At 66.9% G+C, this 54,243-nt stretch carries 56 protein-coding genes, 1 tRNA gene, 1 pseudogene and 1 riboswitch (1 of these 59 only partly in view); of the genes and pseudogenes, 32 read left to right on the forward strand and 26 right to left on the reverse strand.

The annotated features are described in order from the left end of the window. Window positions 1–269 precede the first annotated feature (269 nt). The 5 genes and pseudogenes from CTA01S_RS16400 to CTA01S_RS16885 form a co-directional block, all read left to right on the forward strand. Window positions 270–467 (forward strand): annotated as a pseudogene (locus CTA01S_RS16400) (helix-turn-helix domain-containing protein); the annotation flags it as partial. A 37-nt stretch (window positions 468–504) separates the two neighbouring features. Next, window positions 505–879 (forward strand): hypothetical protein, encoded by a 375-nt coding sequence (locus CTA01S_RS06745; RefSeq protein WP_062193618.1) that lies wholly within the window; start codon window positions 505–507, stop codon window positions 877–879. Between the two features lie 15 nt (window positions 880–894). Beyond that, window positions 895–1,170, forward strand: a complete 276-nt coding sequence (locus CTA01S_RS06750; protein WP_062193622.1) for a type II toxin-antitoxin system Phd/YefM family antitoxin — start codon at window positions 895–897, stop codon at window positions 1,168–1,170. Continuing rightward, window positions 1,170–1,511, forward strand: a complete 342-nt coding sequence (locus CTA01S_RS06755) for a type II toxin-antitoxin system RelE/ParE family toxin (protein WP_062193625.1) — start codon at window positions 1,170–1,172, stop codon at window positions 1,509–1,511. The genes CTA01S_RS06750 and CTA01S_RS06755 overlap by 1 nt, the downstream gene beginning before the upstream one ends. Window positions 1,512–1,894: 383 nt before the next feature. Beyond that, window positions 1,895–2,125 (forward strand): GDCCVxC domain-containing (seleno)protein, encoded by a 231-nt coding sequence (locus tag CTA01S_RS16885; protein WP_084362351.1) that lies wholly within the window; start codon window positions 1,895–1,897, stop codon window positions 2,123–2,125. A 135-nt stretch (window positions 2,126–2,260) separates the two neighbouring features. Here CTA01S_RS16885 and CTA01S_RS06765 read toward each other — a convergent pair whose 3' ends face one another. From CTA01S_RS06765 to CTA01S_RS06780, 4 genes are all read right to left on the reverse strand, one after another. Further along, on the reverse strand, window positions 2,261–2,746 hold the full coding sequence (locus CTA01S_RS06765; protein ID WP_019559878.1) for a universal stress protein: 486 nt from the start codon (window positions 2,744–2,746) through the stop codon (window positions 2,261–2,263). A gap of 83 nt (window positions 2,747–2,829) precedes the next feature. Next, entirely contained in the window at window positions 2,830–3,198 is a 369-nt protein-coding gene (locus tag CTA01S_RS06770) for a YbaN family protein (RefSeq protein ID WP_062193632.1), read from the reverse strand. A gap of 119 nt (window positions 3,199–3,317) precedes the next feature. Beyond that, on the reverse strand, window positions 3,318–3,782 hold the full coding sequence (locus tag CTA01S_RS06775) for a cyanophycin metabolism-associated DUF1854 family protein (RefSeq protein ID WP_019559880.1): 465 nt from the start codon (window positions 3,780–3,782) through the stop codon (window positions 3,318–3,320). A 14-nt stretch (window positions 3,783–3,796) separates the two neighbouring features. Then, window positions 3,797–6,064, reverse strand: a complete 2,268-nt coding sequence (locus tag CTA01S_RS06780; RefSeq protein WP_232301010.1) for a cyanophycin metabolism-associated ABC transporter — start codon at window positions 6,062–6,064, stop codon at window positions 3,797–3,799. 159 nt (window positions 6,065–6,223) lie between these two features. On the opposite strand from CTA01S_RS06780, the gene CTA01S_RS06785 reads away from it, so the two are divergent. From CTA01S_RS06785 to CTA01S_RS06795, 3 genes are all read left to right on the forward strand, one after another. Beyond that, the gene (locus CTA01S_RS06785; RefSeq protein ID WP_198150805.1) at window positions 6,224–8,467 is read left to right on the forward strand and encodes a cyanophycin synthetase; all 2,244 of its coding nucleotides are present in this window, start codon (window positions 6,224–6,226) and stop codon (window positions 8,465–8,467) included. A 21-nt stretch (window positions 8,468–8,488) separates the two neighbouring features. Then, window positions 8,489–11,059: a cyanophycin synthetase gene (cphA, locus tag CTA01S_RS06790; RefSeq protein ID WP_019559883.1), complete on the forward strand. Its 2,571-nt coding sequence runs from the start codon at window positions 8,489–8,491 to the stop codon at window positions 11,057–11,059. A 323-nt stretch (window positions 11,060–11,382) separates the two neighbouring features. Beyond that, window positions 11,383–13,527 (forward strand): TonB-dependent siderophore receptor, encoded by a 2,145-nt coding sequence (locus CTA01S_RS06795; protein WP_232301011.1) that lies wholly within the window; start codon window positions 11,383–11,385, stop codon window positions 13,525–13,527. A 60-nt stretch (window positions 13,528–13,587) separates the two neighbouring features. On the opposite strand, the gene CTA01S_RS06800 is transcribed toward CTA01S_RS06795, so the two are convergent. Further along, entirely contained in the window at window positions 13,588–14,157 is a 570-nt protein-coding gene (locus CTA01S_RS06800; protein WP_062193640.1) for a TMEM165/GDT1 family protein, read from the reverse strand. A 5-nt stretch (window positions 14,158–14,162) separates the two neighbouring features. Further along, window positions 14,163–14,354, reverse strand: a riboswitch (yybP-ykoY riboswitch). Between the two features lie 53 nt (window positions 14,355–14,407). Between CTA01S_RS06800 and CTA01S_RS16410 the strand changes: the two genes are divergently transcribed. Next, on the forward strand, window positions 14,408–15,358 hold the full coding sequence (locus CTA01S_RS16410; protein ID WP_084362335.1) for a GNAT family N-acetyltransferase: 951 nt from the start codon (window positions 14,408–14,410) through the stop codon (window positions 15,356–15,358). Between the two features lie 3 nt (window positions 15,359–15,361). On the opposite strand, the gene CTA01S_RS06810 is transcribed toward CTA01S_RS16410, so the two are convergent. Genes CTA01S_RS06810 through CTA01S_RS06820 form a run of 3 tightly spaced genes read right to left on the reverse strand, consistent with a single transcriptional unit; the run spans window position 15,362 to window position 16,883 of the window. Further along, complete coding sequence (locus tag CTA01S_RS06810; protein ID WP_062193645.1) at window positions 15,362–16,297, reverse strand: Na/Pi cotransporter family protein; 936 nt, start codon at window positions 16,295–16,297, stop codon at window positions 15,362–15,364. 15 nt (window positions 16,298–16,312) lie between these two features. Continuing rightward, on the reverse strand, window positions 16,313–16,534 hold the full coding sequence (locus tag CTA01S_RS06815; RefSeq protein WP_062193650.1) for an RNA-binding S4 domain-containing protein: 222 nt from the start codon (window positions 16,532–16,534) through the stop codon (window positions 16,313–16,315). 1 nt (window position 16,535) lies between these two features. After that, complete coding sequence (locus tag CTA01S_RS06820; RefSeq protein WP_062193653.1) at window positions 16,536–16,883, reverse strand: FKBP-type peptidyl-prolyl cis-trans isomerase; 348 nt, start codon at window positions 16,881–16,883, stop codon at window positions 16,536–16,538. Between the two features lie 214 nt (window positions 16,884–17,097). Between CTA01S_RS06820 and CTA01S_RS06825 the strand changes: the two genes are divergently transcribed. Together CTA01S_RS06825 and CTA01S_RS06830 are read left to right on the forward strand one after the other, a co-directional pair. Next, window positions 17,098–18,357 (forward strand): sensor domain-containing phosphodiesterase, encoded by a 1,260-nt coding sequence (locus tag CTA01S_RS06825; RefSeq protein ID WP_062193658.1) that lies wholly within the window; start codon window positions 17,098–17,100, stop codon window positions 18,355–18,357. Window positions 18,358–18,362: 5 nt separating this feature from the next. Further along, window positions 18,363–20,660: a response regulator gene (locus CTA01S_RS06830; protein WP_062193662.1), complete on the forward strand. Its 2,298-nt coding sequence runs from the start codon at window positions 18,363–18,365 to the stop codon at window positions 20,658–20,660. 132 nt (window positions 20,661–20,792) lie between these two features. On the opposite strand, the gene CTA01S_RS06835 is transcribed toward CTA01S_RS06830, so the two are convergent. Next, window positions 20,793–21,071 (reverse strand): GNAT family N-acetyltransferase, encoded by a 279-nt coding sequence (locus tag CTA01S_RS06835; RefSeq protein ID WP_019559891.1) that lies wholly within the window; start codon window positions 21,069–21,071, stop codon window positions 20,793–20,795. Window positions 21,072–21,305: 234 nt separating this feature from the next. On the opposite strand from CTA01S_RS06835, the gene CTA01S_RS06840 reads away from it, so the two are divergent. From CTA01S_RS06840 to CTA01S_RS06865, 6 genes are all read left to right on the forward strand, one after another. Next, window positions 21,306–21,656, forward strand: coding sequence for a hypothetical protein (locus CTA01S_RS06840; protein WP_062193667.1), 351 nt, complete (start codon window positions 21,306–21,308; stop codon window positions 21,654–21,656). A gap of 67 nt (window positions 21,657–21,723) precedes the next feature. Further along, the gene (locus CTA01S_RS06845; protein ID WP_062193671.1) at window positions 21,724–22,791 is read left to right on the forward strand and encodes an aldo/keto reductase; all 1,068 of its coding nucleotides are present in this window, start codon (window positions 21,724–21,726) and stop codon (window positions 22,789–22,791) included. Between the two features lie 12 nt (window positions 22,792–22,803). After that, window positions 22,804–23,295, forward strand: coding sequence for a Cys-tRNA(Pro) deacylase (gene ybaK / locus CTA01S_RS06850; protein ID WP_062193675.1), 492 nt, complete (start codon window positions 22,804–22,806; stop codon window positions 23,293–23,295). Between the two features lie 31 nt (window positions 23,296–23,326). Beyond that, window positions 23,327–23,980 carry a glycerol-3-phosphate 1-O-acyltransferase PlsY gene (plsY, locus tag CTA01S_RS06855; RefSeq protein ID WP_062193678.1) on the forward strand — a complete coding sequence of 218 codons (654 nt, stop codon included), beginning with the start codon at window positions 23,327–23,329 and terminating at the stop codon, window positions 23,978–23,980. Between the two features lie 10 nt (window positions 23,981–23,990). Further along, window positions 23,991–24,341 carry a RidA family protein gene (locus CTA01S_RS06860; RefSeq protein WP_019559896.1) on the forward strand — a complete coding sequence of 117 codons (351 nt, stop codon included), beginning with the start codon at window positions 23,991–23,993 and terminating at the stop codon, window positions 24,339–24,341. Window positions 24,342–24,367: 26 nt separating this feature from the next. Continuing rightward, window positions 24,368–26,338, forward strand: a complete 1,971-nt coding sequence (locus tag CTA01S_RS06865) for an ATP-binding protein (RefSeq protein WP_062193682.1) — start codon at window positions 24,368–24,370, stop codon at window positions 26,336–26,338. Between the two features lie 3 nt (window positions 26,339–26,341). On the opposite strand, the gene CTA01S_RS06870 is transcribed toward CTA01S_RS06865, so the two are convergent. The 7 genes from CTA01S_RS06870 to CTA01S_RS06900 all read right to left on the reverse strand — a co-directional run bounded on the left by CTA01S_RS06870 (window position 26,342) and on the right by CTA01S_RS06900 (window position 33,281). Then, the gene (locus tag CTA01S_RS06870; RefSeq protein ID WP_019559899.1) at window positions 26,342–26,974 is read right to left on the reverse strand and encodes an L-threonylcarbamoyladenylate synthase; all 633 of its coding nucleotides are present in this window, start codon (window positions 26,972–26,974) and stop codon (window positions 26,342–26,344) included. Between the two features lie 45 nt (window positions 26,975–27,019). Next, on the reverse strand, window positions 27,020–27,982 hold the full coding sequence (locus CTA01S_RS06875; RefSeq protein ID WP_232301012.1) for a patatin-like phospholipase family protein: 963 nt from the start codon (window positions 27,980–27,982) through the stop codon (window positions 27,020–27,022). Window positions 27,983–28,086: 104 nt separating this feature from the next. Beyond that, window positions 28,087–28,599 (reverse strand): copper chaperone PCu(A)C, encoded by a 513-nt coding sequence (locus tag CTA01S_RS06880; RefSeq protein ID WP_019559901.1) that lies wholly within the window; start codon window positions 28,597–28,599, stop codon window positions 28,087–28,089. Window positions 28,600–28,635: 36 nt separating this feature from the next. Continuing rightward, on the reverse strand, window positions 28,636–29,967 hold the full coding sequence (locus CTA01S_RS06885; protein ID WP_062193688.1) for a PepSY-associated TM helix domain-containing protein: 1,332 nt from the start codon (window positions 29,965–29,967) through the stop codon (window positions 28,636–28,638). Between the two features lie 12 nt (window positions 29,968–29,979). Next, complete coding sequence (locus tag CTA01S_RS06890; protein WP_062193691.1) at window positions 29,980–32,256, reverse strand: TonB-dependent receptor; 2,277 nt, start codon at window positions 32,254–32,256, stop codon at window positions 29,980–29,982. A gap of 74 nt (window positions 32,257–32,330) precedes the next feature. Then, on the reverse strand, window positions 32,331–32,738 hold the full coding sequence (locus CTA01S_RS06895; RefSeq protein WP_062193695.1) for a DUF2946 family protein: 408 nt from the start codon (window positions 32,736–32,738) through the stop codon (window positions 32,331–32,333). 63 nt (window positions 32,739–32,801) lie between these two features. Further along, window positions 32,802–33,281, reverse strand: coding sequence for an aminoacyl-tRNA deacylase (locus tag CTA01S_RS06900; RefSeq protein WP_062193699.1), 480 nt, complete (start codon window positions 33,279–33,281; stop codon window positions 32,802–32,804). 254 nt (window positions 33,282–33,535) lie between these two features. Here CTA01S_RS06900 and CTA01S_RS06905 point away from each other — a divergent pair, with 254 nt between their 5' ends. After that, complete coding sequence (locus CTA01S_RS06905) at window positions 33,536–33,814, forward strand: HU family DNA-binding protein (protein ID WP_019559906.1); 279 nt, start codon at window positions 33,536–33,538, stop codon at window positions 33,812–33,814. A 74-nt stretch (window positions 33,815–33,888) separates the two neighbouring features. Here the strand turns inward: CTA01S_RS06905 and CTA01S_RS06910 are convergent, their stop codons facing one another. Further along, on the reverse strand, window positions 33,889–34,809 hold the full coding sequence (locus CTA01S_RS06910) for a 5'-nucleotidase (RefSeq protein WP_062193704.1): 921 nt from the start codon (window positions 34,807–34,809) through the stop codon (window positions 33,889–33,891). A gap of 26 nt (window positions 34,810–34,835) precedes the next feature. After that, complete coding sequence (locus tag CTA01S_RS06915) at window positions 34,836–35,351, reverse strand: LapA family protein (protein WP_062193708.1); 516 nt, start codon at window positions 35,349–35,351, stop codon at window positions 34,836–34,838. A gap of 128 nt (window positions 35,352–35,479) precedes the next feature. Here CTA01S_RS06915 and CTA01S_RS06920 point away from each other — a divergent pair, with 128 nt between their 5' ends. From CTA01S_RS06920 to CTA01S_RS16415, 4 genes are all read left to right on the forward strand, one after another. Further along, on the forward strand, window positions 35,480–35,797 hold the full coding sequence (locus tag CTA01S_RS06920) for a hypothetical protein (protein ID WP_062193711.1): 318 nt from the start codon (window positions 35,480–35,482) through the stop codon (window positions 35,795–35,797). A gap of 9 nt (window positions 35,798–35,806) precedes the next feature. Further along, the gene (locus tag CTA01S_RS06925) at window positions 35,807–37,375 is read left to right on the forward strand and encodes an SLC13 family permease (protein ID WP_062193716.1); all 1,569 of its coding nucleotides are present in this window, start codon (window positions 35,807–35,809) and stop codon (window positions 37,373–37,375) included. A 146-nt stretch (window positions 37,376–37,521) separates the two neighbouring features. Beyond that, window positions 37,522–37,854: a BON domain-containing protein gene (locus tag CTA01S_RS06930; protein ID WP_232301013.1), complete on the forward strand. Its 333-nt coding sequence runs from the start codon at window positions 37,522–37,524 to the stop codon at window positions 37,852–37,854. 22 nt (window positions 37,855–37,876) lie between these two features. Further along, window positions 37,877–38,038 carry a DUF1328 domain-containing protein gene (locus tag CTA01S_RS16415; protein WP_019559911.1) on the forward strand — a complete coding sequence of 54 codons (162 nt, stop codon included), beginning with the start codon at window positions 37,877–37,879 and terminating at the stop codon, window positions 38,036–38,038. Window positions 38,039–38,107: 69 nt separating this feature from the next. On the opposite strand, the gene CTA01S_RS06935 is transcribed toward CTA01S_RS16415, so the two are convergent. Beyond that, a complete protein-coding gene (locus tag CTA01S_RS06935) occupies window positions 38,108–39,904 on the reverse strand; it encodes a SulP family inorganic anion transporter (RefSeq protein WP_062194052.1) in 1,797 nt (598 codons plus the stop codon). A 128-nt stretch (window positions 39,905–40,032) separates the two neighbouring features. On the opposite strand from CTA01S_RS06935, the gene CTA01S_RS06940 reads away from it, so the two are divergent. Then, complete coding sequence (locus CTA01S_RS06940; RefSeq protein WP_156824536.1) at window positions 40,033–40,242, forward strand: hypothetical protein; 210 nt, start codon at window positions 40,033–40,035, stop codon at window positions 40,240–40,242. A gap of 4 nt (window positions 40,243–40,246) precedes the next feature. Here CTA01S_RS06940 and prmC read toward each other — a convergent pair whose 3' ends face one another. Genes prmC through hemA form a run of 3 tightly spaced genes read right to left on the reverse strand, consistent with a single transcriptional unit; the run spans window position 40,247 to window position 43,513 of the window. Next, window positions 40,247–41,080 (reverse strand): peptide chain release factor N(5)-glutamine methyltransferase, encoded by an 834-nt coding sequence (prmC, locus tag CTA01S_RS06945; protein ID WP_062193719.1) that lies wholly within the window; start codon window positions 41,078–41,080, stop codon window positions 40,247–40,249. Further along, a complete protein-coding gene (gene prfA, locus CTA01S_RS06950) occupies window positions 41,077–42,168 on the reverse strand; it encodes a peptide chain release factor 1 (protein WP_062193722.1) in 1,092 nt (363 codons plus the stop codon). The genes prmC and prfA overlap by 4 nt, the downstream gene beginning before the upstream one ends. 58 nt (window positions 42,169–42,226) lie before the next feature. Beyond that, entirely contained in the window at window positions 42,227–43,513 is a 1,287-nt protein-coding gene (gene hemA, locus CTA01S_RS06955; RefSeq protein WP_062193725.1) for a glutamyl-tRNA reductase, read from the reverse strand. 80 nt (window positions 43,514–43,593) lie between these two features. On the opposite strand from hemA, the gene CTA01S_RS06960 reads away from it, so the two are divergent. After that, window positions 43,594–43,878: a hypothetical protein gene (locus tag CTA01S_RS06960; RefSeq protein ID WP_019559920.1), complete on the forward strand. Its 285-nt coding sequence runs from the start codon at window positions 43,594–43,596 to the stop codon at window positions 43,876–43,878. Beyond that, window positions 43,871–45,046, forward strand: coding sequence for a sensor domain-containing diguanylate cyclase (locus tag CTA01S_RS06965; RefSeq protein ID WP_062193728.1), 1,176 nt, complete (start codon window positions 43,871–43,873; stop codon window positions 45,044–45,046). The genes CTA01S_RS06960 and CTA01S_RS06965 overlap by 8 nt, the downstream gene beginning before the upstream one ends. Before the next feature lie 12 nt (window positions 45,047–45,058). On the opposite strand, the gene miaB is transcribed toward CTA01S_RS06965, so the two are convergent. The 3 genes from miaB to CTA01S_RS06980 all read right to left on the reverse strand — a co-directional run bounded on the left by miaB (window position 45,059) and on the right by CTA01S_RS06980 (window position 46,994). Next, a complete protein-coding gene (miaB, locus tag CTA01S_RS06970; RefSeq protein WP_062193731.1) occupies window positions 45,059–46,426 on the reverse strand; it encodes a tRNA (N6-isopentenyl adenosine(37)-C2)-methylthiotransferase MiaB in 1,368 nt (455 codons plus the stop codon). Window positions 46,427–46,438: 12 nt separating this feature from the next. Continuing rightward, on the reverse strand, window positions 46,439–46,822 hold the full coding sequence (locus tag CTA01S_RS06975) for a hypothetical protein (RefSeq protein WP_019559923.1): 384 nt from the start codon (window positions 46,820–46,822) through the stop codon (window positions 46,439–46,441). Between the two features lie 95 nt (window positions 46,823–46,917). Further along, a tRNA-Met gene (locus tag CTA01S_RS06980) sits at window positions 46,918–46,994 on the reverse strand. Between the two features lie 171 nt (window positions 46,995–47,165). Here CTA01S_RS06980 and CTA01S_RS06985 point away from each other — a divergent pair. The 7 genes from CTA01S_RS06985 (at window position 47,166) to CTA01S_RS07015 (ending at window position 54,014) form a co-directional block, all read left to right on the forward strand. Next, window positions 47,166–48,197, forward strand: a complete 1,032-nt coding sequence (locus CTA01S_RS06985) for a sulfate/molybdate ABC transporter ATP-binding protein (RefSeq protein WP_019559924.1) — start codon at window positions 47,166–47,168, stop codon at window positions 48,195–48,197. 46 nt (window positions 48,198–48,243) lie between these two features. Continuing rightward, on the forward strand, window positions 48,244–49,260 hold the full coding sequence (gene cysP / locus CTA01S_RS06990; protein WP_062193734.1) for a thiosulfate ABC transporter substrate-binding protein CysP: 1,017 nt from the start codon (window positions 48,244–48,246) through the stop codon (window positions 49,258–49,260). A 52-nt stretch (window positions 49,261–49,312) separates the two neighbouring features. Continuing rightward, on the forward strand, window positions 49,313–50,170 hold the full coding sequence (gene cysT, locus CTA01S_RS06995) for a sulfate ABC transporter permease subunit CysT (protein ID WP_062193739.1): 858 nt from the start codon (window positions 49,313–49,315) through the stop codon (window positions 50,168–50,170). Continuing rightward, the gene (gene cysW / locus CTA01S_RS07000; protein ID WP_062193743.1) at window positions 50,167–50,997 is read left to right on the forward strand and encodes a sulfate ABC transporter permease subunit CysW; all 831 of its coding nucleotides are present in this window, start codon (window positions 50,167–50,169) and stop codon (window positions 50,995–50,997) included. Before cysT ends, cysW begins: the two co-directional genes overlap by 4 nt. Window positions 50,998–51,212: 215 nt before the next feature. Continuing rightward, window positions 51,213–51,800, forward strand: coding sequence for a Spy/CpxP family protein refolding chaperone (locus CTA01S_RS07005; RefSeq protein WP_019559928.1), 588 nt, complete (start codon window positions 51,213–51,215; stop codon window positions 51,798–51,800). Between the two features lie 108 nt (window positions 51,801–51,908). Next, window positions 51,909–52,631 (forward strand): response regulator, encoded by a 723-nt coding sequence (locus CTA01S_RS07010; RefSeq protein ID WP_062194056.1) that lies wholly within the window; start codon window positions 51,909–51,911, stop codon window positions 52,629–52,631. Between the two features lie 3 nt (window positions 52,632–52,634). Then, window positions 52,635–54,014, forward strand: coding sequence for a sensor histidine kinase (locus tag CTA01S_RS07015; RefSeq protein ID WP_062193746.1), 1,380 nt, complete (start codon window positions 52,635–52,637; stop codon window positions 54,012–54,014). On the opposite strand, the gene CTA01S_RS07020 is transcribed toward CTA01S_RS07015, so the two are convergent. Continuing rightward, window positions 53,980–54,243: the 3' portion of a DUF3717 domain-containing protein gene (locus tag CTA01S_RS07020; RefSeq protein WP_019559931.1), read on the reverse strand. Its footprint extends 183 nt past the window's final position; the window shows 264 of its 447 coding nt (coding positions 184–447); its start codon lies beyond the right edge, outside the window; it ends in the stop codon at window positions 53,980–53,982. The two genes, CTA01S_RS07015 and CTA01S_RS07020, sit on opposite strands and share 35 nt — an antisense overlap.

The raw sequence follows: 54,243 nt of genomic DNA on the forward strand, positions 1-54,243 counted from the left end.
GAAGCTCGGACGCTGCGTGGCAAAGATCATCTTGAGTTGCCCGTTTGGCTCAAACCAACATTGAAGGGGCAGCCATGCGCGGTGAAGTGATCACCGAAGCCGACACCTGCCGTGAGTTCGTTCGCGAGCTGTGAGCCGTGCCCTGATTCATGCGCCGTTCCGCCCCGAAGCCAAGCGCGGTGGAGAGCGCAATTGCGCGGATTCCCGCTGATAGACTTTCTCCCGGTTTCATCCACTCGAGGCGCTTGCAGTGGGCAAGCGCGGACGCCATCACCACTGAACCGTGGGTTTCCGTCGAGCAGGTCGCCCAGCACCTGGGTGTGGCCAAGGACACCGTGTACCGCTGGCGCGAGCGCTGCGGCCTGCCGGCGCACCGGGGCGGGCGGCTGTGGAAGGTCAAGCTGTTCGAGGAGGATGAGTGGGTACGCGCCGGGGGCGCGGATGAAGAGAAACACGGCGATGCTGACCCGGCATCGCCGCGCAAGAAATCGAGGGATGGTCTGAATGCCCACACTCCACTGGATCGGCAAAGAAGCCGTCGTCAAACACCACAAGGAAGTACCCTTCCGCCTGCTGGAGCCAGTGCCGGAACTCTCCTGCGGCCCGGCGCACGGCAAAGACTCGGGCAACCTGATCGTGCAGGGCGACAACCTGCACGCCCTCAAAGCCCTGCTGCCGTGCTATGCGGGCCAGGTCAAGTGCATCTACATCGACCCGCCGTACAACACCGGCAATGAAGGCTGGGTGTACAACGACAACGTCAACAGCCCGGAGATTCGCCGCTGGCTGGGCGAGGTGGTGGGCAAGGAAGGCGAGACGCTGGACCGCCTCCATGCCTTGCCGCAAGACCACAAAAAGACTATATTAAGTCCTGCTTAAAAATGGAGCACGGCCATGCGCTACTCGTCGCGAATCAAGCCGATCAGCTATCTCAAAGCCAACGCAGCCGAGGTTCTGGCGCACCTCGCGGAGCAGCGTGAACCGATGGTGATCACCCAAAACGGCGAAGCCAAGGCTGTCTTGCAGGACGTCGCTTCGTTCGAGGAGACGCAAGAAACACTGGCCTTGCTGAAGATCCTCGCGTTGGGTAATCAGGATGTGGCCGCTGGCAAGGTGAAGCCTGTCGCTGACGTCGTTGCCCGCCTCCGCGCCAAGCGAGTCTCGGTCTGATGGCAGGCACATCAGCCAAGTTCGAGGTCCTGCTCACTGAGGGGGCGGAGCAGGATCTGGAGGCCATCCACGACTACATCTCCGAGTTCGACTGTGTGGCCAACGCCAACGATGTATTGGACGAGTTGATGGGCGTGGTGGAGAGCCTATCGAAATTCCCGGAACGCGGCAGTTATCCGAAGGAACTGGTCGGCCTGGGGATCAAAGAATACCGCCAGACATTCTTCAAACCCTACCGCGTGATCTATCGCGTCACAGGCAACCAAGTCATTATTTACTTGATTGCTGACGGACGTCGTGACATGCAATCCGTGCTCGCTCGCCGCCTGTTAGGCGCTTGACCCGCAGCAGCCCACGCCAGCGTTCACAAGCTCGGTAGGCCAGTCAGCACGTGGTCAACCGTCCTCCACCAACACCCCAGGGCTCAGAGGATCGCCGGGCCCTTTGTGCCGATGGCGGAACTTTGGTTTCTCGGGCGACATTTCCACGCCGTGATGGAAACAGCCCGCCAGCAGGGGCTGGCAGCTCGATGGCAGCCAACGGTTGCAGCGTCGGCCGTGTCAGCGCCTACCGGATGGCAACAGACCACGGTACCATCGGGCAGGCCTCCGGCAGGGCCTGCATCAGCGGGCAGCACAGCTTGCCCCGGGCAGCGCAGCAACGCCGCCCCCGGTCCTGCAGCGCGGCTTCTGTGCGGTGCAAGTCGGCCAAGAGGGCCAGCGAAGTGAACGACGTGATCTTGGAGTCCACGCTGACGTGTCCGCAATGCGGTCACTCAAAGATTGAAAACATGCCGACCGACGCTTGCCAGTGGTTCTACGAATGCGAGCAGTGCCATGCCGTGTTCAAACCCAAGCCCGGGGACTGCTGCGTGTTTTGCTCTTACGGTACCGTGCCGTGTCCGCCCATCCAAGCGCGTGGCAAGGGCGGATGTTGTGGTTCGTCGGCTGTTTAGCCATCGTGCACCGGGCATCTGCGGCCGCTGGGTGGCCCCCAGCGGAAGACGGGTTGAATGCCGGTCCGACGGTCATCGCGTTCATGACGGATGACAGGCCAGCCGATGGGTCATGCACATGTCGGCACGCGTCGCTCAGCTTCCAGCGGCTTCGTCCGAAGCATCGCCGGCGGTATCTGCGGCGGTGTCGGCCTCGGGCGGTTTGACGATCGTGACGGGCACTGGGGAGTGGTCGAGCACTGCACGGGAGACCGAGCCAAACAGGCCGGCACGCAGGGTGCCGATGCCCCGGGCGCCCATCACGATGGCTTGGCAGCCATGGGTTTCGGTCAGATCGATGATGGCTTGGGCTGGGGCGCCGCTGACGACGTCCAGGTCGTAGGGCAGGCCGGCTTCGCGCAGCAGGGTTTCGGCCGCTTCCAGGGCGTGGCGGCCGGCGCTTGCGGCCATGCCTTCGAGCACTTCGGCATCGTGCGCCGTGACCACTTCGTACAGCGTGGGCGGCTCTTGCACGTTGGCCAGCACGAAGTGGGCTTGCAGGCCGCTGCGCGCCAGCGCGATGGCATGGCGGACGGCCCACAGCGAGAGCTCGGAACCATCCACAGGCAGCAAGATCTTCATGGCGCACTCCCGAGTGTCGTGGGTATGCACCGTTTCTAACTCGAAAGCCCGTGCTTGCCCAGTGGGGGATCGAGCAGCTTGGATCAGGCTTCGGGACGGCGCCACAGCCACAGGGCCACGGCGAGCAAGAGGAGGTAGACCGTGCCGCGCACCCAGGGCGCCACCGGGCTCCACCAGAGGACGGTGGCGCTGCCCAGCATCATCACGGTGGCCAGCCATTTGGCGCGGCGAGGCACGGCGCCGCGCTCACGCCATTGACGGATCACGGGGCCATGCCTGGGGTGGGCCAGCAGCCGCGCCTCCAGGCTCGGCCAGCCGCGTCCGCCGGCCCAGGCGGCCAACAGCAGAAAGGGCACGGTGGGCAGCAGCGGAAGCACCACGCCCACCAGCCCCAGCAGCAGCGACACGCCGGCCAGCGTGCGCCAAAGCAGGAGGCGGGTGTGTCGGATCATCCGTGGTGTGTGTGCGCGATCGGTGCCGGTGTCGATGGTAGCGCGGCGGCGCGAGGTCGCGCTGGGGAGGGGCTGGCCTGCGCCCACACGACGCGCCCCCGCCTTGGGGGCGGGGCGTTTCAGAGAAAGCGATCGAGCAGGCGGCGGCTGGCACGATCCAGTGCGGCCGGGTCGCGGATCAAGTAGCTCACGCCGTCGCGGTCGGCGATCAACAGGCGGCCGCCCGGCAAGCGACGAATGTCTTCCTCGCCTTTGAGCACGAGTTGTGTGCGGCCGCGGTCGGTTTCGACCTCCCAAGTGCTGGGGGTGGCGAAGCTGGAGACGGCCACCAGGCGCGTGATTTCGGGCATGAACTCGCGTTGGGCGAGTTCTTCTTCGATCAGCCGACGCAGGGGGGAGGGCAAATCCGACAGCCGCTCGATCCAGACGACTTCATGGCCTTCGGGGCTGACCAACGACACGCCTTCATCGGGTGCGGTGATGGGAAAGGCACGCACGGGCAAGACGCCCACGTGCACTTGTCCTTGGGCGTCGGTGCAGACGAGCTGGCCGTGCGGGTTGCGGTGCAGCTGAAATGGGGTCATGGCACGGGCTTCCTTCAGGCGCTGCGGGCGGGTTGGTCGCGCCAAGCCTCGGGCGGGCTGCCCTCGCTGTCGACGTTGCGGGCTTGGGCCTCGTACAGGCGCCAATACGCGCCGCGGCGCTCCATCAGTTCTTCGTGCGGGCCGACCTCGACGATTTCGCCGCGGTCCATGACCACCAAGCGGTCGGCTTTGCGTAAGGTGGACAGCCGGTGCGCGATGGCGATCGTCGTGCGGCCCCGCACCAGGTTGTCCAGGGCTTTCTGGATTTCTTGTTCTGTTTCGGTGTCCACGGCCGAAGTGGCTTCATCGAGGATGAGGATGCGCGGGTCGATCAGCAGCGCGCGGGCGATCGAGATGCGCTGGCGCTCGCCACCGGACAGACCTTGGCCGCGCTCGCCCACCAGGGAGTCATAGCCTTGGGGCAGGCGCAGGATGAATTCGTGCGCATGGGCGGCGCGGGCCGCTGCGATGATTTCCTCACGCGTGGCGCCGGGCTTGCCGTAGGCGATGTTCTCGGCGATGGTGCCGAAGAAGAGAAAGGGCTCTTGCAGCACCAGGCCGATGTGGCGGCGCCAATCGGCCACGGCCAGCTGGCGAATGTCGATGCCGTCCACGCGGATGGCGCCTTCGCTGACGTCATAGAACCGGCAGATCAGGTTGACCAGCGTGCTTTTGCCCGAGCCGCTGTGGCCCACCAGGCCGATCATCTCGCCGGGCCGAATGTCCAGGTTGAGGCCCTGGATCACGCGGCGGTGGCCGTAGCGGAAGCCCACGTCCTGCAGCTGAATGCGCCCTTGGACTTCCGGCAGGGGCACGGGTTGTGCCGGCTCGGGCACGGACGAGACGTGGTCCAGGATGTCGAAGATGCGCTTGGCCCCGGCAGCGGCTTTCTGGGTGACCGAGACGATGCGGCTCATCGAGTCGAGCCGGGTGTAGAAGCGGCCGATGTAGGCCAGGAAGGCCGTCAGCGTGCCCACGGTGATGTCGCCTCGCGAGACCTGCCAGATGCCAAAGGCCCACACCACCAGCAGGCCAATTTCGGTGAGCAGCGACACCGTGGGCGTGAACAGCGACCATATCCGGTTGAGCCGGTCGTTGACCATCAGGTTGTGCCGGTTGGCCTCGCGGAAGCGCCGGGCCTCGCGGCTTTCCTGCGCAAAGGCTTTGACCACGCGGATGCCCGGGATGGTGTCGGCCAGCACGTTGGTGACCTCGCCCCAGACTCGGTCGATTTTCTCGAAGCCGGTGCGCAGCCGCTCGCGCACCACGTGGATCATCCAGGCGATGAACGGCAGGGGCAGCAGCGTGACCAAGGCCAGCCAGGGGTTGATGGAAAAGAGGATGACCGCAGTCATGGCGATCATCAGCACGTCGGTGGCAAAGTCCAGCAGATGCAACGAGAGAAAGACATTGATGCGGTCGGTCTCGCTGCCGATGCGTGCCATCAGGTCGCCGGTGCGCTTGCCGCCGAAGTACTCCAGCGACAGCTTCAGCAGATGCTCGTAGGTGGTGGTGCGCAAGTCTGCGCCGATGCGTTCACTCACCAAGGCCAAAATGTAAGTGCGCGCCCACCCCAAGCCCCAGGCGGCGAGGGCGGCCAGCAGCAGCCCGCCCAGCAGCCAGGCCACCAGGGCGGTGTCGATGGCTTGGCCGCTTTGGTAGGGGATCAGCACCCGGTCCATCAGTGGCATGGTCAGGTAGGGCGGGACCAAGGTGGCGGCGGTGGAGGCCAGGGTCAGGGCAAAGCCGGCCAGCAACTGGCCGCGGTAGGGGCGGGCAAAGCGCCACAGCCGCAGCAGGGTCCAGGTCGACGGCGGGGTCGCTTCGGGGTCGGCTTCGGACGCCTCCAGCCCATCGCCCGCAGCGGCATCGGGGGCCGGCTCGGGCGGCGTCGCGCCTTGCAGCAGGCGTTGTTGCGTCTGGAAACGCTCCACCAGGGTCTGGGCGGCAGGCTGGCGTCCAAGCGTCAAATGCCAGACGGCCAGCCGACGCTGGGCGTCGTGCAAGGCCAAGTGGGCCACGCCGGCGTGGTCGCTCAGGCGCAGCTCCAGCACCGGGCTCAAAGACCATGTTTGCCATGGGGCTTTCGGGTGCTCGCGGGCCAGCAGGCGCCGGTCGGTCAGCACCAGCCACTGGGGGGCAAACCGCAGTTGCGCATCGAGGTCAACCTCCAGCGCGGCCAAAACGTTCTCGGCAGGAGCCAGTGCAAGGCGTAAGTCATCCGGCCAGGGGTCGCAAGGGCGGCCCGCCAGGTCGGTCGGGAGGGAGACGGACAAGTTCATGGATACAACATGGACCCCGTCGGACGGGGCAGTGGTCAGGGCGTCTGGGCGGCCACGATGGTTGCGCGATGCCCTGGGAGAGCTCACGCGCGAACCCTTGCCGAGGTTGACATGCAAGCGCCGCAGGGGCGGCAGGACTGGGATAGAAGGTTGTCAGTCATGAGTCACAGAAGTATCGAATTCCTACGCATCGCCTACCTGCGTGGGCCCAATCTCTGGACCTACCGGCCGGTGATCGAGGCCTGGGTGGACATCGGCGAGCTGGAGGACCATCCCTCCAACACGCTGCCCGGTTTCTACGAACGCCTCTCGTCCTGGCTGCCCGGCCTGATCGAGCACCGCTGTGGTGTGGGCGAGCGGGGCGGTTTCCTGCAGCGCCTGCGCGAAGGCACATGGCCGGCCCACATCATGGAGCACGTGGCCATCGAGTTGCAGAACCTGGCGGGCATGCCCACCGGCTTCGGCAAGGCGCGTTCCACGGCCACCCGAGGCGTTTACAAGGTGGTGGTGCGCGCCCGACAGGAAGAGGTGGGCCGAGCCGCTATTGTCGCCGCTCGTGACCTGGTGATGGCGGCCATTGAGGATCGCCCGTATGACGTGGCGGCCACCGTGGCCCGGTTGCGCGAGCTGGTCGACCGCCGTTGCCTGGGGCCGAGCACGGCTTGCATCGTCGATGCGGCCGCCGAGCGTGGGATTCCTTCCATCCGCCTGAGCCAAGGCAACCTGGTGCAGCTTGGCTACGGGCGGGCGCAGCGTCGCATCTGGACGGCCGAGACCGACCGCACCTCGGCGATTGCCGAAAGCATCGCCAGCGACAAGGAGCTCACCCGCCGCTTGCTGGCCGCCGCCGGCGTGTGCGTGCCCGAAGGCCGCGAAGTGAGCGATCCGGCCGATGCTTGGGAGGCCGCCCAAGACATCGGCTTGCCCGTGGTGGTCAAGCCCTTGGATGCCAACCATGGACGCGGCATCTCCATCGAGCTGCGCCGTCGTGAAGACATCGAAGCGGCCTTTCATGTGGCCGCGCGCGAAGGCAGTGGCGTACTGGTCGAGCGCTACATTCCTGGCGGCGAACACCGCTTGTTGGTGGTGGGCAACCGCGTGGTGGCTGCCTCGCGCGGGGACGCCGCCTGGGTCACGGGCGACGGCCATTCGACGGTGGCGCAATTGGTCGAACTCCAGGTCAACAGCGATCCGCGCCGTGGCGAGGACGAGGCCTACCCGCTGGACATCGTGCGCCTGCACGAGCCGGCCAACGTGTTGGAGCTGGCCCGCCAAGGCTACACGGCCGACTCCGTGCCACCGCAAGGCCAGAAGGTGCGGGTGCAGCGCAATGGCAATCTGGCCATCGACGTGACCGATCGTGTGCACCCGGAGGTGGCCGAGATGGTGGCCTTGGCCGCGCGAGTGGTGGGCTTGGACATCGCAGGGGTGGACGTGGTTGCCCAGGACATCGGCCGCCCCTTGGCCGAGCAAGGTGGCGCCATCGTGGAAGTGAACGCCGGCCCCGGACTGCTGATGCACCTGAAGCCGGCCGAGGGCGAGCCGCGCCCGGTGGGGCAGGCCATCGTCGATCATTTGTTTCCTGCGGGCGAGACCGGCCGCATCCCGGTGGTGGGCGTCAGCGGCTCGCAAGGCACCACGCTGACCTCTCGTCTGGTGGCCTGGTTGCTCCATTTGGGCGGGCACCACGTGGGGCTGGCCTGTGGGGAGGGGCTGTATTTCGACCGTCGCCGCGTCGAGGCCGGCGACCGCGCCACGTGGGCCGCGGGCCGGCGCGTGCTGATGAACCGCATGGTCGATGCCGCTGTGATCGAGAACGGCCCCGAGACCATCGTGCAAGAAGGTCTGGCCTACGACCGTTGCCACGTGGGCATCGTCACTGGCGTGGCCGGTGCGGCGTCGCTGGCCCACTACCATATCCATGACGATGAGCAGCTCTACACCGTGCTGCGCACCCAGGTGGACGTGGTGTTGCCCGAGGGCGTGGCCGTGCTCAACGCGGATGATCTGCTGGCCGCACAGATGGCTGCGCTGTGCGATGGCGATGTGATCTTCTACGGCCGTGATGGCCAGCGCGAAGTGATCGAGACGCACTTGGCGGCCGGCCGTCGGGCGGTCTTCCTGCGGGGGCAGCGGGTGCTGATGGCCCACGGCGCGAAGGAGACGCCCTTGATCGAATGGCGTTGCCTGCCGGTCCTCGAGGGCCATGAGCCCGAGGCCGTGCTGGGCGCCGTGATGGCCGCCTCGGCCGCCGCCTGGGGCTTGGGGATGGAGATCGACGTGATCCGCGCGGGCATCAAGACCTTCGCCACCCAATCGGCTCCCTTGGCCACCCCGCCGCTGCCCGTGATCGCCCACGCCACCGCGCCGGCCGAGACCTCGGTGTTGGTCCCTGCCGCCTGAACGCAACGAGACGATTTGCCCATGGACATTTCCCGCCTGCGGGCCCTGCGCGGCCCCAACCTCTGGACGCGCCGCACCGCCATCGAGGCGGTCGTGATCCTGCGCGACGACGAGCTCGACTTGCAGACCCGGCCCGGCTTCGAGGCCCGTCTGCGCGCCCGCTTCCCCGAAATCGGCGCCTTGCATGCCACCGGCCACACCGGCGCGGTCTCGATGGCTCATGCCCTGGCGGCCGCCGCGCTGGGCTTGCAGGCTCAGGCCGGCTGCCCGGTGACCTTCAGCCGCACCACGCCCACCCCCGAGGAACGGGTTTTTCAGGTGGTGGTCGAGTACAGCGAGGAGCCGGTGGGCCGTCTGGCCTTCGAATTGGCCCAGGCGCTGTGCGAAGCCGCGGTGCAGGACACGCCCTTCGATCTGGCCGATGCCTTGGCCCGCTTGCGCGATCTCGACGAAGACGTGCGCCTGGGCCCCAGCACCGGCAGCATCGTGCAGGCTGCCGTGGCGCGTGGCATTCCTTACCGCCGCCTCACCGAAGGCAGTCTGGTGCAGTTCGGGTGGGGGAGCAAGCAGCGACGCATCCAGGCGGCCGAGATGGATGTCACCTCGGCGATCGCCGAATCCATCGCCCAGGACAAGGAGCTCACCAAGGAGCTGTTGCTGGCCGCTGGCGTGCCGGTGCCCCAGGGCCGACCGGTGACGGATTTCGAGGACGCGCGCCGTGCTGCGGCCGAGATCGGCTGGCCGGTGGTGGTCAAGCCGCGTGATGGCAATCAGGGCAAGGGCGTGACGGTCGACATCGTCGATGACGAGCATTTGCGCATCGCCTATGACGCGGCGCGCGCGATCAGCGACGACGTGCTGGTCGAGCGTTTCATCCCCGGCTACGACTTCCGTCTGTTGGTGGTGGGCGACCGATTGGTGGCAGCTGCTCGGCGCGATCCGCCGCATGTGATCGGTGACGGCCTGCACAGCATTCGGGAGTTGGTGGACCAGGCCAACACCGACCCAAGGCGCGGCGATGGCCATGCCACGCCGCTGACGCGCATGCGCATCGATGACATCGCCCTGGCCCGCCTGGCCCAGCAGGGTTTTGGGCCCGATGACATTCCGCCCAAGGGGCGGCGCGTGGTGTTGCGCAACAATGCCAACCTCAGCACCGGGGGGACGGCCACCGACGTGACCGACGACGTGCATCCCGAGGTGGCGGCCCGCGCCGTCGATGCGGCGCGCATGATCGGCCTGGACATCTGCGGGGTGGACGTGGTGTGCGAGAGCCTGCAGCAACCGCTGGAGTGGCAAGGCGGCGCCGTGGTGGAAGTCAATGCCGCACCGGGCCTGCGCATGCATTTGAGCCCGTCGTACGGCAAGGGCCGCCCGGTGGGGGAGGCCATCATCGATGCCATGTTCGCGCCAGGCGAAGACGGCCGCATCCCGGTGGTGGCCGTCACCGGCACCAATGGCAAGACCACGGTGGTGCGTCTGACGGCCCATCTCTTGGCGCGGCATGGCTGGCGCGTGGGCATGACCAACACCGATGGCGTTTACATCCAAGGCCGGCGCATCGACACCGGCGACTGCAGCGGTCCGCGCAGCGCGCGCAACGTGCTGGCCCACCCGGATGTGGACGCGGCGGTGCTCGAGACCGCGCGTGGTGGCATCTTGCGTGAAGGGCTGGGTTTCGACCGCTGCCAGGTGGCCGTGGTCACCAACATCGGCCTGGGCGACCACCTGGGCTTGAACTACATCACCACGGTCGAGGACCTGGCGGTGCTCAAGCGTGTCATCGTCCAAAATGTCGCACCCACCGGCATGGCCGTGCTCAATGCGGCCGATCCGATCGTCGCCGCGATGGCCGAGAACTGCCCCGGAGACGTCACCTACTTCGCGGCCGACCGCTTCCATCCCGTGATGGCCGCTCACCGGGTGCAGGGCCGCCGAGTGGTGTATGTCGACCGTGGCGACATCGTGGCCGAGCAAGCGGGCGTCAAGCACCGCTTTGCGCTGGCCGAAGTGCCGCTCACGCGCAACGGCACCATCGGTTTCCAGGTCGAAAATGCCATGGCGGCCGTGGCTGCGGCCTGGGCGGCTGGGGCCAGCTGGGACGCCATTCGCACCGGGCTGTTGACCTTCGAGAACGATGCGGACAACGCGCCGGGGCGCTTCAATGTCTTCACGGTACGCGGGGCCACCGTCATTGCCGACTACGGCCACAACCCCGATGCGATCGCGGCCCTGGTGCGGGCCGTGGAGTCCATGCCGGGCCGGCGTCGCACCGTGGTGATCAGTGGGGCGGGCGACCGGCGCGATGAAGACATCCGCCAGCAAACGCGCATCCTGGGCGCGGCGTTCGACCGCGTCATCCTCTACCAAGACCAATGCCAGCGTGGTCGTGCCGACGGCGAGGTGCTGGCCTTGTTGCGCGAGGGGCTCCAAGGCGCCAGCCGCGCTCGCGAGGTGCAAGAGATCCGTGGCGAGTTCGCCGCCATCGATGCGGCCTTGGAAGACCTGCGCGAAGGCGATCTGTGCCTCATCCTCATCGACCAAGTCGATGCGGCGTTGAACCATCTGCATCGTCGCCTGGCCCAGGCCTGAGCACGGCCGCAACGCGGCACAGGGGCGCGGCATGCGCCCGGCCGCGGCGGCCAACGTGCACGACGCGCTGAAGTCCTTTGCCGAACCGGATCTGTGGGGTCCGTTGGGGGCTCGATTTCGTTTACAATTAAATTACGAATCATTCGCATTCGTAATTTAATTGTCGTTGCCCATGGTTCCGCCCGAGTGGCTCATGCAGGGTCGAGGCGGGCCTTGGTGTGCCTGTCGTCCCTTCCCAGAGTGCATCGGCCCGCGGGCGATCCGAGCACGCTGCGGTCAGGCCGGCTGGTCTTCGTTGTTGTTTCTTTTGAGGAGAGTGGTTCATGTCATCGATACAGCCTCAGTCGCGCAGGACTCCCACGGCCTTGGCCGCCGCGCTCGTGGTGCTCGGCCTGGGGGGGGCCGGAGGCGTCCAGGCGCAAGCCGTCCAGTCCTCGTCCAGCGAGGCGGCGACCGCGACCGAGGCTGCCGCAGCGTTGCCCTCGGTGACCGTCACGGCGCGGCGCGAGAACCGGGTTTCCTCCGGGGCCACCAATTTGCCGCTGGAGATCAAGGAAACGCCGCAGTCCATCAGCACCATCGAGCAAGACGTGCTGAGCGACTTCGGCCTCAGCAGCAGCAATGATGCCTTGCGCCTGGGCACCGGCATCAACGTCGACGAGTGGGAAACCAACCGCACCAGCTTCAACGCACGCGGCTTCGATGTGATGCTCACCCAGATCGACGGCCAGGGCATGAGCAATGACTGGGGCTTGGTCGTGGGGCAGCTCGACACCTTCTTGTTCGAGAAAATCGAGGTGATCCGGGGAGCCAATGGCTTGCTCACCGGCGTGGGCAATTCCTCGGGCACCATCAACTTCGTGCGCAAGCGCCCCACCAATCGGGACGGCGGCCAGGCCCTGGCCTCGGTGGGCTCGCACGATTTCAAGCGCGTGGCGCTGGACTACAACAAGGTCTTGGGCGGCGACGGAATGTGGGCGGCTCGCTTGGTGGTGGCCCACGAAGACAAGGAATCCTATCTGCGGGCCTTGCACGATCGGCGCAGCACCGTGTACGCCGTGGTCGAGGGGCAGGTCGGCCCCCACGGTGTGCTCACGCTGGGCACGACGTATCGTGACGCACGCCAGCGCTCGCCGATGTGGGGCTCGCTGACCTTGCGGTATGCCGACGGGCGGCAGGCCGATTTCGATGTCTCGGCCTCCACCTCACAGGACTGGACGCGCTGGAACACCGAATCGCTCAATGCCTTCGTGGAATACGTGCATGCCTTGTCGCCCGATTGGGAGCTCAAGGCCAGCTACAACCACAACCGGGGCCAGGAATCCACCCGGCTGTTCTATGCCTACACGCTCACCGGCTATCTGAACGATGACAACACCGGCCTGCTCGGCTGGCCGTATCGCGGCGAAAGCAGCTCCGAGAGCCACATCGTCGAAACGAATCTGAAGGGCCGCTTCGATGCCTTCGGCCGTCGCCATGAAGCCATCTTGGGCCTGAGCCATTCACAGCGCACGCATCGTGCTTACTACTACTCCGGCGCGACCTTTCCCACCCTGCCGGCCTTTCCCTATCCGGGCGATGTGTTTCCAGAACCGGTGTGGGGCGCGAAAAACTTGAGTGCCGATGGCGATCAACACCTCACGCGGCTGTACGCCGCCAGCCGCTGGGCGCTGACCGATCGGCTCAAGGGCATCGTTGGCTTCAACGCGATCAAGCTGGTGCGCGACGGTTCGGCCATTTATGGCGGGGGCGTCAACCTGGATGACGAAACCACCGAAAAGATCAGCCCGTACGCCGGCCTGACCTACGACCTGACGCCCAGCACGCTGGCCTATGCCTCGTATTCGGACATCTTCCAGGCGCAAGACCAGCGTGACATCAACGGCAACTATCTGGCCCCGATGAAGGGGGTCAACCTAGAGGCCGGCCTCAAGAGCGAATGGCTGAACCGGCGCTTGCTCACCACCGTGGCCGTCTTCCAGGCCGAGCAGAAAGGTCTGGCCACCGAGGCGGGTTTCGATCCGATCGCGCAGCAGTCCTATTACGAGCCGCGTGACGTGAAGTCCCGAGGCGTGGAGCTCGAAGCCACGGGCCGGGTCAGTGCGGACACGCGGCTGACGGCAGGCTTTACCGCGCTGAAGCTGACCGGCCCGGACGGTGGCAACACGTATGAATGGGTGCCGCGACGCACGCTCAAGCTGCTGGCCGACACCCGCGTGCCGGCATGGCCCCAGCTGCGCGTGGGCGCCGGTCTGCGCTGGCAGTCGGACGTGTACAAGCAAGGCGGCGTGCGCCAAGATGCCTATGCCGTGGTCGATGCCTTTGCGGCTTATGCGCTGTCCGAGCGGGCGGTCTTGCGTCTGAACGTCAACAACCTGTTCGACGAGAAGTACTTGCGCACCGTGCAGTACGGCGCGATCTACGGCGCCCCGCGCACGGCCTATCTGGCGCTCGAATACCGCTTGTGAGCCTTGCCGCGGCCGCTTGCCTGGTACGGGTGGCATTCAGCCATCGGCCAGGCTGCGGCTTCACATGGCCGACCATCCGCCGAGGATCAGCACGCCCAGCGCGGCGAACAAGACCGCGGCGGCTTGATGGATGCGGCGGATCGGCAGTCGCCGCGTCAGCCGCTCGCCCAGCAGCACCGCTGGCGCGTTGGCGATCATCATGCCCAGCGTGGTGCCCAGCACCACGGCAAAGAACGCGGCGTACTGCGCCGCCAGGGCCACGGTGGCGATTTGGGTCTTGTCGCCGATTTCGGCCAGGAAAAACGCCAGTGCCGTGGTCCCGAAGACGCCCCAGCGCGGGCCCTGAGCCGCCTGGGCGTCGTCGAGCTTGTCGGGAATGAGCACCCAGATCGCCATGGCGATGAAGGACAGGCCCAGCACCCAGCGCATGACGTCGGCGCCCACAGCCGAGGTGATCCAGGCGCCCAGCGCACCGGCTGCTGCATGGTTGACGAGGGTGGCCACGAAGATGCCCAGCAGGATCGGCAGGGGGCGCCGATAGCGGGCGGCCAACAGCAGGGACAGGAGTTGCGTTTTGTCGCCCATTTCTGCCAGGGCGACGATGCCGGTCGAGACGAAAAATGCTTCCACGGGGCAAAGGATTCCGGCCGGCGTTCATACCCATGACCGTACCTGCTCCCGGCACGCAAGCAGGCACGGTCAAAGGTCTCGCCAAGTTCGCTCCACTTCCTGTGCCATGCCCACAGACGGGCAAGTGTGTTGACACAGGACCCTCGGGGGCGCGTCGATGTCGCGCACGAGGGAGGCTACTCCCCAATGACAGGCGCGCATTGTAGCCGGAGGCGGCATACTGAGGTTTGATGTCCATGAGGAGCCGCCCTTGTTGCCACACGCTGAGCTGCCACACGCCCTGCCTCTGCACCCTGCCGGGCCCGAAGACCTGCCGGCCATCAAGGCCATGCTGAGCGAGCACGCCTTACCCCTGGCGGGGGTGGACGAGCATGGGGCCGACTTTCTCGTCGCGCGAGATGCCAGTGGCTTGATGGGCTGCGTTGGTTTGGAGTTTCATGGCGACGGCGTGCTGTTGCGTTCGGTGGTGGCGCGCATCGGTCACCAGGGCCTGGGCGGGCAGATGGTGCGCGCGGCGCTGCGTCAGGCCCGTCAGCGCGGCGCGCAGTGGGCCGTGCTGCGCACCACCACGGCCGCAGGCTTCTTTGCGCAGCAGGGCTTTCGCCGTGTGGAGCCGTCCGCGGTGCCGCCCGCAGTGCGCGCGAGCGTCGAGTTTCAGGGGGCCTGCCCGGACAGCAGCATCACCATGATGCGGGATCTGCGCTTTGGCGTGAGCGTGCGCGCTGCCCGCGAAGACGACATGCCGGCCGTGCTCGAGATCTATAACGAGGAGGTGCGCCACAGCACCGCCACCTACCAGTATGCCGAGCGCACCCTGGACGAACAGGTGGCGCAGTGGTTGGCCAAGCGCGCCGAAGGCTATCGCTTCTTCGTGGCCGTCACCGACGATGACGCCGTGGTGGGTTATGCCAACTATGGGCTGTTCCGCCCGCGTGAGGGGTGGCGTTTCACCTGCGAGCATTCGGTCTATATCCACCGCGACTGGCGTGGACGTGGCTTGGGCAAGCTGTTGCTGCCAGCGGTGATGGCGCATGCGCGCGAGCGGGGGTTTCACAGCATGGTGGGTGTGGTCGATGCGGCCAACACCGCGTCGGTGAAACTGCACGAGTCGCTGGGATTCAAGTTGGCCGGCGTGATCCGCGAAGGCGGCTACAAGTTCGACCGCTGGCTCGATGTGGCTTTCATGCAAGCCATGCTCTGAGGATCAGCGAGTTGAGGGCAGGGCCCAGCGTTCCAGTCGCGGCGCGTAGGCCGGCAACAGGATCAGGAAGAGCGCACTGCTCACCACGTTGAAGACGAGGTGGGCGACGGCCACGGCCATGTCCGGCGTGGGGGAATGCTCCACCACCGTCTGTGCGAACAGCACGAGCACGGGCGCGAACATCAGCGCGCCCGCCAGCTTGAAGCCGGTGTTGATGACCGCCGTGTGGCGCGCCAGTGAGCCCATCGACAGTGAAGCGATCAGGCCGGTGACCGTGGTGCCCACGTTCGATCCCACGACGAGGTAGACAGCCGCCTCGGGGGTCAGCACCTGCTGCTGCACCAGCACCACGGCCAGGCCCGTGGTGACCGACGAGCTCTGCAGCACCGCCGTGATGACGATGCCGGCCATGACGCCGACCCAGGGGTTGCCCGCCTGAGCCAGCACGTCCAGCACCGCCGGGGTGTTGCGCAGCGGCGCGAGCGCCACACCGATGAGGTCGAGCGCGAACAGCACGAAGCCGAAGTAGAAGAGCACCTTGCCTGCAGGTTTCCAGCGTGCCGGGGCGGCGGCTGAGACGAGGGCGCCCAGGGTGAGGGTGACGGGGCCCAGGGCTGTGAGCTTGAGTGACACCAGCCAGGCCGTGGCCGTGGTGCCGACGTTGGCACCCAGCAGCACGGCCAGAGCGCCACGGAAACCCAGCACGCCGGCATCCACCAGCGCAATGGCCAGCGATGTGACGGCCGACGACGACTGGATGAAGGCCGTGAAGCCCGCCCCGAGCAGGGCGGCGCCGTAGCGGTTGGCCGTGGCACGGCCCAGCCACGCGCGCAGCCGTTCCCCGCCGGCGGTCATCAACTCATGCGAGAACCCCGACAGACCAAAGAGGAACAGCACCACGGCACTGAGGGCCGAGAAGATCCATTGCCACTCGGTCATGTCGGCGTCTGTCGGTCAGGCGGAAGCTTTCACGTGGATGCGCAGGTCATCGATCGCGACGACCTGGCCAGCCCGGATCTTGGCGGCCTTGCGCGTCTCGGCTTGCCCATCGACCTCGACGCGGCCGGCGGCCACCAGGGCCTTGCCCTGGCCGCCGCTGTCGGCCGCGCCCACCAGCTTGAGCAGGGCGTGCAGTTCGACGTGCTCGCCGCGCAGTTCGAAGTCGATGTCGGGCATGTCAGACGGCCAGCAGTTCGACCTCGAACAGCAGTGTGGCGTTCGGCGGGATCACGCCGCCGGCGCCGCGGGCGCCGTAGCCCAGTTGCGGCGGAATGAGCAGGCGGCGCGTGCCGCCGACCCGCATGCCTTGCACCCCCTCGTCCCAGCCGCGAATCACCAGGCCGGCGCCCAAAGGGAAGACGAAGGGGGCGTTGCGGTCCTTGCTGGAGTCGAACTTGGCCCCTGGCTGGCCGTCGTGAGAGAGCCAGCCGGTGTAGTGCACCGTGACGTTGCAGCCGACCCGCGCCTCGTCGCCTTGGCCGATGACGGTGTCTTCGTATTGCAGCCCGCTGGTGGTGGTGATCATGGCGATCCTTTCATGTCGAGCGATGGTGGCGATGCCCGGGATGGCAGACGCAGCAGGGGCGCCACGGTAGCACAGCTTTGCGCCCATGGGTGCAAGACGAACCCGCCGCCGGTGGATTTCTCGGCCACAATGAGAGGGTTTCTGCGTCGTACCGCCGTCCGTGGACCCTTCGTCGCCCCATGATTCTTCGTCGGCCCACCGGGCCGATGAGCCCATGCGGACCCTGCTGAACGCCGTTCAGCGCGTGCAGGACGGACGCTGGACGGCCCGCCATGCCCGCTTCGAGCTGCACTCCCATTTTCAGCCGATCTACAGCCTGTCTCACCACCGGGCCGTCGGGCACGAGGCCTTGCTCCGGGCGGTGGATGCGCAGGGGCGTGCCGTGGCGCCGCCATCGGTGCTGGCTGCTGCCACGTCACCAGACGATTTGGTGCACTTGGACCGTTTGTGCCGGCTGCTGCACGTGGCCAATTTCAGTGCCCAGGCCGGGCCTGAGCCGGCGTGGCTGTTCCTCAACATCCACCCGGCCGTGTTCGTGCGTGGCCCAGGGTTGGGGGGGCAGCGCTACATGCGCGCGATGCTGGATCGGTTCGCACTGCCACCATCGCAGGTCGTGCTGGAAGTGACCGAGGACATGGTCCGACGCGACCAGAGCTTCGAGGCCGCGATGGCCGAGGCCCGGGAGCTGGGCTGTTTGCTGGCGCTGGACGACTTCGGGGCGGGCCACTCCAATTTCGACCGGGTTTGGCACATCCGCCCTGAAATCGTCAAACTCGACCGCAGCCTGGTGCGTCGTGCGGCCATGGAGCCGCGCATCGGCCGCATCGCCACGCAGATGGTGTCGCTGTTGCACGCTTGTGGGGCCATGGTGTTGATGGAAGGCATCGAGACCCTGGACGAGGCATATCTGGCGCTGCAGGCCGATGTGGACTTCGTGCAGGGCTACCTGTTCGCGCCTCCGGCGCCCGTGCTGCAGCCGCCGCAATGGCCGCATCCGGTGATCGATGCGGTGTGGCAGCGCTTCGATGCCCGTTTCGAGGCCGACAAGCGTGCCGAGCGCGAGCGCTTGGCGCCGTACATGAATGCCATCGGCCATGCGGCCGCCTTGTTGCAGGCCGGCCTGCCGCTGGAGGCGTGTTGCCAGGAATTCCTGCGCCTGCCTGGGGCCGAGCTGTGCTACCTGATCGACGAGCAGGGCTTGCAGATCGGGCACAACGTCACCTCGCCGCATTTCGAAGCCAGGCGTTCGGCCCAGTTTGCACCGTTGCGCGACGCCCGCGGCGCGCGCTGGGCGCGCCGGCCCTACTTTCGCCGCGCGCTGGACCACATCGGGCGGGTGCAGGTCACCCGGCCGTACCTGACGGTGCATGGCGCGCATTTGTGCGTCACCGTATCGATCGGTCTGCGCTGGCAAGAGCGGCTGGTGGTGCTCGGCGGCGACATCGACTGGGACATTCAGCCTGCGCTCGGGTAAGCTGAGTGCCAATCCTGGCCTTGGTGGTCGATCGATTCTTCATCCCTGCGGCCCGCCTGTCCATGCCCCAGTCGCCCGTCCGTCCCGACACTGCTGCGGCGCAGGCCGACACGCTGCCGCGGCGATGGCCACAGGTGCGCGAGCCGGCGCAGCTGGAAGCACGCATGCGCGAGCGGCTGTTCTGGTTCACCGTGGCGCTCAGCCAGGCCGGCGCGCTGGGGCTGTGCGCCTACTTTTGGTGGTCGCAACGGCCTGGGCTGGTCGCAGTGGCCGCGCTCTACGTGGCGGCCACCCTGGGCGTGTCGGCCTATGCGGTTCGCACCGGGCGCATCCGGCGCAGCATTGCCGTGCTGATGGTCGTGCTGGCCGTGGCATTGACGGCGCTCACGTGGTTGATGGGGGGCTGGACGGCACCCAGTCTGTGGTGGTTGGTCCTGCTACCGATGATGTGGATGCTGACCGGCGCTCGACGCGAGGGCCTGATGCTCGGTGGGGTCATCCTGGGGGTCTTGGTCCTGACCCCCTGGGCCGTGGAGAGTTTGGGGCTGCCCGATTTGTCGCCCACCCCACCGGCGCAGCGCGCCCTGGATGCTGGGGCCTGGGCCGCCGCTGCGCTGGTGCTGTTCGGCTGCTTCGTGCTGTACGCCCTCGGCCTGCGCCGCGGCTTGCGACGTGAGCTCACCCTGGCTTTGCGGGAGTTGCGGCGCTCTCGTGACGAGGCCTTGGCCGCCTCGCAGGTCAAGGCCCGTTTCCTGGCCAACATGAGCCACGAGGTCCGCACGCCCATCAATGGCATTTTGGGGGCGATCGAATTGCTGCGCGGCACCCCGCTCGATGCCCGCCAGCAGCAGATCGTGGCCTTGCAACGCCAGAGCCTGGACACGCTGATGGCCCTGGTCAACGATGTGCTCGACTACACCAAAATCGAAGCCGGGCGCATGGAGCTCGAGCCCGTGGACACCGATTTGCGCGAGCTGGTGTTCGATGCACTGGAGTTGCATGCGGCTTTGGCTCACGAAAAGGGCTTGGAGCTCACCTTGGGGTGGGCCAGCGAGGTGCCCCCCGTGGTCAGGGTGGACCCCACGCGGCTGCGCCAAGTGCTGGGCCACCTGGTGTCCAATGCCGTGCGCTATACCTCCCGGGGTGGGGTGCACATCCAAGTGGGGGTCGAACCCGAAGGTCTGACGCAGGGACAAGCCCGGCTGCGGATCGAGGTGCAAGACACCGGCGTGGGCATCGCGCCCGAGCTGCTGCCTCGGCTGTTCGAGGCCTTCCCGCGCAGTGAGGAGGCCGCCGCGCGTGGGCCGGCAGGCTCGGGCTTGGGCCTGGCCATTTGCCGTGAGCTGGTCCAGCTCATGGGGGGGCGGATCTCGGTGCGCAGCCAGCTGCACCAGGGCTCGGTCTTCACGCTGGAGCTCACGCTCGATCATGTCGAGCAGCCCCATGCCGGCCTGCCGCCGGGCGTGCCGCTGCGTGTGCTGGTGGTGGCCAACTACCTGCGGCTGGTGCAGCATGTGGAGGCCGGTTTGCGCGAGTTTGGCGTCAGCTACGACATCAAGCCCGTGCCTCCCACCCAGACCGAGCTGCTCGCGCTGCGCGATCAGGGGGTCAATGCCATCTTGCTCGATGAGAAGCTGCTGGGCGCGCGCGGGCACGACCGTCTGGAGCAGATGGCCCGCGAGGTGGGCTTGCCGGTGCTGCTGATGCGCGGCGTGTCGAGCGACACCACGATGGGCATGCTCGATGGGGTGTTCGTGTTGTCCAAGCCGGTGCGCCCGCATGCCTTGTACGATGGCCTGCGTTGGGCGTTGCACGCGCGTCGGCAAAGCGAACGCGCCACCCCGGCCGGGGCGCATGCGGCGCCAGCTGCTGCGCTGTCGGCCTTGGCTGGTCGAGTGCTGTTGGTGGACGACAACCCGGTCAACCAAGTCATGACCCAGGCCATGCTGGAGCGCCTGGGGTTGGCTGTCGTGGTGGCTGGCGATGGACGCGAGGCGCTGCACCGCTTTGCCGAACAGACTTTCGACTTCGTGCTGATGGACGTGCAAATGCCTGGCATGGATGGCCTGACCGCGACGCAGAAGCTGCGTGAGATCGAAGGCCGGCTCGGGCGTGCCCGCACCCCGGTCATTGCGGTCACCGGCAATCCCGAGCCGGAAATCCGCCAGCGCGGCCAAGCGGTCGGCATGGATGATTTTCTGGGCAAGCCCTTCACGCTCGAACAGTTGCAGCGCATGCTGCTGCGCTGGCAGCCCGGGCCGCGGGAGGTGCCGGCAGCGCTGCGGGCCGACGGACCGTCTTGAGCGGCCGCGCGCGGGGGGCTCGGACGGGTCGGGGCCTCGGGCCGTGCCGAGGGCGGCTCACCCGGCACGACGGTGCAGGCCGGGTCGGGCCGGCCCGCGGCAAGTCAAGGCGTGTGCGTGCCGGCGCGAGGTTCAACGCGCCCACAGCACCTGTGTTTCGGGGTGGCGCTCCATGTAGGAACGCACGTAGGAACACAGCGGATGAACTTTGAGCCCATGAGCGCGCGCATGGTCCAGCGCGGCTTGCACGAGCAGGGCCGCGATGCCGCGCCCGCGCAGCGCCGGCGGGACGCCGGTATGGGTCATGTGCATGATGCCGTCGCGCAGTTCGTAGTCCGCGACGCTGAGCTGGCCGTCCAGCCTGGCTTCGAAACGCTGGGCAGCGGGGTTGTGCGTGACTTCGACAGACATGGGGTGCGGGTGATGCGGTGGCTGCAATGCCCCATCGTGCCACAAGGTGTGAGGCCGTGTCCTGAGGGCCGTCAACTCTCGTGATGGACCGTGACGGCTTTGGCAGCTCCGGGGACGCGGGTGGGGGCGGGTGTGGACAGGGCGCCGCGCTCGGCGCACCATCTTGTCCAGCGCGCTGGTCATTGGTCGCTGGTCATAGGCCGATGCTTTGCGCAGCGGGCACGGAGCATGGCAATGGACGATCGGACCTTTTCGGCCCCCCCTTCGGCCCTGCGGTTTCGCACCTTGCTTTATCGCTATTGGTTTTTTGCCTGGTTGTTCCGCGACGCAGGCCGTGGGACGGTGTTCGAACGTGCCGCCGCTTGGCGTCACAACCGCGAACAGGCGCGCTGGCTGCCGACCTACTTGCGCCGCTGGGCCACTTTGGGCTTGGTCTTCTTCGTGTTGGGGGCGCTGGTCGAGCTGGCTGGCGGCACGGCCATGCTGGCGGCGCTGTTCTTCGTGCCTTCGGCCATCAGCGTGCCGGTCAACGCCGTGATCAGTGTGGCTTGGCTGGGTTTGAAGCTGCTGCCCGGTCCGCTGTGAGGCCGGTGCCGGCGAGGCCACGCGCGGCGCCCGTGCACGACCAGCGGGGCTTTGGCACACTTGAGGGATGAACGCTGCCCTTCCCCGACGTCGCCTGGGCCAAAGCGGCCTGCAAGTCACCCCCATCTGTCTCGGCACCATGACCTTTGGCGAGCAGGTCGATGAGGCCACGTCGCACCGCATCCTCGATCGGGCGCTGGAGCTGGGGCTGAACTTCCTCGACACGGCCGAGATGTACCCCGTGCCACCCTCGGCCGAACGCTACGGCCAGACCGAGTGCATCTTGGGCCGCTGGTTCGCCTCGCGGCCTGGTGTGCGCGAGCGGGTGGTGCTGGCCACCAAGGTGGCCGGCCCGGTGCGCGGCTACGATTGGATCCGCCAGGGCAGTGCCGATCTGAAGGCGCAAGACATCGTCCAAGCCTGTGACGACAGCCTGCGGCGCTTGCGCACCGATGTGATCGACCTCTATCAGATCCACTGGCCGGTGCGCAACGTGCCGATGTTCGGGGCGCTGTATTTCGATCCCCAGCGCGACCGGCCCGTGTCCTCGATCCATGAGCAGCTCGATGCCTTGGGGCGCCTGGTTCGCCAGGGCAAGGTGCGGGCCGTCGGGCTGTCCAACGAGACGCCTTATGGTGTGGCCGAGTTCGTGCGTGTGGCCGAACAGCACGGCCTGCCGCGTGTGGCCACCGTGCAGAACGCCTACAGTCTGGTCAACCGCTCGGTCGAAAACGGCTTGGACGAGGTGATGTATCGCTATGGCATCTCCCTGCTGGCGTACTCGCCGCTGGCCTTCGGTTTGTTGACCGGCAAATATGACCAAGGGGGGCTGACGGGCGGGGCCACGGGTCGGCTGGCGCAGTTCGAGTCGATGCGTCGGCAGCGTTGGGGCCGCCCCGAGGCGCTGGCGGCCGCTCGGCGCTACAACGCGCTGGCGCGTGAGCATGGACTGACGCCCACCCAGATGGCGTTGGCGTTTTGCTACACCAAGTGGCAGGTGACCAGCACCATCATCGGCGTGACCAGCGTGGCGCAATTGGAAGAGGACGTGGCTGCCTGGGGCACCGCGCTGTCGCCCGAACTGCTCGAAGCCATCGACCGCATCCGCTGGGACATGCGTGACCCGGCACAGTGAGCTGCGGCGCCCGTGGCTCGAACACCGCATGTCAGTGAGACGCCGGCCACGCAATGGCTGCGCCGTCACGGTGTGTCGTTCGTCGAACACGTCTACCAGTACGTCGAGCACGGCGGCACGGCCGAGTCGGCGCGCCAGCTCGGACTGGACGAGCATCGAATCATCAAGACCCTGGTGATGCAGGACCAGGAGGCGCGTCCGCTGATCGTGCTGATGCATGGCGACCGGCAAGTCAGCCTCAAGGCCCTGGCCCGCGAGATCGGGGCCAAACGGGTGGAACCCTGCCGGCCCGAGGTGGCCGAGCGTCACAGTGGCTACAAGGTGGGGGGCACCTCGCCCTTTGGCACGCGCAAGGCCATGCCGGTGTATGTGCAAGCCAGCATCCTGGAGCTGCCGCGCATCTGCATCAACGGCGGACGTCGCGGCTACCTCGTCGAGCTGGCGCCCGCGGTGCTGGTCGAGCCTCTGGGCGCTCGGCCGGTGCGCTGCGCCAGTGCAGAATAGTCTTTTTACACTTTCCAACGATTGTCGCCCCATGGAGACTGCCTACGCCTTGGCCGCCATCGTCGCGGGCTATTTGCTCGGCTCGCTGTCATTTGCCGTGATCATCAGCCGGCTCATGGGTTTGCACGACCCGCGCACCTATGGCTCGGGCAATCCCGGGGCCACCAATGTGCTGCGTTCGGGCAACAAAGTCGCGGCCATCCTGACCTTGGTGTTCGATGCCCTCAAAGGCTATGTGCCCGTGGTGCTGGTGCTGGTGTTCGGGCCTGAGCACGGCCTGGGCGAAGGCAGCGCGGCGCTGGCCGGCGTGGGCGCTTTCGTGGGCCATCTTTGGCCGCTGTTTTTCCGCTTTCAGGGCGGCAAGGGGGTGGCCACTGCGGCCGGGGTGTTGCTGGGCATCAATCCTTGGCTGGGGCTGGCCACCTTGCTGACCTGGCTCATCATCGCGGTCTTTTTCCGCTACGCCTCGCTGGCGTCGATCACTGCTGCGGTGTTTGCGCCGTTCTACCAGATGCTCATCTGGGGCACCGGGCCCGTGGCCGGCGCCATCCTGCTGATGAGCCTGTTGCTGGTGTGGCGGCACGGTGCGAACATTCAGAAATTGATCGCTGGCACCGAGAGCCGCATCGGCCAGAAGGCGGCGCCGCCCTCGGCGTCGCAGCGCTCGTCGCGTCCACGTCGCTGAAGGATCCCTCATGGTGCAACGTTTTCACCCCGGAGCGCGTCTGTCGGAGATGGCGGTCCACCAGGGCACGGTTTACCTGGCCGGGCAGGTGCCCGAGGACGGCACGCAGGACATCCGTGGCCAGACGGCCCAGGTGCTGGCGGCGATCGACCGGCTGTTGGCCCAGGCTGGCAGCGGCAAGGATCGCATCTTGATGGCGCAGATCTTCTTGGCCGATCTGGCCGATTTCGAGGGCATGAACGAGGTGTGGGATGCCTGGATCGGCGAGGTGCCGGGCCAGGCGCCGCCGCGCGCCACGGTGCAGGCCAAGCTGGCGCGGCCCGAATGGCGCATCGAAGTGGTGATCACGGCCGCGGTCTGACCGGGCCGCTTCAGCCCTGAGCGCCCATGGAATCGCCGCGGGAATCCGCGCCGCCGGCTGCCGACGCGAGCCTGGAGCGCGCGCCGGAGCTGCTGCGCCATGTGTTCGAGACCAGCCCCGACTGCATCACCCTGACCGAGCGGGCTTCCGGCCGCTATGTGATGGTCAATGCCGGGTTCACACGCATCACTGGCTACAGTCCCGAAGAGGTGATCGGCAAGACCTCGTTGGAGCTGGGCATTTGGGTGTACGCCAGCGATCGGCAGCGACTCGTCGAGGCCATTGCCCGAGAGCGCGCGGTGCGTGACCTGCCGGTCCATTTCCGCATCAAGAACGGCCAGGTGCTCAAAATGCTGGTCTCGGGCTCGTGTTTCGACTGGCACGGCAAGTCTTACCTGGTGCTCAACGTGCGCGACGTGTCCGAGATCGAGCGTGTGCGCCTGCAGCAAGAGGCGATCTTGCAGAACGCCTCGATCGGCATCGCCTTCACGCGCGACCGCGTCTTCGTGCATGCCAATCCGCGCATGGAGGAGATCTTCGGCTGGCCGCCGGGCACGCTGATCGGCCAGCCCGGCTCGGTGGTGTGGTGCAGCGAGGAGGACTATCGGCGCATCGGCCTGCAGGCCGGCCCGGTGCTGTCGCGCGGCGAACCTTTCGAGACCGAGACCATGATGGCGCGGCGCGACGGCCGCCCGCTGTGGTGCAAGCTGCGTGGGCGGGGGGTGGATCGGGTGTCGCCGGCCACCGGGGGCACCATCTGGATCATCGAAGACATCACCGAGCGCAAGCGTTTCGAGCAGGAGTTGTCGGCGGCTCGCGATGCGGCCGAGGCGGCCAGCCGCGCCAAAAGTGCGTTCCTGGCCAACACCAGCCATGAACTGCGCACGCCGCTGCATGGTCTGCTGGGTTTGGCCCGCTTGGCGCTGCGGCAGGACATCGACGAGCGCCGCCGCCTCGAGTACCTGCACCGCATCCTGGAAAGCGCGCAGCTGTTGCGCGACATCATCAGTGACATCCTGGACCTGTCCAAGATCGAAGCAGGCCAGCTGGCGATCGAGTCGGCCCCGTTCGATCTGCACGAACTCTTGCACAGCGTGGCGCGCTCGCATGCCGAAGTCGCCCAGGCCAAGGGCTTGGCGCTGCGCGTGGAGCTGGCCGAGGACCTGCCGTCCCGGGTGCGAGGCGACGCCTTGCGGCTTCGGCAGATCGTGGGCAATTACTTGTCCAATGCCTTGAAGTTCACCGAGCATGGCCAGGTGGTGCTGCGGGCCGAGCGGGGCAGCAGCCCGCGCGTGCGTCTGAGCGTGAGCGACACCGGGCCGGGCATTCCGTTGGAGCAGCAAGCGCGCTTGTTCCGTCCCTTCAGCCAGGCCGACACGTCGGCCACACGCCGGCATGGTGGCACCGGGCTGGGGCTGTCGATCTGCCGTGAACTGGCGCAGCTGATGGGTGGACAGGTCGGCCTGGACAGCGAGCCAGGCCGCGGCAGCACGTTCTGGGTCGAGCTGCCGTTGCCGTGGGCCGATGAACAGGGCTGCGCCCAAGTGCCGATGGATGAGTCCATCGACCTGCGGGGCGTGCGGGTGCTGTTGGTCGAGGACAACCCGGTCAACCTGCTCATCGGCGTGGCCATGCTCGAACAATGGGGCCTGGACGTGACCCATTGCAGTGACGGACGCGCGGCCATCGACGCTGTGCGGGCGGCCGCGGACCAGCAGCGCCCCTATGCCCTGGTGCTGATGGATTTGCAAATGCCGGTGATGGGCGGCGCGCAGGCCGCGCAGGAACTGCGCCGCGAATTCGGCCCTCAGGAGCTGCCCATCATCGCGCTGACGGCCGCCGCCCTGGTGTCCGAGCGCGAGGCGGCGCTGGAGGCCGGGATGAACGACTTTCTCACCAAGCCGCTGGACGCCTCGGTGCTGCACCGCATGCTGTGCCGCTGGGTGGCTGCCCGCACCCGGGGCGCAGGCGCCAGCGAGCGCGATGCCCCGATCTGACCCTCACTGCGGCGCCAGCCCGAGCGACCGCGGATCACCCCGTCCTTGGCGCACCAGCACCGGTTCGTCGCCGCTGAGGTCGATCACCGTCGTGGCTTGGCCTGGGCAGGCCCCCGCGTCGACCACGGCCTGAATTTGTTTTTGCAGCCGCTGCCGGATCTCCTGCGGGTCGTTCATGGGTTCACTCTCGCCGGGGGCGATCAGTGTGGTGCCCAACAGAGGCTGGCCGAACACCTCCAGCAGCGCTTGCGTGACCCGGTGGTCGGGCACGCGCAGGCCGATGGTGCGCCGCGAGGGGTGCGATACCCGTCGCGGCACCTCCTTGGTGGCTTCCAGAATGAAGGTGTAGGGGCCCGGCGTGGCCAGCTTCAGCAGGCGATACTGCCGGTTGTCGACGCGGGCATGGCTGGCCAACTCCGACAGATCACGGCACAGCAGCGTCAGATGATGCTTGTCGTCCACCCCGCGGAGGCGGCGCAGCGCCTCGGCGGCGGCCTTGTCGTCCAAATGGCAGACCAGGGCGTAGCTCGAATCGGTGGGGATGGCCACGATGCCGCCGCGGTGCAGGATCTGCGCGGCCTGCTTCAGCAGCCGCGGCTGCGGGTCGTCGGGGTGGACTTCGAAGTACTGGGCCATGCGGGGAATTGTCGCTGCTGTGTCCAGCGGCTGTGGCTTGCGGCCTCAGAATCCCACCCCGGGGATCACCTCGCGAGCACGCTGCAGCGCTGCGCGCGCCCGCGCATGACCGAGCGCGATCATGCGTTCGGCGCAATGGAAGTCGAGCAAGCCGCAGGCATTGGCGGGGATCTCCACCAGGATGTCTGGCCGGTAGGCCGCGATCTGATAGCGGGTGATGCGGTCTTGCATGGCTTCCAGCGAGCGGCTGATGATGTCGAACGCATCGTCGGAGGGCTCGTCACTGCCACGGGCCAGGCCCAGGCTGTCACGGGTGCGCTCGATCCAGCGCTGCAAGGCCGTGCGTGGCGTCTGCGTGTGGGTGCCGTTGGCCTGCGGGTCGTTGCGCGCGCGTGGCAGTGGCGGCCCATTGAGCGAGACGGCGACGATGCGTTCGGTGCCATGCCGCAGGCTGGGGGCGATGGGCAGTGGGCTGAGCAGTCCGCCGTCGACCAGGGTCACGCCGCGACGCTCCAGGGGCGTGAACAGGCCCGGCACCGCGATCGAGGCGCGAATGGCCTCGAACAAGGAGCCTTCGTTCAACCAGACCTCGCGCCGACGCCGAATGTCCGATGCCACGGCCGTGAAGGGCAGCGGCAAGGTCTCGATGCGGGCATCGCCCACCAGTTCGGCCAGCTTCTTCATCAGGCGCTCGCCCTCGATCAGCCCACGCCGGGTGAAGGAAAAATCCATCAAGGCCCACACGTCGGAGCGCGACAGCCCACAGACCCAGTCGGTGTAGGCATCGAGCTTGCCGGCGGCGTACAGCCCGCCGATCAGCGCGCCGATGGAGCTGCCGGTGATGGAGTGGATGCGGTAGCCGCCGTCGTCGAGCAACGCACGGATCACGCCGATGTGCGCCAGGCCGCGCGCCCCGCCGCTGCCCAGCACCAATGCGACCGGAATGGACGGATCGACCGTCACGGCCGTCGAGACATCCGGCCTCTGGGTTTGTCGTGACGCAGACATGGGCACAGTATCGCCCAAGCACCCCGGCGGTGGGCTGGTCGCATGTCGGGGGAGTGCGGCCAGCACCCGAACGCTGCGGCCAGGCCGGCCGGTGTGCGCGACCCTCAATGCTTGTGGTGCCCCCCGCCGTGGGTGTCACGCTTGTCGGCTGCGGCATGCATCGCTTGCACCAGCACCTCCACGGTGACCGAGCCCGCCTTCTCGAAGGTGAGGACCAGCGGGAATTTGTCGCCGGCTTGTAGCGGGGCCTTCAGGCCCATCAGCATGATGTGCAAGCCGCCGGGTTGCAGCTTGACGGTTTGTCCGGCCGGGATGTCGATGGAGCCGACCTCGCGCATGCGCATGACATCGCCTTCTTGGTGCATGGAATGCAGTTCGGCGCGGGAGGCCCGGTCGGCCGGCGCTTGCACGCGCAGCAGCCGGTCGTCGCTGCGGCCGCGGTTGTCGATCGTCAGGAACGCGCCGCCGGCGCGTTGGCCGGGCACCGTGGCACGGGCCCAGGGATGGTCGATGTGCAGATCGCCGACGGTGTAGTCGTGCGCCAGGGCCGGTGCGGTCAGGGCGGCCAGCCATGCCGTCACGAGCAGGGCGCGGCGGATCGAAGACATGGGTGTCATGAGAGCTCCTTTGAACAAAAGATCGAAACAGGCGGGTCAGGCCGTCATGGGAAACCGGCGTCGCCGCAAAAGCGCCAGCCCAACTTCACAGGCGGCGTAAATCGACAAACTCCAAGCAAACACGGGCTGGGCCCAGGCCAGGCCCCCCAACAGCGCCCACACGCCCCAAGGCACGGCGCGCCAACCCTCTGCGACCCGCGGCGGGGCGGCCATCCATCGGCCCGGCGGGCGGCGCAACCAGGCCATGCGCAGGCCCGAGACGACCGCTGCGATGCAAGCCAAGGCCACCAGCACCAGCACGAGCTGATTCCACAGCCCAAACTCACCGCGGTGAAACGGAATGCCCACCGCGGTGGCACGGGCCAACAGGGGCATCTCGTCCCAGCCAGCGGCGAACAAGACTTCGCCACGATACGCATCCAAGGCCAGCACGAAGCGGCGCGTGGGCTGGCTGCGATCGAAATTCTCGATGCGCCACACCCCCTGTGGACCGTGGGGAGGCGTGATCATCATCGCGATGTCGGGGGCCTGCGCGCGCGCGGCCTCGTAGGCGGCTTGCCAGCTCAGCATGCCCCGGCCATCGGCCGGCAAGGCGCTGCCGAGGTCGGCCGGCGGACGCGGCGCGGCTTGTCCCAACGCATGCTGAGCGGCCCGGAAGCGCTGGCCCGTGTGGGCCGACCAGGTCAGGCCGGTCAACACGATCACCCCCAGGACCACACTCATCCCCAGCCCCACACGGGTGTGCCATCGGCGCCAGCGCAGCCGCGGCGCGGGGCTGAGGGAGGCAGGCTGCGCCACGGCCGGCGGCCGGCGGCGGGGCCACCACATCGCCAAGCCCGTGATCAGCAGCAGCAACAGCCAACTGGCGGCCAACTCGATGATCCAGCGCCAGCCTTCGCCTTGCAGCAGCGAGGCATGCAGCTTGCGCGCCCAGTTGCGGTAGCGCTGCAGTTCATCGAGCGCGCCCACCACCTCGGCGGTGTGGGGGTTCACATAGACGATGCGCCCCGACGGCAAGCCATCGGTGGCCGGTGGGGCGGCCGGATCGGCGCCGAAGTGCACCTGTGTGGTCTGGCCGGGCCGGTGGGCCGGAACGACGAAGCGCAAAGGTCTGTTGGCTTCCACGGCCCGTGCCGCGGCCACCTGATCATCCAGCCGGCGCACCGTGTCGGCCGGCGGCACCCGGTCCACCGAGGCATGCCGCCAGGCCTCCATCTGCGGTGTGATTACATACGAGAGCCCGGTCAGCGCGGCCAACACGACCAAGGGCGCCATGACCAGACCGGCCCAGAAATGCAGCCGCCAAAACATCCGCTCCAGCGCCGTGCGCGCCTGCGGGCCCGTGGCCCATGACGAAAGAGGCTTCATCGAGGTCTCCGGTCAATGCGACCAACGCAGCTCGGTGTGCAGCGTGCGCCCTGGGTAGGGATGGAATTGCCAGGCGCGCTGATCGGTCAGGTTGTCGATGCCAAGGGCCCATTCGAGCTTGGGCTGCAGTTTCACACTGGCGCGCCAGTCCAGTTGCCGGACCCGCGAGACGCCGCCGTACACATCGGGGTTGACATCGAGGTTGTAGACATCGTTGTACGCTCGGCCGCTGTAGCGCAGACCCAGGCTGGTGCGCCAGCGGTCGTTGGGGCGCCAGCTGACCAAAACCGCCCCGCGCGACTTGGGCACGCGCAGCCAGTACTTGCCCACACTGGCCGGGTCGCGCGTATTGGCCGTGATGATGCTGCGCGTGAAGGCCAGATGAGCTTCGAGGTCCAGCCCCCGCAGCCCCACGTCCTGCTGCGCCCACTCCAATTCGATGCCGCGCGTGCGCACCCGATCCACGTTGGACACGCGAGTCACGCTGGGCGTGACCGTGGCATCGGTTTGACGCAGGATGGCGTCTTTCACCCAGTCCTGGAACACCGACACCCGCAGCCTGTGCGCCGCGCCGCTGTGTTGTGCCGACAGCTCCAAGGCGTTGGAGCGCTCGGGTTGAAGATCAGGGTCGCTCACGATGACGCTGCTGCCGGTGGCCGTGCCGTTGTACAGCTCCTCCACGTTCGGAAAACGCACCCCCCGGCCTGCGCTGAACTTCAGCAGCCAATCGGATGTGGCCCACCAGGCCAGCGAGGCCTTGGGCGAGCGGCCGCTCAGACTGCGCGGCTCGTAGACGGTGAGCACGCCATTGGAGGCCAGCTGTTCACCCTCGTCCGCACGGAAGTGCTCCAGTCGCAGCCCCAGCGTCAGCTGCAGATCCTCGCGCAGCGTCCATACGTCTTGGGCATACACGGCCGTGATGTCGGTGCGGCCCCGGTAGTACTGTGCCAAGGTGCCGGTGCCTTGCCGCCAATCGCCGAGAGAGTCCACCGTTTGATCCAGGCGATAGCCGTTGCGATGCAAGCCCAAGGTCAGGGCGTGCCGGCCGTTGCCAAAGTCGCCTGCCACCGGCGTGTACGACGCCTGCGCTTCCACGGTGTACCAGCCTGTGCCCGCGCGGCGCGTGAGCGAGCCGGGCCCGCCCAGTGCCGCCACCGGGTCGGGCTGCGTGGCCTGGCGCGCATCGTCCCGCGCGATGTGGTAGCGCGAAGCCACGAGCGAACCGTTCCAACCCGTGGCGTGCTCGGTCTTGAGCGTAAAGCCAGCCTGCCAATGGGCTTCGTCACGCTGCGAAGGCGCAAACGCCGTGGCCGGCAGGGTGAACTGGTACGTTCCGTCGGTGACGGTGCCCGACCACACCGCATTGCCGTTGGCATCGCGCAAGAAGGTGTGGTTGCGCGTGCTCGAGTCGTTCACCCAGTGCGCGATGAAGCCGCTGGCCTGCAGCGTCGGCGTCAGCGCTTGACCGAGCTGCAACTTGATCGTGTGCTGCTCGGTGCGGTCGATGGCGCCGCTGCTGGCGCCGAACACGGCCCGGGGGCGTCCCAGCGGGTCGGTGTCATACCGAATGCCGGTGACGGGCGTGCCCGACGTCCCCGGCGTGAACGTGGTGCTGGTGTAGTACTGCATCGGCTGCGAGGTGCTGTCCTGGTGGTTCAGGTGCAGCGCGTACCAGCGTCCGTCGTCCAGCCGCGCAGCGATGCGTGCGCTGAGCTGATGACCATCGTGATGGTCACCGTGACCATAGGCCGAGAACCACTGACGGTGTCCACCCAGCCGGGCTGAGGCTTCGAGGCGCTGAGGCGCTCGTTCGTGCACCACCACCGTGGTGCCGATGGAGTTGCCCGGGTACAGCGCGGAGTACGGCCCGTAAAGCACATCCACACGCTCGATGGACTCCGGCGTGAGCATGTTCCAGCGCGGCGCATCGAAACGCCCGAGGAAATTCGACAGCAAGTAGCCATCCACATACACCAGCGCGCGTGAAGGTTGCAAGGGGCCGAAGTTGCGTCCGCCTATCAGCGCGTTGCGGTCGCCGATATAGCGTTTGCGGAGGGTGGTTGACGGGACGTAGCGCAGCGCGTCCTCGGGATTGACCAGGTTCTGGTCGCGCAGCTGCTCGGCCGTCTTGGTGGCTGTGGAGGCCGGCAACGTGGGGTCCAGCTCGATGCGCTGTCCGGTGACCCGCACCGGTTCGAGCGATGTGTCGGTGGCCACCCCTTGCGCCAAGGCGAGTGAGGCGGGCGCCGCGGCAAGCAACGCCACGGCAGGCAAGGCAAAAGCTTTCACGAAGATTCCTGAACGAAATGACCAGACAGGGGCGTGCCGCTCGAGATGGCGGGAGCCACGGGGGCAAAGTCGTTTCAGCTCAGGACGGGAGGGGCGTGATGCAGCCACACGGCCCATTGGGCCGCTGCATCCAAGACAGGACGTGGCGGCGCGGTGGCCGGCGGAGGCAGTCCTTCGGTGTAGAACCGGCTTGGCAGGGTCCAGACCAGGCCCGGCGCGGCATGAGCGACCAAGCTGGCCAGCACGCAATGCTCCCCGGAGGCGGCCACGGCGTCGGCGTGAGAATCTTCCGGGTCGGCGGAGTCGTCCAGCACCTGCCCGCGGTCATCCAGCACCACGGTCTTCACCCCGTAGACCGTGCAGACCTCCACCAGCGTCTTGCCCTGGGCCTGTGCAGCGCCTACGGCCAACCATGGCAAAGCCGCCTTGAGCACCAGCATCAAGGCCAGCCAGCACAGACTCAGTGGGCGGGGGGGCGACATCGGCCGCGATTATGCCTCAGCCAGCGGCCCGGGCTCCGGGATCGTCCAGCACTCGAGAGTGCATCAATGCCGCGTCGGCTCGCAGATCGGGCCATGGGGCTGCGCACGCATCAACTCATGGAAGGTCTGGTGATTCAGGCGCATGAGCCGCTCGTGATCGCCCCCTTCGATCCACACTTCGTCCAGACGTTCCAATTCGTCATCGACCACCGTCGGCACACCCCAGGCCATGCCCACGGGGGGCAGGGCGCCCAAGTCGCAGTCATCGAAGAGCTCGGCAATGCGGGCCTCGTTGGCCAGATGGAGATCCGGCCGTCCGAGCATGCGGGCCACCGCGCCGACCTGGACCCGGCAGTCGGCCGGCACCACGGCCATCACGCAGCCCTCATCGTCTTCGAGCAAGACCGGCTTGGCCAAATGGTGGGCTGGTACCTGCGCACTGCGAGCGGTTTCGGCACTGGAGCGGCTGTGGACATGGGCCAGCACCTCGTAACGGGTGCCCCGCTGTGCAAGATAGTGGTAGAGGCGGGTGGGAATGGGCATGGCGACCTCCACGACGGCGAACTCAGCGGCCGGGCGCCGCCAGGGCGCCGTTGCGGCGCATGCGGCAGTGTGCGTCGGCCGTGGCGGGGCCGGAAGGCAAGGCCCTGTTTCCAACCAGGTCATCGCAGCAGCCCGCCTGTGATGGCACTTGTCACAGTTTGTCGTTCTCCACCGGGACCGATTCATGCCATAGTGCGGCCCTCGTTCCCCGCCGGGGTCGGCGGGGTGGGACTTCAACCTGAGGACTTTGATTGATGACGAAATCCGATCTGATCGATGCAATCGCGGCCGATGCCGATGTGAGCAAGGCGTGCGCCCAGCGCATGCTGGACGCCGTGGCCCAGCGCATCACCCAAGCGCTGGCCCAAGGCCAGACCGTGGCCTGGGCCGGCTTTGGCACGTTCGCCGTCTCCGAGCGTGCCGCCCGCACGGGCCGCAACCCGCGCACTGGCGAGGAGATCCAGATCGAGGCCTCCAAAGCGGCCAAGTTCAGCGCCGGCAAGGCCTTGAAGGACGCGCTCAACGGTCGCTGAACCGTCGGCCTGCCGCCTCGAAGGCCGGGGGCGCTGCGTGGGCGCCCCGAGGCCGCCACGCCGCCGGCGGGGCGCTACACGCCAGAGGACGCCACATTGGTGACACCAAAGGCCACGTGCCCCGCAGGCACATGCGTCGCGGCGTTTTCGACATGGCGCATCTGGTCGTCGAAAAAGAAGTCGGGCTCGAATTCACGCAGGAACGGGCCCTTGGGCAAGCCGCCGAGAAACATGGCTTCATCGACTTCGATGTTCCAGTCCATCAGGGTGCGGATGGCCCGCTCGTGGGCCGGAGCGCTGCGGGCGGTGACCAAGGCCGTGCGGATGCGCATGGCCGGGGTGCCCTCGCGCTGCAGACGATGCAGGGCCTCCAGCAGCGGCTTGAACGGCCCGGCGGGCAGTGGCGTGGAGGCTCGGTGGCTTTCGTGGGCTTGAAAGGCGTCCAGGCCATTGTTCTGGAACACCTGTTCGGCCTCGTCGGAAAACAGCACCGCGTCGCCGTCGAAGGCGATACGCACCTCGCTGGGGTGAGCGTCCGAGGCGCGGGCCGATTGTGGATAGACCCGCGCGGCCGGGAAGCCCGCATCGAGCGCGGCGCGCACATCGGCCTCGTTGGCTGACAGGAACAGGTGGGCGTTGAGCGGGCGCAAGTAGCGGTACGGCGATTGGCCGCGCGTGAAGACCCCGCGCTGGATCGGCAAGCCGTAATGCTGGGCCGAGCGGAACACGCGCATGCCCGAGACCGGATCGTTGCGCGAGAGGATCACCACTTCCACGCGCGGCGCCGCCCCAGGGCGGCCGCGGTTGAAGGCCAGCAGCTTGTTCACCAGCGAAAACGCCACGCCGGGGCGGGCCGGTACGTCCAGCCGCTGCAGCTGCAATTGCATGTAGCTGCGGTCGTCTTGCGCTTCGAACAGTTGGTTTTCTTCTTCGAAGTCGAACAATGCGCGTGAGGAGATGGCCACCACGAGCTGGCCGTCCAGGGGTCCGGGCATGGCAGGTCAGGGGGTCGAGTGAGGTTTCAGGGGCTGCTCGTCGTCGAGACGATCGCACTGGGGTTGGCTTGGGCTTGTCGGTCGAGTTTGTCTTCGATTTCACCCAAGGCCGCGGCCAGGCCGTTGCCGTTGTCGTTGATCGCTTGGCGCAAACCTTCATCGAGACGGCGGGTTTGCGCCACCACCTCGCCCGAGACGGTGGACAGGTCCTGACGCAGCGTGGACAGTTCTTGTTCGAGCCATCGGCGCAGCTCGGTGTAGCGTGAGGCCTCCGCCTTCTCGGCCAGATCGCGTTGCGCGCGCGCCTCGTGCATCAGGCGGCGGGCGTCGGACAGGCGCTGGGCCTGCATCACCGCAATGTAGGTCAGGAAGGCCACGGCCTCCACCGCCAGAAAGGCGAGCAGGACAAGGCCCAGCGGGGCCTCCGCTTCGGCTACCAACAGGTTGATCTGCGTGGGAGCCACGATGGCGGGCCAGTTCAAGGCGGCGAACAGCGCGATCAACGTCAGCATCAGGCCGAGCAGGACGGTACGCAGGGACATGAACGATTCCTCCAGGCTGATGGCGCCCGCTCTCCGGGTGGCAGCGCTCGGACGCAATCATGGCATCCTTTGGGGGCTGGTGGCCGCCGTGGGGGGCCGCAGAGCCAAAAGAAGGCGGAGGACTTTCCATGGATCTGTTGTCGCTCTTGGCTATTCACGGCTTGTCGGGGCACGGCGTGGTGATCTGTCTGTTTACCTTGGCGGTGTTCGTGGTGTTCGTGCTGGACCGCCTACCCGTCGCGTCGGTCTGTCTGGGCATCCTGGTGTTCCTTCCGGTGTTCTTCACGCTTTTTCCCATGCCGTTGTCCGGCAGCGAGACGCTCGATGTGAGCCGCTTCTACGCGGGTTTCGGGCATCCGGCGCTCGTGGCGATCTGCTCGCTCATGGTGATTGGGCATGCGCTTGTCGTCACCGGGGCCCTGGAGCCAGCGGCGCGGCGCCTGTGAGGATTGGTGGTGCAGCGGCCCTTCCTCGCCCTGGCCGTGGTGCTCTTGGCTGCGGCCGGCGCCAGCGGCTTCGTCAACGACACGCCCGTGGTGGTGCTGCTGCTGCCGCTGCTGATTGCTGCGGCGCATCGTGCCAAGACGTCGGCGGCGGGCATGTTGATGCCGATGAACTACGCGGTGCTCATCGGCGGCATGGCCACGACCATCGGCACGTCGACCAACCTCATCGTGGTCAACCTCGCGCAGCAGCTGGGCCTGCCGGCGATCGGCATGCTCGACTTCTATCCGATCGTGGCGACGGCAGCCGTGCCTGCCTTGCTTTATCTCTGGCTTGTGGCACCGCGTCTCCTGGCCAGCGTCAAGGGAAACGAGGCCATCGAAACGCAGGAGGCCTTCGATGCCGAGATTTATGTCGAGCCGGGCTCCTGGCTTGAAGGCAAGCGTTTGGGTGAGGTCATCGAGACGACCGAGGGGCGCATGCGGGTGCTAGAGGTGCGTGACGAGCGCGGGCGCTCGCGCGTGAAGCTGCCCACCTCCAAGCTGCGGGCAGGAGACCGGCTCGTGCTGCAGGACACGGTGGCGAATCTGAAGGAATTCGAGACCGTGCTCAAGGCCAGCCTGCACGGTCTGGAAGACGATGAGGAGGAGCGCTCCAATGAGAATGCCTCTGCGTCGCCGGATGAGCAAAAGGACACAAAGACCCGCCGCCGGGCCTCGGCGATCGTGGCGCAGATGGTGATCACGGCGCAATCGCCCCTGGTGGGACGCACCGTGCGGCAGATGCGCCTGGGCGATCGCTACCAGATCGCGGTGCTGGGGGTGCGGCCGGGCCGCACGCCCCAGGCGAACTGGTCGCGCAAGGAATTGGCCGATCGGCAGCTCTACGCCGGCGACGTGCTGTTGCTCCAGGGGCCGATTCAGGAGATGCAGGAGGCACAGCGTGACGGCTTTGGTCTGCTGCTCGATTCCCGACATGTGCTGCCCCGGCAGGACAAGGCGTGGATCGCCCTGCTGACGTTGGGCGCAACGGTGGCGCTGGCGGTCACGAAGATCCTGCCGATCGAGGTGGCGGCCATGGGCGGGGTGATCGTGCTGCTGGCTGCGGGCGCCCTGAGCTGGCGTGACATCGGCGCCTCACTGTCGATGAAGGTTGTCATGCTTGTTGCCGCCAGCCTGGCCCTGGGCGATGCGCTGATGGCCACGGGGGGCACGGAGTTTCTGGCCTCCCAGCTCGTCACGATGGCCAACGTGCTGGAGCCTCGCTGGGTGCTCGTGGGGCTGATGAGCCTGATGGGTCTGCTCACGAACTTCGTGTCGAACAATGCGGCCGCAGCCATCGGCACGCCGCTGGGGTTTGAGATGGCGCGCCAGCTGGGTGTGCCGCCCGAGCCCTATGTGCTGGCCGTGCTGTTCGGATGCAACCTGTGCTATCTCACGCCGATGGGATACCAAACCAACCTGCTCGTGATGAATGCGGGCGGTTACCGTTTCGGTGACTTCGTTCGTGTGGGGGCGCCGCTGTTCCTCATCATGTGGCTGGGCCTGAGTGCGGCGCTTGTCTGGCGCTACGGGCTGTAGAAATATGTAACGCCTGTCGGTCGATGCCGACAGGTGCGCAAGCCACCAGCCGACAGGCATCGCAGACCCGTAGTCCTAGAGTTCACTCACGGCCTTCGAACATGAGGCTGGCTGCAACTCAACAAATGAACTTGAAGGAACACACCATGCAAGCGAGCCAACTGTTGCGCATCACGGCCCTGTCGGTGGCGTTGGGCGCCACCATCGGCACCATCGGCTGCTCGGCGACGCCCACCCAGGCGAGTGCCGGTGAGGTGATCGACGATGCGTGGATCACCACCAAGGTCAAGGCGGCTTTCGTCGAGGACAAGATCGTCAGTGCGCTGAACATCCAGGTCGAGACGTTCCGCGGCACCGTGCAGCTCAGCGGCTTTGCCAACAGCGCGGCCGAGGTGCAGCGCGCCGGCGAAATCGCCAGCGGCATCCAGGGCGTGAAGGCGGTGAAGAACGACATCCGACTGAAGCAGTCGGTGAGCTGATCACCGTCAAAGGAGAACGACCATGCTGCACTACGCTGCCGTTTTTTTCGTCATCGCCCTGATCGCGGCCGTCTTCGGTTTCGGTGGCATCGCCGCCGGTGCCGCGGGCATTGCCAAGATCCTGTTCTTCATCTTCCTCATCGGCTTTGTCGTGTCGCTGGTGATGGGGCTGATCAAACGCTAGCCGCGTTCCTGACGACACCACGGACCGGCCCGCCCTGCGCGGGCCGTTCTTCTTTACGGCGACGCCGGCTCACTGGTCCAGTTGGCTGCATTCCCAGAAGATGCGCGCACGGCATGTGCGGCAGATCTGCGGGTCCAGGGTTTGGAAGATGCGGGCGATGGCGGTGCGCTTGTCCGGGTGGATGTGGTCCGGCCCCAGGGCGTCGAGGAAGCCGGTGCGCTCCCACATCTCCAGCACTTGCGGGCGGGGCCGGTGGAAGTGCAAGTCGCCTCCCATGGCGCGCCGGGCGGCCAGTTCGGCGTGCCACAGCTCGGCACCGGCCAGGTCGATGAAATTCATGCTCTTGGCCATGACCAGCAGGTGTTTGGGGGCGTTGGGCGCGGTGCGCAAGGCGTGCAGGGTGTCGGCCACGTGCTGGGTGGCGCCGAAATAGATCGACCCCTCCATGCGGAGCAGTTTGACTTGCGGGCATTCGGGCAGCGCGCCTTCGGGGTGTCCGTCGATCACCTCGAAATGGCGCCCTTCGTCCATCGACATGAAGCCCATCGTGCGCATCGCCGGCCGTGCCGTGCGATACAGGTAGCTCATCAGCGAGGTGATGGTGCCCAGCAGGATGGCGACCTCCAAGCGAAGGCTGACCGTTGCCGCGAGGGTGAGCGCAGCGATGCCGAATTCCGTGCGGTTGAGCAGGTACAGACGGCGCCAGCGGGGCAGGTCCAGCAGCGTCCAGGCCACCAGCAGCAGCAAGCCTGCGATGGCCGCCATCGGGATCAGCGCCAGCACCGGTGCCGTGAAGGCCACCAAGCCCATCAGCAGCACGGCCGAAAACACCGCCGCCAGAGGCGTGCGCGCGCCGGCTTCCAGGTTGGGCATGGAGCGGTTGAGCGATCCGCAACTCACGTACGATGAAAAAAAGCCGCCAATGAGGTTGGACAGGCCCTGCCCAAGGAATTCACGGTTGGCATCGATGCGCTGCCCCGAGCGTTGCGCGACTGCCTTGGCGATCGAGATCGACTGACCCAGGGCCACGATGGTCAGTGCGGCGGCCAAGCCCAGCAGCTCGGGCAGTTTCGACCAGTCCACGGCCGGGACCGCGAAGACCGGCCACGCTCCCGGAATGGCTCCCACCACCTCGACGGGGGGCCAGCCGAACGCCGCGGCATGCCGGTTCAGCCCCGTGGCCAGCAGCGTGCCGGCGGCCAGTCCCACCAGCATGTGCGGCCAGCGCGGCTGGAGGCGGCGCAGCCCCAGGGCCGCCAGCAGCGTGACGGCTCCCACCGCCAAGGCCGTCAGCTGCGCCTCACTGGCCTGGCGCACCAGGTGGGTCAGCACGGCCGAGGCGCCGTGGCCCGGCGGCGCAGGCAGGCCCATCAGATCAGGCAGTGCGTACAGGGCGATCAGCAGCGCTGCGCCGCTGGTGAAGCCCAGCAGCACCGACGGCGCAATGAAGTTGGCGATCGAGCCCAGCCGCAAGGCGCCCACCAGCGTTTGCATCAGGCCCACGAGCACCGTCACCGCCAGTGCGAGTTGGATGTACGGCGGCGTGCCAGCGGCCGCCAGCGGGCTGAGCATGGTGTACAGCGCCACGGAGTTCGCATTGGTCGGGCCTGACATCACATGCCGGCTCGAACCGGCCAGCGCCGCCACGATGCATGGCACGATGGCCGTGTACAGGCCGTACTGCGGCGGCAGGCCCGCCAGGGTGGCGAATGCAATGCCCTGCGGCAGCACCAGCAGGGCCCCCAGCAGGCCGGCCAGGCCATCGGCGCGCAAGGAGGCGGGGCTCACGTCATGGACCCAGTCGCCCAGCACGCGGGCCAGCCGTCGCTGCCAAGGCGCGGGATGCGAGCTCACGGAAGGGGGCATGGACAGTGTGACATGTTGCACTTGGCAGGACCGGCCGGCCTCGCTAGATTATCGGCCGGCACGTCGGACCCGGCGCAGGCCCGGCGACCCACCGATCCATGATGCGCAATGTGTCTGATCGAGCCTCGATGTGGAGAGTGTGCTTTCTCAACGGCAGCCCACGTCGCCTGTCCACGGCTGACAAAGGCCCTTGGCACCCGGACGAGCAGCGCGTGCGTCAGTGGGCGCAATGGTTCCAACAGCGCGGCTACCGCGTGGCCGTGCAGCACAGCAACGGGGATCTGTTCGAAGGCGACCGTCTGATCGGCAACGTGATGGGGGGGCGCTTCAGGGGCTGAAGCCTCAGTGCCACCGCCCTGCGGTGCAACGCCGGTGGCCCGCCAGGTCTCGGCGGCTGTCCACGGCCTCGAACCCGCCTTGGCGCAGCAAGGCCTGCACGGCATCGGCCTGGTCGTGGCCATGCTCCAGCAGCAGCCAGGCGCCGCTGCGCAGATGCGCGCCCGCACCAGCGATGATCGTGCGCAGGGCCGCCAACCCATCCTGTCCGGCGGTGAGCGCTAACGTGGGTTCGTGCGCGAGGTCGGCCAAATGCGGGTCACCCTCGGCGACATAAGGCGGGTTGCTCACGACCAGATCGAACGGCGCTTCACCGGCAGGCAGGGCCTGCCACCAAGACCCCTGGAACGTGCGCAGTGACAGCCCCAGGCGGTGCGCATTGGAGACGGCCACGGCCAGCGCGGGTGCGCTGAGGTCGACCGCGCTGAGCTGCGCATCGGGCCGCTCGTGAGCCAGGGCCAGGGCAATGGCGCCACTGCCGGTGCCCAGGTCGAGCACGCGCGGCGCATGGCAACCATGCAGGAGCTCCAGCGCCCAGTCGACCAGCACTTCGGTGTCGGGCCGCGGCACCAGCACATCGGGGCCGACCTGCAACATCAGCCCATAAAACTCTTTGCGCCCCAGCAGATAAGCCACGGGCTCGCCGGCGCGGCGTCGCTGCAGCCAATGACGAAAGCGCTGCAGCGTCGGCCCATCCAGCGTGTCGGTGTCGTGTGCCCGCAGCCAGGCGCGCGCATCTTGCTCGCCCAGCTGCAGCGCCTCGGCCAACAGCAATTGGGCATCGAGCCGGTCGATGCCCAGGGCCGCGGCCTCTTGAAGGGCTTGGGCCACCGTGCTCATTCGATCCCCATCTCTTGCAGCAAGTCGGCCACCTGCTGAGCCTGACGAGCACTGCGCAGGGCCTCGATCACCTCGTCGAGATCGCCGTCCATCACGGCGCCCAACTTGTACAACGTGAGGTTAATGCGGTGATCGGTGAGCCGCCCTTGCGGAAAGTTATAAGTGCGGATGCGGTCGCTGCGGTCGCCGCTGCCGATCAGACTCTTGCGCGTGGCCGCTTCCTTGGCGGCGCGCTCGGCGCGTTCTTTCTCACGCAGCCTTGCCGCCAGCATGGCCATGGCCTTGGCCTTGTTGCGATGTTGCGAGCGGTCGTCCTGGCACTCGGCCACCAAGCCAGTGGGCAGATGCGTGATGCGGATGGCCGAATCCGTCTTGTTCACATGCTGCCCGCCAGCGCCGCTGGCGCGAAACGTGTCGATGCGCAGCTCGGCCGGATCGAGCCGGATCTCCTCGGCTTCATCCGGTTCGGGCAACACCGCCACCGTGCAGGCGCTGGTGTGGATGCGTCCTTGCGCTTCCGTGGCCGGCACGCGCTGCACACGGTGGCCGCCCGATTCGAAGCGCAAGTGCCCATAGACCTCCTCGCCTTCGATGCGCACCACCACCTCTTTGTAGCCTCCCAGGTCGGATTCGCTGGCCGAGAGGATCTCGCTGCGCCAGCCGCGACGCTCGGCATAGCGCAGGTACATGCGCAGCAAATCGGCCGCGAAGAGCGCCGATTCATCCCCTCCGGTGCCGGCACGAATTTCCAGGAAGGCCGGTCGTGCGTCATCGGGGTCGCGCGGCAGCAAGGCTCGCTGCAGCTCGGCCTCCAAGCGCTGCAAGTCGGCCTGCGCTTGCGTGATCTCTTCAGCGGCCAGGTCTGCCAATTCCGGATCGGCCAGCATCTCGCGGGCTGCGGCCAGATCCCGTTCGCGTTGCAGATAGCGGCGATAGCGCTCGGCCAGCGCCGAGACCTCGCTGTGCTCGCGTGTCAGATCCCGAAAGCGGGTGATGTCGGCCACCACGTCCGGGGCGGCCAGCACGGCATCCAAGTCTTGCAGGCGTTGCAAGGTGCGGTCGAGTTGCTGGCGCAGGGCGTCTTTCATGGGGCGGGCGGATGGAGAGGGGCGGGCCATGGCGCGGCCCGGGCGCAGGTCCGCCGGGCTAGCGCTTGCCTTGACGGCTGGGGTCGGTGGAGGCGCGGCGCAGGAACAGGCGCGAGACCGTCTCGGCCAACTGTTGGCGATGCTTGGGGTCGGCGCTGTGCAGCTCGGCCAAGGCTCCGTGCAGCATTTTGTTGGCCATGCCCCGTGACAGCGCCTCCAGCACGGCCTCGACATCTTCGCCCCGGGCCAAGGCCTTGCGTGCCCGAGCGATTTCGATGCGGCGCCACTCATCGGCCTGGGCATTCAAAGCCTGGATCAGTGGCACGCTGGCGCGTTGATCCAGCCAGTGCACGAAGCTTTGCACACCGGTTTCGATGATGGCCTCGGCCTGAGCCACGGCGGCTTGGCGCTTCTCGCCGGCGGTTTGCACTACGGCGCTCAGATCGTCCACCGTGTACAGGTAGACGTCGTCGAGCTGGGCCACTTCGGGCTCGATGTCGCGCGGCACGGCCAAGTCCACCATGAACATGGGACGGTGCTTGCGCAGCTTCAACGCGCGCTCGACCGCCCCCAGGCCGATGATCGGCAGCGAACTGGCCGTGCAAGACACCACCACGTCGAACTCAGCCAGGCGGCTGGGCAACTCGGCCATGCGCATGGCCTCGGCGCCGAAATGAGCGGCGAGTTTCTCGCCACGTTCGAGCGTGCGGTTGGCCACGGCCATGGCCTTGGGCTTTTTGGCCGCAAAGTGGGTGGCCGCCAGCTCGATCATCTCGCCGGCACCGACGAAGAGCACCTTGACTTCGCGCAGGTCCTCGAAAAGCTGGCCGGCCAAACGCACGGCTGCGGCGGCCATGCTGATCGAATGCGCTCCGATCTCGGTGGAGGTGCGGACCTCTTTGGCCACGGCGAACGAGCGCTGGAAGAGTTGATGCAGCGTCGTGCCCAGCGTGCCGGCCGCGTCGGCTTGACGCACCGCCTGCTTCATCTGGCCCAAGATTTGCGGCTCACCGAGCACCATGGAGTCCAGCCCGCTGGCCACCCGGAAGGCATGGCGCGCGGCGTGCCCGCCTTCGAGCACGTAGGTGTGGTGCCGAAGCTGGCTGGCACTGACTCCACCCAACTGGGCGAACCACTCCAGCGTGGGGTCCACCACTTCGGGCGAGGCAGCGCAGTACAGCTCGGTGCGGTTGCAGGTGGAGACGAGCGCCGCCTCCCGGGTCTGGTGCAAGCGATCGCGCAATTGGCGCAGCAGCCCAGGCAGTTGCTCGGGCGTGAACGCAAAGCGGCCGCGCAGGTCCAGCGGCGCGCTCGTATGGTTCAGGCCCAGGGCAATGACGCTCATGGGCTCGATTATAAAATTTGACGCTTTGGCTCGCAGCCTGCGGACGACGAGCCGTTCTTGACGCATATCAATCGTCCTCCATGGGTTTCCTCGACGCCCTGTGGCATCTGCTCAATCTGTTCGCACCGGCCCTGGGCTTGGCGGCGATCGCCACGGCGCTGAGCAAGTGCTTGTGGTGGCGCCAGCTGCGTGGCGTGGCCTGGGCGCGGCTGCTGGGGTGGAGTGCGGCAGGCGCCACGGTGGCTTTGTTGGGAGGGCTCGTTCTGTGGGGGGCTGACGGTCGCATGGCCACCTATGCCGCGATGGTGTTCGCCACGGCCGTGGCCTTGGCCTGGGCCGGCTTTGGTGGACGCCGCGATGCCTGAGCTGGATCTGCTGTGGCTCGGGCTGTTCCTGGGCGTGGCGGCCATGGCCTTGGCCTACGCCAGCGGCGAGGCGTTGATGCGCGGCGATGCGGTCAATGCCTGGTATGCCCTGCATGTCGTGATGATGGTGCTGTACCAAGGGGTGCAGCTGGGCTACGCCGATGGGTTGGACGCGGGGCACGATGCCGGCATGCGCGAGGCCGTGCGCTTGATGGCTGGCGCCTTGTTGGCGGCGGTCAGTCTTCTGTTCGCACGGCGCTTGCTGCCCCGCGCTCTGGGAGACCGGCGGGCCGACCGCTGGGCGGTGGTGGTGGCCGCCGTCGGTGTGGCGCTGACGGCCGGCTACCTGGCATGGCCGGAGCTGGCCCGAGAGCCCACGGTGGTGCTGGCGCAGCGGGCGTATTACCTGTTGGCTTTGTCGTCGGTGATATTCCTGCTGTGGGCCTTGCGCGGCGTGCGCTTGCCCTACATCGGTTGGTATGCGGCGGCTTTCCTGTCGGTGGCGGCTGGCCTGGCGCTGGCTGCGGCGGCCGAGCGTGGCTGGCTGCCGGCGCAGGGCGGATGGGAGCGCTACGGCATGCTCGCCGGCGCCGGGCTGGAAATCCTGATCCTCACTTATGCCTTGAACTTCAGCGCCCGCGACTTGTCGCGTGGCCCCGGCGAGCGCCGCCACGGCGCCCGCCTGGACCGTTGGACCGGCCTGCTGCACGGCGGCGAGCTGCCGGGCCTGTTGATGTCGCTGTCGGTGCGTTCGCTGCGCATGAACACCGCTGGCGCAGTGGTCATGCTGCGCCTGGCCAATCTGGAGGACCTGCAGCGCGCCCATGGATCCGAAGTGACCGAGGCCGTGATGAAGGCGTGCGCCCGCGTGCTGCGCGAGGCCTGCAGCCCGGGCGACCTGCCCTTGCGCTTGGACGACGCGCGCTTCGTGGTGGTGCTCGAGCAGGTGCAAAGCCGGTCCGAGGCTCATGCGCTGGCCCAGCGCATCCTGGAGCTGGGCCTGCGGCATCATCCTGAGCTGCCGCCGCTGGAACGGCTGCATTGGCATGCGGCCGTGGCCTGCATTCCGCAGGATCTCAAGGGCAAGCCGCAAACCTTGATCGAACGTCTGGACCAGGCCGTCGCCCAGATCCGTCGCGGCAGCGGCGCGCTGATTCGCAGTCTGTGATGCCCGCGGGCTTCAGGCGCTGGTCGCGACTTCTTTCACCAGCACCTCGCCGCGCAGCGAGTGCGGCAAGGCCGCGGTGATCCGCACATCGATCATTTGGCCGATCAGGCGGGCGGCGTTCGGGCCGCCGGGGAAGTTGACGATGCGGTTGCATTCGGTGCGGCCCATCAGTTCGTTCGGATCTTTCTTCGACGGGCCTTCGACCAGGATGCGCTGGACCGTGCCCACGCGGCTTTCGCTGATGCGCCGCACATGCGCCTCCAGGGTGGCTTGCAAGCGTTGCAAGCGCTGCAGCTTCACCTCCTGCGGGGTGTCGTCGTGCAAGGCCGCTGCCGGCGTGCCAGGGCGGGGGCTGAACACGAAGCTGAAACTCGCATCGAAGCCGACGTCCTCGACGAGCTTCATCAGCTTGGCGAAGTCCTCCTCGGTCTCGCCGGGAAAGCCCACGATGAAGTCGCTCGACAGGCTGATGTCTGGCCGCATGGCGCGCAGCTTGCGGATGGTGCTCTTGTATTCCAACGCGGTATAGCCGCGCTTCATCGCTGCGAGGATGCGGTCCGAGCCATGTTGCACGGGCAGGTGCAAGTGATTCACGAGCTTCGGCACCTTGGCATACACGTCGATGAGGCGCTGCGTGAACTCGTTGGGGTGGCTCGTGGTGTAGCGGATGCGTTCGATCCCCGGAATGTCGGCCACATACTCCAGCAGCAGCGCGAAATCGGCGATTTCGGTGGTGTCGCCCATCTTGCCGCGGTAGGCATTGACGTTTTGCCCCAGCAGCGTCACCTCCTTGACGCCTTGGTCGGCCAGGCCAGCCACTTCGACCAGCACATCCTCGAAGGGGCGGGAGACTTCCTCGCCCCGGGTGTATGGCACCACGCAATAGCTGCAATACTTGGAGCAGCCTTCCATGATGGAGACGAAGGCCGAAGCGCCTTCCACGCGCGCCGGCGGCAGATGGTCGAACTTCTCGATCTCCGGGAAGCTGATGTCCACCTGCGGGCGATTCTGGGATTCACGGCGTGCCAGCATCTCCGGCAGGCGGTGCAGGGTTTGCGGCCCGAAGACCACGTCCACGTACGGGGCGCGCTCGATGATGGCGGCACCTTCCTGGCTGGCCACGCAGCCGCCCACGCCGATCTTCACCCCTTTTTTCTTCAGGTGCTTGATGCGGCCGAGGTCGGAGAACACCTTCTCCTGCGCTTTTTCGCGCACCGAGCAGGTATTGAAGAGGATGAGGTCGGCCTGTTCGGGATCGTCGGTGGGCTCATAACCTTGGGCTGCGGCGAGCACGTCGGCCATCTTGGCCGAGTCGTATTCGTTCATTTGGCAGCCAAAGGTCTTGATGTACACCTTCTTGGGGGCGGTGGCACGGCTCATGGCCCTTCTCCTTCAGCGCGGGGTCCAGGTTTGAGAGATGGGCTCGAACTGCCAGCGGCTGGCTTCCTCGGCCGTGCGCGGCCAGGGCTTTTTGAGTTCGTCGTCTCGCAAGATCCAGACGTCTTTGACGAAACCTTGGGTGTCCAGCGTGTAATGGACCATCGCTTTGGTGCCGATCAAGGAGCCGGACAGCACCAGCAAGTTGTTCGTGCCGCGGATGCGTGAAGCCGGCACCATGCGGGCCGGCTTGCCGTTGAGCAGGACTTCGGGCGGCTGTCCGAACACCATCTCGCCACGCAAGGCCGTGGCAGGGAACTGGCGCGCCACGACGGCCTGGGCCTGGGCGACGAGGGTGGCGGCCGACAGGGTCAGGCCGATGAGCACACAGCGAAACATGGTGTAGATCCAGTGGCTGTCAGGGTGCTGCGCAGTATGGACCACGGCAGCGCAAAACGAAAACGGCCCCAGTGGAAGAACTGGGGCCGAACATCTGGTGGCGCTTCAGGGACTCGAACCCCGGACCTGCGGATTATGATTCCGTCGCTCTAACCGACTGAGCTAAAGCGCCAAGAGCCTGCCATTATAAGCCGATATCCGATGACTTGCCAAGTGGCCTTCCGGGCTCAGCGCTCACTCATCAGCACAAAACATTATAAAGAAAAGACTATTTATTATTTTTCATTCTGATTGCGCGTCGCTAGCATCCCTGCGCATCGAACGATTTTCAGGATGGGTGCCCATGAGCATCGAAGTGCGCAATCTGTATAAGGCCTTCGGGAAGACGGTGGTGTGTGACCACCTGAACCTGGACATCCCCTCGGGCGAGTTGGTGGCGCTGTTGGGGCCGTCGGGGTCGGGCAAGACCACGTTGCTGCGCATCATCGCCGGCCTGGAGCGTCCCGATGCCGGCACGGTGCATTTTCATGGGGAGGATGCCACCGATGCCGATGTGCGCGACCGCGGTGTGGGCTTCGTGTTCCAGCACTATGCCCTGTTCAATCACATGACCATCTTCGAGAACGTGGCTTTCGGGCTGCGTGTGCGCCCGCGCGCCACGCGGCCCAGCGAGGCGCAAATCCGCAAGAAGGTGATGGAGTTGCTGGAGCTCGTGCAATTGGACTGGATCGCCGACCGCTATCCCCACCAGCTCTCGGGCGGTCAGCGGCAACGCATTGCCCTGGCCCGAGCGTTGGCGGTGGAGCCCAAGGTGCTGCTGCTGGACGAGCCGTTCGGCGCGCTCGACGCCAAGGTGCGCAAGGAGCTGCGCCGCTGGCTGCGTCGGCTGCACGATGAAGTGCATCTGACCAGCGTCTTCGTCACGCACGACCAGGACGAGGCCATGGAAGTGGCCGACCGCATCGTGGTGATGAACCATGGTCGCATCGAGCAGCAAGGCACCCCCGACGAGGTCTACGACCATCCAGCCACGCCATTCGTGTTGGAGTTTCTCGGGGATGTCAACCTCTTTCACGGCCGCTTGGGGCATGCTCCGGGTGGCGCCACCGACGAGGTGAGCTACGTGCGGCCGCACGAGCTCGACATCTTGGGCCAGCCCGAGGAGGGCAGCTTGCCGGTGACGCTGTCGCAGATCCTGACCGTCGGGCCCAACACCCGCATCGAATTCAAACGATTGGACGATGGTTGCTATGTGGACGTCGAGATGCCGCGCGCCCGCTTTGTCGCGCTGCGCGAGCAGCTGGGCCTGCAGCCCGGCAGCACGGCCTACTTGAAGCCGCGTCGGGTGACGCGCTTCGAGGTCGAGGCGGCTTGAGTCCTTTCGTCTGTCCCGATTTCTTCCCATTTCAAGGAACCTCATCATGTTCAAATCTCTGCTGCGTGTGGGCCTGGCCGTGGCCGTGTGGGCTGCTGCATCGACCGCATGGGCGCAATCCGGCCCCACCTTGCTCAATGCGTCGTACGACATCGCTCGCGAACTGTTCGCCGCCATCAACCCCAAGTTCGTCGAGCATTGGAAGAAGAAAACCGGCCAGGATGTGCGGATCGACCAATCCCACGCCGGCACGTCACGTCAGGCCCAGGACATCATCCAGGGCAAAAAGGTCGATACCGTCACTTTCAACCAGGCCACGGATGTCGATATGTTGGCCAAGCGCGGCTTGGTGGCCTCCGACTGGAGGAAGAAGTTCCCGAACAACGCCTCGCCGTACTACAGCACCATCGCCTTCTTGGTGCGCAAAGGCAATCCCAAGAACATCAAGTCCTGGGACGACTTGGTGCGTGACGATGTGAAACTCATCTTCCCCAATCCCAAGACCTCCGGCAACGCACGCTACACCTACCTGGGCGCCTGGCTCTACGCGAACGAGAAGTTCAATGGCAATGAGGCGCAGGTGCGTGACTTCGTGGCCCGGCTGCTGGCCAACGTGCAGAACTTCCCCACCGGCGGCCGCGGTGCCACCGTGGCCTTCGCTCAGAACAACCAGGGCGACGTGCTGTTGACCTTCGAGTCCGAGGTGATCAATATCGCTCGCGGCGACGAGTTCAAAGCCCTGGGCCTGGAGGTCGTGGTGCCGCCGGTGTCGGTGCTGGCCGAATTCCCGGTGGCCGTGGTCGACAAGGTGGTCGACGAGAGGGGCACCCGCGCCTTGGCCACCGAATATTTGAACTTCCAGTACACCCGCGAGATCCAGTTGCTGCTGACCTCGTTCAACTACCGGGTGCACGAGCCCACGGTGGTCAAGGCGACGGCCGACAAGTTTCCGTCCATTCGCCTGATCGATCCGGTCAAGGTGCTGGGGCCGTGGGACAAAATCAGCGAGACCCACTTCGCCTCGGGCGCCATCTTGGACCAGTTGCTGGCCCGCCGCCGCTGATTCACCCCTGTCGTTTGGAACCTGAGCGAGCCCATGACGGGCTCGCCTTGCCATGGCTGTCACCACCTCCCGTCCCTTGCTGCTGATGCGGCCTGCCGTGTTGCCCGGCTTTGGGCTGAGCCTGGGCATCAGCAGCTTTTATGTCTCGTTGATCATTCTCTTTCCGGTCTCGGCGCTGTTGGCCTATGCGGCCGAGCTGAACCCGGCGCAGTACTGGCAGGCCATCACCGATGCGCGCGTGCTGTCGAGCTACCGCGTCACCGTGGGGGCTGCGCTGTATGCCACCGTGGCCTCGGTGCTGATCGGGCTGTTGTTGGCCTGGGTGACGGTGCGCTACGAGTTTCCCGGCCGTCGCTTGCTCGACACCCTGATCGATCTGCCCTTTGCACTGCCCACGGCCGTGGCGGGCCTGACCTTGTCGGTGCTGCTGGCCCCCACCGGTTGGGTGGGCCAGTGGTTCGAGCTCGTGGGTCTGAAGATCGCCTATGCCTATCCAGGCATCGTGGTGGCCATGACCTTCACCAGCCTGCCCTTCGTGGTGCGTACCGTGCAGCCCGTGCTGCAGGATTTCGGCACCGAGGTCGAGGAGGCCGCGCGCACGTTGGGGGCAACGCGCGTGCAGATTTTTTGGCGGGTGATCCTGCCCACGCTGATCCCTGCCGTGGTCACCGGAGGCGCTCAGTCCTTCATCCGCAGCCTGGGTGAGTTTGGCGCGGTGGTGATGATCGCCGGCAACATTCCCTTCCAGACCGAGGTCAGCTCACTGATGATCTTCGTGCGCCTGCAAGAATACGAATACCCGGCCGCCGCGGCGATTGCCACGGTGATCCTGCTGGCGTCGCTGCTGCTGATGTTCAGCCTGTATGTGCTGCAAGGCCGCGTGCTGCGTTGGCAGAGGAGCGCCGGATGAAGCGACCCCAACACCTGCATCAATGGGCTTTGATCGGCCTGGGCGTCGGGGTGGCCGCTTTGCTGCTGGTGCTGCCGCTGCTGCTGATCTTCGTCCAGGCGCTCAGCGGCGGCTGGGCGTTGTTGGCGGCCAACCTGTCCGAAGGCTACATGCGCCACGCCTTGGGGTTGACCCTGCTGGTGGCCATGCTCACCGTGCCGGTCAACCTGGTCTTCGGCATCGCCTTGGCCTGGTGCGTCACGCAGTATGAATTCCGCGGGCGGCGGCTGCTCACCACGCTGATCGACATCCCTTTTGCCACCTCGCCGGTGGTGGCCGGCCTGTGCTATCTGGTGGTCTACGGCATGGAAGGGTGGCTTGGCCGCTGGCTGGCCGCGCACGACATCCAGATCATCTTTGCCTGGCCGGGCATCGTGATGGTGACGATATTCATCACCTCGCCGTACGTGGCTCGCATCCTCATTCCGCTGATGCAGACGCATGGCAACGACGAGGAGCACGTGGCTTTGACGCTCGGGGCCAACGGCTGGCAGATCTTCTGGCGCGTGACGCTGCCCAAGATCAAGTGGGCCCTGCTCAACGGGGTGGTCACGACCAACGCGCGGGCCGTGGGTGAGTTCGGGGCGGTGGCCGTGGTCTCCGGCACCATCATGAACCAGACGCTCACCTTGCCCCTGCTGGTCGAGCAGCTCAACAACGACTACAAAGTGGCCGCGGCTTTCACGGCTGCGGCCTTGCTGGCGTGCATGGCCTTGTTGAGCCTGCTGCTCAAGAGCGTGATGGAGTGGCGCCAGCAGCGGCTGGAGGCACTGGCGGCGGGGCGTTGAGCGCAGCCCGGGCCAGCGGCCAGAGGGAGGGACTTGCGGCTTGGGCCGGATGCACCGCGGTCATGCGCTACCGCGGCAGCGCCAGTGGCGTTGGACCTGCGCGCGGCACGGTTCAAATATCTTTACTCGCGCCGCACAACGGGGACACGCTGGCGCTTCACAGTCATGACCATGGACGCCGGGCATGGGGCCCGGCACCCACCAGGAGTAAGCGCATGGACATGACGAATCTGACTTGGAATTGGTTCAAACGAGGGGTGTCCGTCGGGGCCGCCGCCGTGGCACTGACGGCCGCCGGGGCAGCCGTTGCGGCTGCCTCCAACCCGGGGCCTGGCAGCCCGCCCGCGCTGCACATGGCCATGCATCACGGCGGGCCATCTGGGGGGCTGGGCTTCAGGCTGGGCGACGACCCTCAGCATGTGGACCGCATGGTCGATCGCGTGGCGCGAGACCTGGCGCTGAGCCAAGCCCAAGCAGACCAGATCCGGGCCATTGCTCGGGCGGCTGCTCAGGATCTCCAGGGGCAGCGCGACAAGATGCGCGCGCTCAAAGAACAAGCCGCGCGAGTGTGGACGCAACCTCAGGTCGATGCGGCGGCGGTGGAATCGATGCGGCAGCAACACATGGCCTTGATGGACGAGCGCAGCCGACGCATCAACCGTGCCTTGCTGGAGATCAGCGCCGTCTTGACGCCCGAGCAACGCACACAGCTGGTGCAACGGATGCAGGAACGCAGGCACGAACGCCGGCAGGAGCGTCATGAGGGGGCGCATCGGCGCAACGCGCCGCCTCCGACGCAGTGAGCCGGTGGCGCCGTTGGCCTGGTACGGTGCTCAGTGATGCTGCTCGTGCTGCGTGCCAGCGCCCGGCGCTATGCTGTGCGGCCTAGAACCTGCGGCGAGGAAACGCTCATGTCTGCGCACCTGTTGCTCATCGATGACGACACCCGCCTTACCGGCATGGTGGGTGATTACCTGCGTCAGGCCGGCTACCAGGTGACGGCCGCACCGACGTTGGCCGTGGCGCGCAAGCTGCTGTCGGCCAAGGAGCACGGCTTTGACGGGCTCATCCTCGATTTGATGCTGCCCGACGGCGATGGCCTGGACCTGTGTCGGGAATTGCGCGCGCAGCCGCGCACCCGGGCTTTGCCGGTGCTGATGCTGACGGCGCGTGGCGAGCCCATGGATCGCGTGGTGGGCCTGGAAATCGGGGCTGACGACTATCTGCCCAAGCCCTTCGAGCCGCGCGAACTGTTGGCCCGTGTGCGCGCCGTCTTGCGCCGTGCCAGCGGCGGTCAGACCGAAGATGAGGCCGATGTGATGCGCTTTGGCCGCTTGGAGATCGACTTGGGCGCGCGCGTGGCCCGCGTGGATGGCCGCGAGTGTGACTTGACCGGTTACCAGTTTCAGATGCTCACGGTGCTGGCTCGGCATCCTGGGCGAGTGCTGTCGCGCGACCAGATCATGGATGCGCTCAAGGGCCATGCCTTGGAGGCATTCGACCGCTCCATCGATGTGCATATCTCGCGCATTCGGGCGGCCATCGAAGACGATCCCAAACATCCCAGGCGCATCCTGACGGTGCGCGGCACGGGGTACGTGTTCGCCAAGAAGCAAGATGCAGAAGACGCCTGAAACGTGAAGAGCTTGTACCTGCGCATCTATGTCACCGTGGTGGCGGTGTTGCTGTTGTTCGCGCTGGTGGCGGGGTGGCTGTTCAAGCACAACTTCGAGCGCGAGCAGGCGCAGCGCGCCGTGGCGCTGTCTTCGGAGCGGCAGGCCGCATGGGGTGAGTTGTTCGCCCATGCCCTGCCCCCGGCCAGCGCGCCACGGCAGACGCAGGCCCAAGGGGTGCAAGAGTGGTCCGAACGCCTGCGCGTGCCGCTGGCGTTGGATGATGCGCAAGGTCAACGCATTGCCGAGTCCGCCAGCTTCCGCGAGGCGCTGGACGAAGGGCCCCGTCGCTTTTGGCGCATGGAGCTCAATGACGGACGGGTGTTGTGGGCGCTGCGAGGTCCCCCGCGGCCCGGGCCACGAGCCGAAGGAGGCTGGCGCCGTGAGGTGCGCGTCATCACCGAGTCGGGCGAAGTGCGTGCCTGGCCGCCACCGGGGCCGCCGCCGGGGGCGCCTCCCTGGGTGTGGTTCGAAGGGGCGCAGGGCCTGTTGATCGCGCTGGTGCTGCTGTTCGTGGCCGTGTCCGTGGGGGCCTATCCGGTGGTGCGCCGGCTCACCCGCCAGCTCGAGGCGCTCAAGCGCGGCGTCGAGGCCTTCGGCGCCGGCCGGCTCAGCCAACGCGTGCATGTCAGCGGCCGTGACGAAGTGGCCGCCGTGGCCGCGAGCTTCAACCGGGCGGCCGAGCGCATCGAGGAGCTGGTGCGTTCGCACAAATCGCTGCTGGCCAATGCCTCGCACGAGCTGCGCTCTCCGTTGGCGCGGTTGAAGATGGCCGTCTCACTGCTGGAGACGGCGCCTGCCGATGCGCGGGTCGCGTTGCGGCAGGAGATCGAATCGAACATCCGCGAGCTCGATGCCCTGGTCGAAGAAGTGCTGTTGGCCAGTCGGCTCGATGCGGCCCAGACCTTGGATCGTCGCGAGCCGGTGGATTTGCTGGCCCTGGCCGCCGAGGAGGGGGCTCGCTTCGATGCTCAGGTGGAAGGGGACCCCGTGGTGGTGCTGGGCGACGAACGCCTGCTGCGCCGCGCCTTGCGCAACCTGCTGGAGAACGCGCGCCGCTATGGCGGCAGCGAGCCGCCATTGGTGCGCGTGGGTGTGGACGGTGGGCAGGCCCATGTGCAGGTGTGCGATCGCGGCCCGGGGGTGCCGCAGGACCAGCGCGAGCGCATCTTCGAAGCCTTCTATCGTCTGCCTGGTCATGCGGAATACGCCGGCGGCGTGGGCCTGGGGCTGAGCCTGGTGCGCCAGATCGCGCAGCGCCACGACGGGCAGGTTCGCTGCGAGCCGCGCGAAGGCGGGGGCAGTTGCTTCAGTTTGTCCCTGCCGCTGGGGATGCCGCAGTGATGGCCGCATCCCCTTGGGTGCGCTCGGCATAGCGGTTGAAGCGCCAAGCCGTGCCTTGCAGCGTGATGCGCCGCCAGGTGGCGCGTTTTTCGGCGGGGCTCATCTGCGGCCAGCGCTGCACCTCGCTGAAGCTGCGCCCGCAGCCTTTGCACACCTCGTCTCCCTGGCTGGTCGAACAGATCGCGATGCATGGCGTGTCGGGCGTGGTGGCATACCAGGCCAACCAGGC

It is taken from the genome of Caldimonas taiwanensis NBRC 104434 (assembly GCF_001592165.1).
GTDB lineage: Bacteria > Pseudomonadota > Gammaproteobacteria > Burkholderiales > Burkholderiaceae_C > Caldimonas > Caldimonas manganoxidans.

Bases quoted from the DNA above. Each gene is read 5' to 3' on its own strand.
- CTA01S_RS06860 (WP_019559896.1), top strand. From the start codon at position 23,991: ATGGTGCAACGTTTTCACCCCGGAGCGCGTCTGTCGGAGATGGCGGTC.
- prmC (WP_062193719.1), bottom strand. From the start codon at position 41,080: ATGAGCACGGTGGCCCAAGCCCTTCAAGAGGCCGCGGCCCTGGGCATC.
- CTA01S_RS06765 (WP_019559878.1), bottom strand. From the start codon at position 2,746: ATGAAGATCTTGCTGCCTGTGGATGGTTCCGAGCTCTCGCTGTGGGCC.
- CTA01S_RS06750 (WP_062193622.1), top strand. From the start codon at position 895: ATGCGCTACTCGTCGCGAATCAAGCCGATCAGCTATCTCAAAGCCAAC.
- CTA01S_RS06935 (WP_062194052.1), bottom strand. From the start codon at position 39,904: ATGCCCCCTTCCGTGAGCTCGCATCCCGCGCCTTGGCAGCGACGGCTG.
- CTA01S_RS06845 (WP_062193671.1), top strand. From the start codon at position 21,724: ATGAACGCTGCCCTTCCCCGACGTCGCCTGGGCCAAAGCGGCCTGCAA.
- CTA01S_RS06975 (WP_019559923.1), bottom strand. From the start codon at position 46,822: ATGTTTCGCTGTGTGCTCATCGGCCTGACCCTGTCGGCCGCCACCCTC.
- CTA01S_RS16415 (WP_019559911.1), top strand. From the start codon at position 37,877: ATGCTGCACTACGCTGCCGTTTTTTTCGTCATCGCCCTGATCGCGGCC.
- CTA01S_RS06755 (WP_062193625.1), top strand. From the start codon at position 1,170: ATGGCAGGCACATCAGCCAAGTTCGAGGTCCTGCTCACTGAGGGGGCG.
- CTA01S_RS06910 (WP_062193704.1), bottom strand. From the start codon at position 34,809: ATGCCCGGACCCCTGGACGGCCAGCTCGTGGTGGCCATCTCCTCACGC.
- CTA01S_RS06840 (WP_062193667.1), top strand. From the start codon at position 21,306: ATGGACGATCGGACCTTTTCGGCCCCCCCTTCGGCCCTGCGGTTTCGC.
- CTA01S_RS06905 (WP_019559906.1), top strand. From the start codon at position 33,536: ATGACGAAATCCGATCTGATCGATGCAATCGCGGCCGATGCCGATGTG.
- CTA01S_RS06940 (WP_156824536.1), top strand. From the start codon at position 40,033: ATGTGGAGAGTGTGCTTTCTCAACGGCAGCCCACGTCGCCTGTCCACG.
- CTA01S_RS06880 (WP_019559901.1), bottom strand. From the start codon at position 28,599: ATGACACCCATGTCTTCGATCCGCCGCGCCCTGCTCGTGACGGCATGG.
- CTA01S_RS06785 (WP_198150805.1), top strand. From the start codon at position 6,224: ATGAGTCACAGAAGTATCGAATTCCTACGCATCGCCTACCTGCGTGGG.
- CTA01S_RS06875 (WP_232301012.1), bottom strand. From the start codon at position 27,982: ATGTCTGCGTCACGACAAACCCAGAGGCCGGATGTCTCGACGGCCGTG.
- prfA (WP_062193722.1), bottom strand. From the start codon at position 42,168: ATGAAAGACGCCCTGCGCCAGCAACTCGACCGCACCTTGCAACGCCTG.
- CTA01S_RS06820 (WP_062193653.1), bottom strand. From the start codon at position 16,883: ATGATCACCACCACCAGCGGGCTGCAATACGAAGACACCGTCATCGGC.
- CTA01S_RS06885 (WP_062193688.1), bottom strand. From the start codon at position 29,967: ATGAAGCCTCTTTCGTCATGGGCCACGGGCCCGCAGGCGCGCACGGCG.
- CTA01S_RS06985 (WP_019559924.1), top strand. From the start codon at position 47,166: ATGAGCATCGAAGTGCGCAATCTGTATAAGGCCTTCGGGAAGACGGTG.
- miaB (WP_062193731.1), bottom strand. From the start codon at position 46,426: ATGAGCCGTGCCACCGCCCCCAAGAAGGTGTACATCAAGACCTTTGGC.
- CTA01S_RS06810 (WP_062193645.1), bottom strand. From the start codon at position 16,297: ATGACCGAGTGGCAATGGATCTTCTCGGCCCTCAGTGCCGTGGTGCTG.
- hemA (WP_062193725.1), bottom strand. From the start codon at position 43,513: ATGAGCGTCATTGCCCTGGGCCTGAACCATACGAGCGCGCCGCTGGAC.
- cysW (WP_062193743.1), top strand. From the start codon at position 50,167: ATGAAGCGACCCCAACACCTGCATCAATGGGCTTTGATCGGCCTGGGC.
- CTA01S_RS06770 (WP_062193632.1), bottom strand. From the start codon at position 3,198: ATGATCCGACACACCCGCCTCCTGCTTTGGCGCACGCTGGCCGGCGTG.
- CTA01S_RS06895 (WP_062193695.1), bottom strand. From the start codon at position 32,738: ATGTCGCCCCCCCGCCCACTGAGTCTGTGCTGGCTGGCCTTGATGCTG.
- CTA01S_RS06870 (WP_019559899.1), bottom strand. From the start codon at position 26,974: ATGGCCCAGTACTTCGAAGTCCACCCCGACGACCCGCAGCCGCGGCTG.
- CTA01S_RS06865 (WP_062193682.1), top strand. From the start codon at position 24,368: ATGGAATCGCCGCGGGAATCCGCGCCGCCGGCTGCCGACGCGAGCCTG.
- CTA01S_RS06780 (WP_232301010.1), bottom strand. From the start codon at position 6,064: ATGAACTTGTCCGTCTCCCTCCCGACCGACCTGGCGGGCCGCCCTTGC.
- CTA01S_RS06930 (WP_232301013.1), top strand. From the start codon at position 37,522: ATGCAAGCGAGCCAACTGTTGCGCATCACGGCCCTGTCGGTGGCGTTG.
- CTA01S_RS07005 (WP_019559928.1), top strand. From the start codon at position 51,213: ATGGACATGACGAATCTGACTTGGAATTGGTTCAAACGAGGGGTGTCC.
- CTA01S_RS06835 (WP_019559891.1), bottom strand. From the start codon at position 21,071: ATGTCTGTCGAAGTCACGCACAACCCCGCTGCCCAGCGTTTCGAAGCC.
- cphA (WP_019559883.1), top strand. From the start codon at position 8,489: ATGGACATTTCCCGCCTGCGGGCCCTGCGCGGCCCCAACCTCTGGACG.
- CTA01S_RS06900 (WP_062193699.1), bottom strand. From the start codon at position 33,281: ATGCCCATTCCCACCCGCCTCTACCACTATCTTGCACAGCGGGGCACC.
- CTA01S_RS06915 (WP_062193708.1), bottom strand. From the start codon at position 35,351: ATGTCCCTGCGTACCGTCCTGCTCGGCCTGATGCTGACGTTGATCGCG.
- cysP (WP_062193734.1), top strand. From the start codon at position 48,244: ATGTTCAAATCTCTGCTGCGTGTGGGCCTGGCCGTGGCCGTGTGGGCT.
- CTA01S_RS06960 (WP_019559920.1), top strand. From the start codon at position 43,594: ATGGGTTTCCTCGACGCCCTGTGGCATCTGCTCAATCTGTTCGCACCG.
- CTA01S_RS06745 (WP_062193618.1), top strand. From the start codon at position 505: ATGCCCACACTCCACTGGATCGGCAAAGAAGCCGTCGTCAAACACCAC.
- CTA01S_RS06775 (WP_019559880.1), bottom strand. From the start codon at position 3,782: ATGACCCCATTTCAGCTGCACCGCAACCCGCACGGCCAGCTCGTCTGC.
- CTA01S_RS06965 (WP_062193728.1), top strand. From the start codon at position 43,871: ATGCCTGAGCTGGATCTGCTGTGGCTCGGGCTGTTCCTGGGCGTGGCG.
- CTA01S_RS06825 (WP_062193658.1), top strand. From the start codon at position 17,098: ATGCGGACCCTGCTGAACGCCGTTCAGCGCGTGCAGGACGGACGCTGG.
- CTA01S_RS06795 (WP_232301011.1), top strand. From the start codon at position 11,383: ATGTCATCGATACAGCCTCAGTCGCGCAGGACTCCCACGGCCTTGGCC.
- CTA01S_RS07010 (WP_062194056.1), top strand. From the start codon at position 51,909: ATGTCTGCGCACCTGTTGCTCATCGATGACGACACCCGCCTTACCGGC.
- CTA01S_RS06920 (WP_062193711.1), top strand. From the start codon at position 35,480: ATGGATCTGTTGTCGCTCTTGGCTATTCACGGCTTGTCGGGGCACGGC.
- plsY (WP_062193678.1), top strand. From the start codon at position 23,327: ATGGAGACTGCCTACGCCTTGGCCGCCATCGTCGCGGGCTATTTGCTC.
- CTA01S_RS06815 (WP_062193650.1), bottom strand. From the start codon at position 16,534: ATGCCCGACATCGACTTCGAACTGCGCGGCGAGCACGTCGAACTGCAC.
- cysT (WP_062193739.1), top strand. From the start codon at position 49,313: ATGGCTGTCACCACCTCCCGTCCCTTGCTGCTGATGCGGCCTGCCGTG.